This window comes from Novosphingobium aquae (assembly GCF_037572715.1).
GTDB classification, from domain to species: Bacteria; Pseudomonadota; Alphaproteobacteria; order Sphingomonadales; family Sphingomonadaceae; genus Novosphingobium; species Novosphingobium aquae.
In genome coordinates this window covers 1-55723 of record NZ_JBBHJY010000001.1, presented here as the reverse complement: position 1 = coordinate 55723, position 55723 = coordinate 1, and the positions used below count along the sequence as shown (strand labels likewise).

The 55723-nt window shown below is 64.2% G+C and carries 55 protein-coding genes and 1 pseudogene (1 of these 56 cut by a window edge); 23 read left to right on the top strand and 33 right to left on the bottom strand.

The features are described from left to right. The 3 genes in view from WG900_RS00280 to WG900_RS00270 are tightly spaced (at most 5 nt apart) and all read right to left on the bottom strand, a layout consistent with a single transcriptional unit that may run on beyond the window. Window positions 1-662, bottom strand: the 5' portion of a protein-coding gene (locus WG900_RS00280; protein ID WP_339963882.1) for an SDR family NAD(P)-dependent oxidoreductase. It extends 88 nt beyond the left edge of the window; only the first 662 of its 750 coding nucleotides appear in the window; the start codon lies at window positions 660-662; the stop codon falls past the left edge of the window. Next, a complete protein-coding gene (locus tag WG900_RS00275; protein WP_339963881.1) occupies window positions 662-1159 on the bottom strand; it encodes a cupin domain-containing protein in 498 nt (165 codons plus the stop codon). Before WG900_RS00275 ends, WG900_RS00280 begins: the two co-directional genes overlap by 1 nt. Before the next feature lie 5 nt (window positions 1160-1164). Next, window positions 1165-2109, bottom strand: a complete 945-nt coding sequence (locus tag WG900_RS00270; protein ID WP_339963880.1) for a fumarylacetoacetate hydrolase family protein — start codon at window positions 2107-2109, stop codon at window positions 1165-1167. A gap of 171 nt (window positions 2110-2280) precedes the next feature. Here WG900_RS00270 and hisD point away from each other — a divergent pair, with 171 nt between their 5' ends. The 5 genes from hisD to WG900_RS00245 are packed head-to-tail and all read left to right on the top strand — an operon-like array spanning window position 2281 to window position 6449. Beyond that, on the top strand, window positions 2281-3612 hold the full coding sequence (gene hisD / locus WG900_RS00265; RefSeq protein WP_339963879.1) for a histidinol dehydrogenase: 1332 nt from the start codon (window positions 2281-2283) through the stop codon (window positions 3610-3612). Continuing rightward, window positions 3609-4364: an SDR family NAD(P)-dependent oxidoreductase gene (locus tag WG900_RS00260; RefSeq protein ID WP_339963878.1), complete on the top strand. Its 756-nt coding sequence runs from the start codon at window positions 3609-3611 to the stop codon at window positions 4362-4364. Before hisD ends, WG900_RS00260 begins: the two co-directional genes overlap by 4 nt. An 11-nt stretch (window positions 4365-4375) precedes the next feature. Continuing rightward, entirely contained in the window at window positions 4376-5401 is a 1026-nt protein-coding gene (locus WG900_RS00255; RefSeq protein WP_339963877.1) for an aromatic ring-hydroxylating dioxygenase subunit alpha, read from the top strand. Then, the gene (locus WG900_RS00250) at window positions 5401-5808 is read left to right on the top strand and encodes a VOC family protein (protein ID WP_339963876.1); all 408 of its coding nucleotides are present in this window, start codon (window positions 5401-5403) and stop codon (window positions 5806-5808) included. Before WG900_RS00255 ends, WG900_RS00250 begins: the two co-directional genes overlap by 1 nt. Continuing rightward, window positions 5805-6449: an O-methyltransferase gene (locus WG900_RS00245; protein ID WP_339963875.1), complete on the top strand. Its 645-nt coding sequence runs from the start codon at window positions 5805-5807 to the stop codon at window positions 6447-6449. Before WG900_RS00250 ends, WG900_RS00245 begins: the two co-directional genes overlap by 4 nt. A gap of 6 nt (window positions 6450-6455) precedes the next feature. Here WG900_RS00245 and WG900_RS00240 read toward each other — a convergent pair whose 3' ends face one another. From WG900_RS00240 to WG900_RS00210, 7 genes are all read right to left on the bottom strand, one after another. Further along, a complete protein-coding gene (locus tag WG900_RS00240; RefSeq protein WP_339963874.1) occupies window positions 6456-7658 on the bottom strand; it encodes a cytochrome P450 in 1203 nt (400 codons plus the stop codon). Window positions 7659-7749: 91 nt separating this feature from the next. Beyond that, window positions 7750-8874 (bottom strand): FAD-dependent monooxygenase, encoded by a 1125-nt coding sequence (locus WG900_RS00235; RefSeq protein WP_339963873.1) that lies wholly within the window; start codon window positions 8872-8874, stop codon window positions 7750-7752. A gap of 136 nt (window positions 8875-9010) precedes the next feature. After that, window positions 9011-10033 carry a VOC family protein gene (locus tag WG900_RS00230; protein WP_339963872.1) on the bottom strand — a complete coding sequence of 341 codons (1023 nt, stop codon included), beginning with the start codon at window positions 10031-10033 and terminating at the stop codon, window positions 9011-9013. 143 nt (window positions 10034-10176) lie between these two features. After that, complete coding sequence (locus tag WG900_RS00225) at window positions 10177-10497, bottom strand: DUF2218 domain-containing protein (RefSeq protein WP_339963871.1); 321 nt, start codon at window positions 10495-10497, stop codon at window positions 10177-10179. Continuing rightward, on the bottom strand, window positions 10494-11117 hold the full coding sequence (locus WG900_RS00220) for a PadR family transcriptional regulator (protein ID WP_339963870.1): 624 nt from the start codon (window positions 11115-11117) through the stop codon (window positions 10494-10496). Before WG900_RS00220 ends, WG900_RS00225 begins: the two co-directional genes overlap by 4 nt. 85 nt (window positions 11118-11202) lie before the next feature. Next, entirely contained in the window at window positions 11203-11430 is a 228-nt protein-coding gene (locus WG900_RS00215) for a hypothetical protein (RefSeq protein WP_339963869.1), read from the bottom strand. Then, on the bottom strand, window positions 11430-13016 hold the full coding sequence (locus tag WG900_RS00210) for a phytoene desaturase family protein (protein WP_339963868.1): 1587 nt from the start codon (window positions 13014-13016) through the stop codon (window positions 11430-11432). Before WG900_RS00210 ends, WG900_RS00215 begins: the two co-directional genes overlap by 1 nt. Window positions 13017-13157: 141 nt before the next feature. Between WG900_RS00210 and WG900_RS00205 the strand changes: the two genes are divergently transcribed. After that, window positions 13158-13616, top strand: a complete 459-nt coding sequence (locus WG900_RS00205; RefSeq protein ID WP_339963867.1) for a winged helix-turn-helix transcriptional regulator — start codon at window positions 13158-13160, stop codon at window positions 13614-13616. On the opposite strand, the gene WG900_RS00200 is transcribed toward WG900_RS00205, so the two are convergent. From WG900_RS00200 to WG900_RS00185, 4 genes are read right to left on the bottom strand one after another with little or no spacing between them, the layout of a single operon-like run. Further along, complete coding sequence (locus WG900_RS00200) at window positions 13592-14602, bottom strand: LysR family transcriptional regulator (RefSeq protein ID WP_339963866.1); 1011 nt, start codon at window positions 14600-14602, stop codon at window positions 13592-13594. The two genes, WG900_RS00205 and WG900_RS00200, sit on opposite strands and share 25 nt — an antisense overlap. A gap of 15 nt (window positions 14603-14617) precedes the next feature. Continuing rightward, entirely contained in the window at window positions 14618-15535 is a 918-nt protein-coding gene (locus WG900_RS00195) for an NAD-dependent epimerase/dehydratase family protein (protein ID WP_339965289.1), read from the bottom strand. Further along, window positions 15532-16515: an MBL fold metallo-hydrolase gene (locus tag WG900_RS00190; RefSeq protein ID WP_339963865.1), complete on the bottom strand. Its 984-nt coding sequence runs from the start codon at window positions 16513-16515 to the stop codon at window positions 15532-15534. The genes WG900_RS00195 and WG900_RS00190 overlap by 4 nt, the downstream gene beginning before the upstream one ends. 4 nt (window positions 16516-16519) lie before the next feature. After that, window positions 16520-18826: a TonB-dependent receptor gene (locus tag WG900_RS00185; RefSeq protein WP_339963864.1), complete on the bottom strand. Its 2307-nt coding sequence runs from the start codon at window positions 18824-18826 to the stop codon at window positions 16520-16522. 141 nt (window positions 18827-18967) lie between these two features. Between WG900_RS00185 and WG900_RS00180 the strand changes: the two genes are divergently transcribed. From WG900_RS00180 to WG900_RS00165, 4 genes are all read left to right on the top strand, one after another. Further along, window positions 18968-20110: an FAD-dependent monooxygenase gene (locus tag WG900_RS00180; RefSeq protein ID WP_339963863.1), complete on the top strand. Its 1143-nt coding sequence runs from the start codon at window positions 18968-18970 to the stop codon at window positions 20108-20110. Window positions 20111-20172: 62 nt separating this feature from the next. Further along, window positions 20173-21366 (top strand): MFS transporter, encoded by a 1194-nt coding sequence (locus WG900_RS00175; RefSeq protein ID WP_339963862.1) that lies wholly within the window; start codon window positions 20173-20175, stop codon window positions 21364-21366. After that, window positions 21359-22060: an SDR family NAD(P)-dependent oxidoreductase gene (locus tag WG900_RS00170; protein WP_339963861.1), complete on the top strand. Its 702-nt coding sequence runs from the start codon at window positions 21359-21361 to the stop codon at window positions 22058-22060. Before WG900_RS00175 ends, WG900_RS00170 begins: the two co-directional genes overlap by 8 nt. Window positions 22061-22110: 50 nt before the next feature. Continuing rightward, window positions 22111-23178, top strand: coding sequence for an alpha/beta hydrolase (locus WG900_RS00165; RefSeq protein ID WP_339963860.1), 1068 nt, complete (start codon window positions 22111-22113; stop codon window positions 23176-23178). Window positions 23179-23184: 6 nt separating this feature from the next. Here the strand turns inward: WG900_RS00165 and WG900_RS00160 are convergent, their stop codons facing one another. The 8 genes from WG900_RS00160 to rpsU all read right to left on the bottom strand — a co-directional run bounded on the left by WG900_RS00160 (window position 23185) and on the right by rpsU (window position 31053). Beyond that, a complete protein-coding gene (locus WG900_RS00160) occupies window positions 23185-23985 on the bottom strand; it encodes a cyclase family protein (RefSeq protein WP_339963859.1) in 801 nt (266 codons plus the stop codon). Beyond that, a complete protein-coding gene (locus WG900_RS00155; protein ID WP_339963858.1) occupies window positions 23982-25139 on the bottom strand; it encodes an alpha/beta hydrolase family protein in 1158 nt (385 codons plus the stop codon). The genes WG900_RS00160 and WG900_RS00155 overlap by 4 nt, the downstream gene beginning before the upstream one ends. A gap of 3 nt (window positions 25140-25142) precedes the next feature. Continuing rightward, window positions 25143-26057 (bottom strand): VOC family protein, encoded by a 915-nt coding sequence (locus tag WG900_RS00150; RefSeq protein ID WP_339963857.1) that lies wholly within the window; start codon window positions 26055-26057, stop codon window positions 25143-25145. A 658-nt stretch (window positions 26058-26715) separates the two neighbouring features. Next, a complete protein-coding gene (gene gatB, locus WG900_RS00145) occupies window positions 26716-28209 on the bottom strand; it encodes an Asp-tRNA(Asn)/Glu-tRNA(Gln) amidotransferase subunit GatB (RefSeq protein ID WP_339963856.1) in 1494 nt (497 codons plus the stop codon). A 1-nt stretch (window position 28210) separates the two neighbouring features. Further along, the gene (gatA, locus tag WG900_RS00140) at window positions 28211-29695 is read right to left on the bottom strand and encodes an Asp-tRNA(Asn)/Glu-tRNA(Gln) amidotransferase subunit GatA (protein WP_339963855.1); all 1485 of its coding nucleotides are present in this window, start codon (window positions 29693-29695) and stop codon (window positions 28211-28213) included. A gap of 1 nt (window position 29696) precedes the next feature. Next, complete coding sequence (gene gatC / locus WG900_RS00135) at window positions 29697-29999, bottom strand: Asp-tRNA(Asn)/Glu-tRNA(Gln) amidotransferase subunit GatC (RefSeq protein ID WP_339963854.1); 303 nt, start codon at window positions 29997-29999, stop codon at window positions 29697-29699. A gap of 38 nt (window positions 30000-30037) precedes the next feature. Continuing rightward, window positions 30038-30622 carry an FKBP-type peptidyl-prolyl cis-trans isomerase gene (locus tag WG900_RS00130; protein WP_339963853.1) on the bottom strand — a complete coding sequence of 195 codons (585 nt, stop codon included), beginning with the start codon at window positions 30620-30622 and terminating at the stop codon, window positions 30038-30040. Window positions 30623-30846: 224 nt separating this feature from the next. Continuing rightward, window positions 30847-31053, bottom strand: coding sequence for a 30S ribosomal protein S21 (gene rpsU / locus WG900_RS00125; protein WP_310533193.1), 207 nt, complete (start codon window positions 31051-31053; stop codon window positions 30847-30849). A gap of 310 nt (window positions 31054-31363) precedes the next feature. On the opposite strand from rpsU, the gene WG900_RS00120 reads away from it, so the two are divergent. From WG900_RS00120 to WG900_RS00090, 7 genes are read left to right on the top strand one after another with little or no spacing between them, the layout of a single operon-like run. Further along, window positions 31364-32878, top strand: a complete 1515-nt coding sequence (locus WG900_RS00120; protein ID WP_339963852.1) for a sodium:solute symporter — start codon at window positions 31364-31366, stop codon at window positions 32876-32878. Window positions 32879-32888: 10 nt separating this feature from the next. After that, complete coding sequence (gene crcB, locus WG900_RS00115) at window positions 32889-33296, top strand: fluoride efflux transporter CrcB (RefSeq protein ID WP_339963851.1); 408 nt, start codon at window positions 32889-32891, stop codon at window positions 33294-33296. Next, a complete protein-coding gene (locus tag WG900_RS00110; protein WP_339963850.1) occupies window positions 33293-34606 on the top strand; it encodes an RluA family pseudouridine synthase in 1314 nt (437 codons plus the stop codon). Before crcB ends, WG900_RS00110 begins: the two co-directional genes overlap by 4 nt. Further along, a complete protein-coding gene (locus tag WG900_RS00105) occupies window positions 34606-35223 on the top strand; it encodes an FMN-binding negative transcriptional regulator (protein WP_339963849.1) in 618 nt (205 codons plus the stop codon). Before WG900_RS00110 ends, WG900_RS00105 begins: the two co-directional genes overlap by 1 nt. Next, a complete protein-coding gene (locus tag WG900_RS00100; protein ID WP_339963848.1) occupies window positions 35220-35876 on the top strand; it encodes an HAD hydrolase-like protein in 657 nt (218 codons plus the stop codon). Before WG900_RS00105 ends, WG900_RS00100 begins: the two co-directional genes overlap by 4 nt. After that, entirely contained in the window at window positions 35873-36091 is a 219-nt protein-coding gene (locus tag WG900_RS00095) for a hypothetical protein (protein WP_339963847.1), read from the top strand. The genes WG900_RS00100 and WG900_RS00095 overlap by 4 nt, the downstream gene beginning before the upstream one ends. 4 nt (window positions 36092-36095) lie before the next feature. Further along, the gene (locus WG900_RS00090; protein WP_339963846.1) at window positions 36096-36791 is read left to right on the top strand and encodes an ATP12 family chaperone protein; all 696 of its coding nucleotides are present in this window, start codon (window positions 36096-36098) and stop codon (window positions 36789-36791) included. Window positions 36792-36987: 196 nt separating this feature from the next. On the opposite strand, the gene WG900_RS00085 is transcribed toward WG900_RS00090, so the two are convergent. Genes WG900_RS00085 through WG900_RS00070 form a run of 4 tightly spaced genes read right to left on the bottom strand, consistent with a single transcriptional unit; the run spans window position 36988 to window position 40561 of the window. Next, window positions 36988-37608 carry an ABC-type transport auxiliary lipoprotein family protein gene (locus tag WG900_RS00085; protein ID WP_339963845.1) on the bottom strand — a complete coding sequence of 207 codons (621 nt, stop codon included), beginning with the start codon at window positions 37606-37608 and terminating at the stop codon, window positions 36988-36990. An 11-nt stretch (window positions 37609-37619) separates the two neighbouring features. Continuing rightward, the gene (locus tag WG900_RS00080) at window positions 37620-38564 is read right to left on the bottom strand and encodes an MlaD family protein (protein ID WP_339963844.1); all 945 of its coding nucleotides are present in this window, start codon (window positions 38562-38564) and stop codon (window positions 37620-37622) included. Window positions 38565-38585: 21 nt separating this feature from the next. Beyond that, the gene (locus tag WG900_RS00075) at window positions 38586-39452 is read right to left on the bottom strand and encodes an ABC transporter ATP-binding protein (protein ID WP_339963843.1); all 867 of its coding nucleotides are present in this window, start codon (window positions 39450-39452) and stop codon (window positions 38586-38588) included. Next, window positions 39449-40561 (bottom strand): ABC transporter permease, encoded by a 1113-nt coding sequence (locus tag WG900_RS00070; protein WP_339963842.1) that lies wholly within the window; start codon window positions 40559-40561, stop codon window positions 39449-39451. Before WG900_RS00070 ends, WG900_RS00075 begins: the two co-directional genes overlap by 4 nt. Before the next feature lie 79 nt (window positions 40562-40640). On the opposite strand from WG900_RS00070, the gene WG900_RS00065 reads away from it, so the two are divergent. Genes WG900_RS00065 through WG900_RS00055 form a run of 3 tightly spaced genes read left to right on the top strand, consistent with a single transcriptional unit; the run spans window position 40641 to window position 45487 of the window. Further along, entirely contained in the window at window positions 40641-43322 is a 2682-nt protein-coding gene (locus WG900_RS00065; protein ID WP_339963841.1) for a valine--tRNA ligase, read from the top strand. After that, window positions 43323-44057, top strand: a complete 735-nt coding sequence (locus WG900_RS00060) for a 7-carboxy-7-deazaguanine synthase QueE (RefSeq protein WP_339963840.1) — start codon at window positions 43323-43325, stop codon at window positions 44055-44057. Continuing rightward, a complete protein-coding gene (locus WG900_RS00055) occupies window positions 44054-45487 on the top strand; it encodes an MATE family efflux transporter (RefSeq protein ID WP_339963839.1) in 1434 nt (477 codons plus the stop codon). Before WG900_RS00060 ends, WG900_RS00055 begins: the two co-directional genes overlap by 4 nt. Before the next feature lie 170 nt (window positions 45488-45657). Here the strand turns inward: WG900_RS00055 and WG900_RS00050 are convergent, their stop codons facing one another. The 5 genes from WG900_RS00050 to WG900_RS00030 form a co-directional block, all read right to left on the bottom strand. Beyond that, on the bottom strand, window positions 45658-47349 hold the full coding sequence (locus tag WG900_RS00050; protein ID WP_339963838.1) for an ATP-binding protein: 1692 nt from the start codon (window positions 47347-47349) through the stop codon (window positions 45658-45660). Window positions 47350-47411: 62 nt separating this feature from the next. Further along, window positions 47412-48164, bottom strand: a complete 753-nt coding sequence (locus WG900_RS00045; protein WP_339963837.1) for a TIGR02186 family protein — start codon at window positions 48162-48164, stop codon at window positions 47412-47414. Continuing rightward, window positions 48161-49075, bottom strand: a complete 915-nt coding sequence (locus WG900_RS00040; protein WP_339963836.1) for a sulfite exporter TauE/SafE family protein — start codon at window positions 49073-49075, stop codon at window positions 48161-48163. Before WG900_RS00040 ends, WG900_RS00045 begins: the two co-directional genes overlap by 4 nt. A gap of 63 nt (window positions 49076-49138) precedes the next feature. Further along, window positions 49139-50317: a hypothetical protein gene (locus WG900_RS00035; protein ID WP_339963835.1), complete on the bottom strand. Its 1179-nt coding sequence runs from the start codon at window positions 50315-50317 to the stop codon at window positions 49139-49141. Next, window positions 50314-51705 carry a glycosyl transferase family protein gene (locus tag WG900_RS00030; protein WP_339963834.1) on the bottom strand — a complete coding sequence of 464 codons (1392 nt, stop codon included), beginning with the start codon at window positions 51703-51705 and terminating at the stop codon, window positions 50314-50316. Before WG900_RS00030 ends, WG900_RS00035 begins: the two co-directional genes overlap by 4 nt. A 126-nt stretch (window positions 51706-51831) precedes the next feature. Here WG900_RS00030 and nhaA point away from each other — a divergent pair, with 126 nt between their 5' ends. Beyond that, window positions 51832-52995 (top strand): Na+/H+ antiporter NhaA, encoded by a 1164-nt coding sequence (gene nhaA, locus WG900_RS00025; protein WP_339963833.1) that lies wholly within the window; start codon window positions 51832-51834, stop codon window positions 52993-52995. A 3-nt stretch (window positions 52996-52998) separates the two neighbouring features. Here the strand turns inward: nhaA and WG900_RS00020 are convergent, their stop codons facing one another. Together WG900_RS00020 and WG900_RS00015 are read right to left on the bottom strand one after the other, a co-directional pair. Beyond that, a complete protein-coding gene (locus tag WG900_RS00020) occupies window positions 52999-53418 on the bottom strand; it encodes a VOC family protein (protein WP_339963832.1) in 420 nt (139 codons plus the stop codon). A gap of 126 nt (window positions 53419-53544) precedes the next feature. Next, a complete protein-coding gene (locus WG900_RS00015) occupies window positions 53545-54300 on the bottom strand; it encodes a TorF family putative porin (protein WP_339963831.1) in 756 nt (251 codons plus the stop codon). A gap of 262 nt (window positions 54301-54562) precedes the next feature. Between WG900_RS00015 and WG900_RS00010 the strand changes: the two genes are divergently transcribed. Next, a complete protein-coding gene (locus tag WG900_RS00010; RefSeq protein ID WP_339963830.1) occupies window positions 54563-55363 on the top strand; it encodes a metallophosphoesterase family protein in 801 nt (266 codons plus the stop codon). Between the two features lie 33 nt (window positions 55364-55396). Then, window positions 55397-55723 (top strand): annotated as a pseudogene (locus WG900_RS00005) (UDP-glucose 6-dehydrogenase); the annotation flags it as partial.

Sequence of the window (55723 nt, the reverse complement as noted above, 5' to 3'; positions counted from 1 at the left end):
GCCGCCCCCGCCACTTCCTGGGGGTTGCCCGGCCGCCGCAACGGCGTCTGGGCCATGCGCCGCGCCATGAAGGCCTCGTCGGCCAGCAGCGGCGCTGACAGTTCGGTGGCGATGAAGCCGGGCGACACCGCATTCACCCGCACGTTCCTTGGCCCCCATTCGACCGCAAGATTGCGTGCCAGCTGCGCCACCCCTGCCTTGGCGAGCGCATAGGCATTGATCCGTCCATTGCCGCGCAGGCCCGAAAGGCTGGCGATCAGTACCGCCGCTCCGCCGCCGCGCGCCGCGATATGCGGCAGGGCGAGGCCGGTCAGCACGACCTGACTGCGCAGGTTGATCGCCATGACCCGCGCGTAATCGTCCATGTCGATATCGGCGAACGGCCCCGCCTGCCCGGTGATCCCGGCGTTGCAGACAAGCACGTCGATGCCGCCCAGCTCGGCGAGTGCAAAGTCCACCAGCCGCGCCAGCGCCGCATCGTCGGCCACGTCGCAGGCGATCCCCGGCTGGCCGAGTTCCGCCGCCGCGCGGGCGGTGTCCTCAGCATCCTCGCTGGAAATGACCACCCGCGCGCCTTGCGCCACCAGCGCCTCGGCAATTGCGCGGCCAATGCCCCGCGTGGAGCCTGTAACGATCGCGCTTTTGCCGGACAGGTCGAACATCAGTGCGGCTTGTCTTCCGGCAGCGGCACGCCATTATGCAGATAGGCCGGCGCCTCGATCAGCACGAAGGCAATCCGGCAGACCTTGTCGCTGGTATTGCGCCAAAGATGGTTCGTCCCGCGCTGGACGATGATGCCGCCCTGCCCGATTGTCCGCTTGGCGCCGTCTTCCAGCTCAAGCTCGATCTCGCCTTCCATCACGATGCCGTAATCGATCGAATTGGTGCGGTGCATCGGACTTTCCTTGCCCGGCAGCATATCAACGACGCGGATCACCGATCCCTGATTGAGCGTGAGGCCCGCATCACGCTCGCGCCCGTCGGTTTCGTCGTTGTTATCCGCCGGGACGGTCGCCGTCGTCCAGACCAGCAGGAATGAAGCATCGCCAGAGGGGATCATCTTCGTCGGCGTGACGTCTTCGGATTTGAAGATCGCGCGGCCCTTCGCGTCGTGACCGGTGACGACTCGCTGGACCGGAGGCAATCCTGAATCGCTCATCCGGCTCACGCCGGCACGACCTTCTGGTCGATCGCACCAAACGGCGTGGCGCCATCGGCGGTGCGGGCTTCCATGCGGACAGTGTCGCCGAACTTCATGAATTCGGTCTTCGCCCCGCCCTCATCGACAATCTCGATCCCGCGCCGCTCGGCGATGCAGGACGAACCGACTTCGCGGAAGTTTTCGTTCGATACCGTACCCGAACCGATCACCGTGCCCGCCACCAGATCGCGCGTGCGGGCAGCGTGGGCGACGAGGGCGTCGAAGCCATAGCCCATCGCCTTGCCATGCGCGTCGCCGAACTGCTTGCCGTTCCAGTGAACCCGCAGGTTCATGTTCGGCTGGAAGTCCTGCCAACCGTCACCCAGTTCATCAGGGGTCACGGCAAACGGCGCCATCGAGCACGGCGGCTTGGCCTGCACCCAGCCGAAGCCGGTCTTCATTTCGGGGCCGGCCAGCGCGCGAAGTGACCAGTCGTTGATCTGCACGACAAGGCGGATGTGCTTGGCGGCATCGACGACGCTGGTGCCCATCGGCACGGCATCGGTAATGATCCCGAATTCGCCCTCGAAGTCGATGCCAAGCGCCTCGTCGGCCATGCGCACGTCTTCGGTAGGGGCGTAGAACTTGTTCGACACGCCCTGGTACATCAGCGGCCAGTCGACCGCCGGCTTGTCGATGCCGATCACCTTGTCCATCAGCGCGCCGTGGCTGGCATAGACCGATCCGTCGAGCCACTGCCAGGCGCGCGGCAGCGGGGCCATGACCTGCGCCATATCCAGCGCTTCGGGATAGTCAGTGACGGCGGCAAGCTGCGCGGCGACCGCGTCCCAGTTTTCCAGCGCTTCCTGCAAGGTCTTGACCGGCGCCGGCGCACAGGAAGTGCCGTCCGGCGATACCACCACCAGCCGCCCGTCGCGGGTGCCGTCGTTCAATGTTGCAAGGCGCATTCGCATGTCTCCCGATTAGCTTTGCCCAATGGCTTTGATCGCCGGTTAAGGCCTCACCGGGCCGAGAACAACGGAATAGGATCGATACCAACCCATCGACACTATGCGATGGTCGCGCGGGGTGCCTTGGGGCATTGGCGGACCCAACAGACAGCAAATTTGGGGAGTATCATGGCAATCTGGCTCAAGCGCGGCGCGACCGCTGAGGCGAAGGCTGACGCCGACCGCAAGGTCCGCGACATTGTCGAGGCGGCACTGGCGGACATCGAGAAACGCGGCGATGCTGCGGTGCGCGAGATGAGCAACAATTTCGATGGCTGGGACCGCGAGGACTACCGGCTCAGCCAGTCCGAAATCGACCGCTGCGTTGACAGCCTGACCCCGCAAGAACGCAAGGACATCGAGTTCGCGCAGACGCAGGTGCGGAACTTCGCGCAGATCCAGCGCGCATCGATGCAGGACGTCGAGGTTGAGACCCTGCCCGGCGTGGTGCTGGGCCACAAGCACGTGCCGATCAACGCCGCCGGCTGCTATGTTCCGGGCGGCAAGTACCCGCTGCTGGCTTCTGCGCACATGAGCGTGATCACCGCCAAGGTCGCCGGGGTTTCCCGCGTCATCACCTGCGCGCCGCCGTTCCAGGGCACTTTCGCCCGCGCCATCGTGGCGGCGCAGGCCATGGCCGGAGCCGACGCGATCTACGCGCTCGGCGGCATTCAGGCGGTCGGCGCGATGGCGCTGGGGACCGAGACGATCGATCCGGTCGATATCCTCGTCGGCCCGGGCAACGCCTTCGTTGCCGAGGCCAAGCGCCAGTTGTTCGGCCGCGTCGGCATCGATCTGTTCGCCGGCCCAACCGAGACGCTGATCATCGCTGACGAGATCGGCTGCGACCCGGAAATGGCCGCGACCGATATCCTCGGCCAGGTCGAGCATGGTCCGGACTCGCCCGGCGTGCTGCTGACCAACTCCGAAAAGTTCGCCCGCGCCACCATGGCCGAGATCGAACGCCTGCTGCAGATCCTCCCCACCGCCGACCATGCCCGCAAGGCGTGGGAGAACTTTGGCGAAGTGATCGTCGCGGACAGCTATGAGGAAATGGTGGCAATCGCAGACGACATCGCCAGCGAGCACGTGCAGGTGATGACGCAGGACCCCGATTACTTTCTGCAGAACATGACCAATTATGGCGCGCTGTTCCTCGGCAACCGCACGAACGTATCCTACGGCGACAAGGTCATCGGCACCAACCATACCCTGCCGACGAAGAAGTCGGCGCGCTATACCGGCGGGCTGTGGGTCGGCAAGTTCCTCAAGACCTGCACGTACCAGAAGGTGTTGACTGACGAGGCGAGCACGCTGATCGGCGAATACTGCAGCCGTCTCTGCGCGCTCGAAGGCTTTGCCGGCCACGGCGAACAAGCCAACATCCGCGTGCGCCGGTTCGGCGGGCGCAACGTCCCCTATGCCGGACAAGCCGAGCCGAGCGAGCTGACGCGGGCATGAGCCTGCCGGTAACACCCAGCTTCCGCCTCGATGGCCGGCGCGCGCTGGTCACCGGTGCGGGACGCGGGATCGGGCTGGCTGCGGCGAAGGCGCTGGCTGACGCCGGGGCCGAGGTAACGCTCGCCGCGCGCACCGCGAGCGAGATCGAGGCCGCTGCCGAGGCGATCGGTCAAGGCGCGAAGGCCGAGGTGCTCGACGTGTCCGACCTCGCCGCAGTCGCCGCCTTCTTTGCCGCGCAGGAACCGTTCCACGTCCTCGTCAACAACGCCGGGACCAACCGTCCCAAGCCAATGTGGCAAGTGAGCGAAGACGATTACGACGCGGTCTTCGACCTCAACGTGAAGAGCGCTTTCTTCGTGGCGCAGGCCTGCGCGCGGCGGATGATTGAGAGTGGCACGCCGGGCAGCCTGATCCATATGGGCAGCCAGATGGGCCATGTCGGCGGGCCAAACCGCAGTCTCTATTGCGGCAGCAAATGGGCGCTCGAGGGCATGAACAAGGCCTTCGCGCTCGACCTCGCGTCCTATGGCATCCGCTCGAACACCATCGCGCCGACCTTCATCGCAACCCCGATGACCGCGCCGATGTTCGAGGACGAGGGCTTCAAGGCGAGCGTGCTGGCCAAGATCAAGCTCGGCCGCATCGGCACACCCGAAGACCTGATGGGCGCGGTGCTGTTTCTGGCGTCTGACGCCTCCGCGATGATGACCGGCACCAGCATGATCGTCGACGGCGGCTGGACCGCAGATTGAGGGAAAACAGCATGGGCCAGTTCCTCCGCAATTGCTGGTACATGGCTGGCTGGAGCCATGAATTCGGCGAAGTGCCGCTGCGCCGCAAGCTGCTGGGCGATCCGCTCGCGCTGTACCGAAAGCAGAACGGCAGCGTCGCCGCGCTGCTTGATCGCTGCCCGCACCGCTTCGCGCCGCTCTCGCTGGGCACGCGCGAGGGTGATGCGCTGGTCTGCCCCTACCACGGCCTGACTTTCGACGCCGGCGGCACCTGCATCCGCAACCCCTATTCCGAGACGCTGCCCAAGGGCGCCAGCGTCCGCAGCTTTGCCACCGCCGAGCGCGATGGCATCGTGTGGTTCTGGGCGGGCGATGCTGCAGCGGCGGACCCGGCCGCAATCCCCGATTTCGCGATGCTCGAAGTCCCCGGCCACGGCGCGCCGCTCAGCGGGTGCACGGTGATGACTGCGCCCTACGAGATGGGCATCGATAACCTGCTCGACCTCTCGCACATTGAATGGGTGCACAAGGGCAGCTTCGCCGGCAACGGCGTGATCTTCTCCGGCGAACACAGCCTGAAGCAGGACGGCAAGCGGCTGCATTCGAACTGGTGGATGACCGATGTCGCCGCCCCGCCGCATACCTTCGGCCTCTACGATCCGGCTATGCGCTGCGACCACTGGCTCGAAATGCGCTGGGATGCTCCCGCCGCGATGTACCTGCAGGTCGGCGCCTGCCCGCAGGGCGCAGACCGCGAGGATAACCCCGTAGTGGCGCACCAAGCGCATATCCTGACGCCCGAGAGCGCGACCTCAACGCACTATTTCTGGGCGACCACGCGCGGTTTCCCACCCTCCGAAGATGGCGACGCCATGCTGCGTTCGCTATTCGGACAGGCCTTCGATCTTGAGGACAAGCCGATCATCGAGGCGACTTTCGCCAATATGGACGGGCACGATTTCTGGGACCTGAAGCCCGCCTATCTCGGCATCGATGCCGGCGGCACGACCGCGCGGCGCATCCTTGCCAAGCTGATCGCCGCCGAGACCTCAGACTGATGCCGGAATTCACGTTCCACCACGGCGGCGTATCAGTGCCCAGCCTAGACGAGGCGATCGCATGGTATGGCCGCGTGCTGGGTTTTGCCGAGGAAAAGCGCTTCTATATCCCCCCTGCCCGCGCCCATGCGGCGATGATCCGCAAGGGGCCGCTGCGCTTCGAACTTTTCGAACCCGAGGACGGCAATCCCCTCCCCGAAGGCCGCAGCCACCCGCCGAGCGACATCCGCACCCATGGCAACAAGCATGTCGCCTTCCGCGTCGAAAGCCTTGACGCCTTCATCGCGGAAATGGCCGAGAAGGGCGTGGACGTGCCCTTCGTGGTACGCGAAGAGTTCGGCAAGGGCTGCTTCATCCGTGACTGCGCGGGCAACCTGATCGAATTTCTCGAGGAACCGGACGCATGATTTTTCATAGTGCTGATGCCCAGCCGGTGTTTGAACGATACGAAGCCCGCGCCGCCGCCGATGCTGCCCGCCAGAAGGAACTGGGGCCGGCCGTCCTTGCCGTGCGCGACGAATTCCTGCTGCCGGTCGGCAAGGAAGTGGGGGCGCTGCTCCATGCGCTGATCATCGCCCGCCGCCCGCGCCGGGTGCTCGAACTTGGCACGAGCTATGGCTATTCCACGCTGTTCCTCGCCGATGCAGCCAAGGCTGTCGGGGCGGAGGTCGTGACGATGGAACTGGCCGATTACAAACAGGCCCACGCGCGCGCCGAACTGGCCGATGCAGGCCTCGCCGATGTCGTCGAGTTCCACTGCGGCGACGCACTGCAATTGCTCGCCGCCGATCCGGGACCGTGGGATTTCGTCCTGCTCGACATCTGGAAGGAACTGTACCTTCCCTGTCTTGAGGCGGTCTATCCCAAGCTGTCCGAGGAAGGCGTGATCGCTTCGGACAACATCATCGATCCCGCCATGTGGCGCGAGGATGTGCGCCGCTTCCGCGCGGCGCTCCACGCCAAGCCGAACCTGCAATCGGTGCTGCTGCCAGTGGGCAGCGGGATCGAGCTCTCGGTCAAGTGGAGCGCCGGCAACCCGAAGCTCTGACCGCGCCTAAATTGCCGCCAGCCCCTTGCGCAGCCACAGCGCCTGCGGGCTGCGAAAGTTCGACGATGGCACCCACGACAGGGCGGCATCCACCCCGTGGAATTCGGGCACGGCCTTGAGGAATTCCTCGAAGACCACCTGGCAAGCGACCCGCGCCAGCATCGCGCCGAGGCACGAATGAACGCCGCCCCCAAAGCCCAGGTGCCGCTTGGGCCGGCGTGTGATGTCATAAGTGTCGGGATCAGCGAACTGGCGCTCGTCGCGATTGGCCGAGCCGTAACACAGCATAACGAAATCGCCGGCCTTCATGGTCTGCCCGTGCAGTTCGGTATCGACCTGCAGACATCGCTTGAAACGCTGCGCCGAGGTGTTGAAGCGCAGCGATTCCTCGATTGCATCGGGGATCAACGCCGGGTCGGCAGCCAGCGCGGCCCGCGCCTCGGGATAGTCGGCAAGGTTCAGCGCGAACATGCCCATGAAGCCCGACAGGCTTTCAATCCCTGCCATGATCAGGGTTGTGACGGTGAGTTGCACTTCCTTGTCGAGCAGCTTCTCGCCGTCGATCTCGGCGGTGATGAAGTTGGACAGCAGGTCCTCGCCAGGGTTGTTCTTGCGCTCCTGCACGAGGCGTTCGGCAAAGTCAGCCATCCACTGGAACGCGGCGAGGTGTTCGGGCGATTTCTGCCGGGTTTCGGCATCGGTCTGAACCATCAGCACGGCGTTGTCGCGCACCTCTTCGGCCTGATCGCGCGGCATGTCGAACAGATAGAACAGCAGGTCGACGGTGATCTTTGAACCGAATTCGGAAACGAAATCGAACGTGTCCTTGCCCTCGATTTCGGCAAGGTGCGCGGCGACCGAGGCGCGAGCGGGCTCAAGGATATGGTCGAGCGCACGCTTGGTCATGGCAGACTGGATCAGGCCGCGCAGGCGGTCATGGCGTGGCGGGTCACTGCTGCCGAGCGTCGACCCGGCACGCCCCGGAAACTCGTCGACGAGGTTGCCCTTGGCCGAGGAATAGGTGCGCCAGTTGCTCAGCGCGGCGAGCACATCATCGTAGCGGCTGAGCACCCACATGCCCGCTTCCTCGCACCAGAAGGCGGGGAAGTCGTCGCGCAAGACCTTGTAGGCGGGGAACGGATCGGCGTCGTTCGCCGGAGAGTAGGGATCGAAGCGGAAGCGGTCCGCAGTCAGGGTCTCAGAGGCCATGGCATCGCTCTCCAACGGGGCCGGCGGGCATCGCCGGATTACTATGTCTGATAGCTATACCGATAATGCCCGCCCGGCGAATTGATCTGGATCAGACTGGCTCGGCCAATTTGCGGCGGATCATGTCGGTCAGCGCGACCGGATCGCCGGCACTTTCAGGGTGCATTTCCCATTCGCCGAGCTTGATCGAGCTGGTGCCGACCAGCTTGGCGCGTTCGAAGCGGCGGTCCATGAAGGCCCGCAGCGCTGATTCCACGTCCTTCGCCGCCAGTTCTTCAGCCAGCACCACGGCGTCTTCGACCGCCATGGCCGCGCCCTGCCCCAGATGCGGCGTGGCGCTGTGCGCGCTATCGCCGATCAGCACTACGCGGCCCTGATACCAAGGATCGGGCATGATGCAGGCTTCGAGCGGGCGGTAGACGACTAGCGAGGGGTCGGTGATTGCCTTTGCCGCCTCACCCAGCAGGCCGCCATAGCCTTGGAGCCGCTGCTGCATTTCGTCGGCCAGAGACTCTGGGGCGAACCTGGGATTGCCCGGCTCTTCGCAAACCACGAAGATGTACATTTCTTCCGGGGTCAGCGGACAATAGCCGGCCTTGCCGTGGAAATTTGGCTTGCCGATGTAGAGGTCCGACCATTCGAGATTGGCCGGGCGCGGCACGTTGTAGCGCCACACGCCCTGCCCGGTGAACGCCGGCTTCGCCTCGCGCCAGAGCACCTTGCGCACGGCGGAATAGTTGCCGTCGCAGCCGATCATCAGGTCATAGGAGCCGCTGGTGCCGTCAGTGAAAGTGACGTTCACGCCCGATCCGGTGTCCTCGAATGTCTCGAACGAAACGCCGAGCCGCACCGGGATGCCGAGTTCCTTGACTTTGCCGGTCAGCACTTCGTGCAAGGCCGGACGCGTCAGGCCGAGGTCGCTCGGCAGGCCATCGACTTCGGACACACCGGGAAGCTCGGCGATGATCTCGCCGCCAGTACTGAGGAAGCGCGCACCCTTGTAGGGGAAGCCGGCCGCGACCGCTGCCTTGCCGCAGCCGATCTGGTCGAGCGCGCGGATGAAGTTGGACTGGACGATGATGCCGACGTGATAAACCGACCAGTCGGCGTTTTTCTCGACCACTTCCACGGCCACACCCTTCTGGTGCAGCGCGATGGCCACGGCGAGACCAGCGACACCGCCGCCGATGACGAGAACGTTCTGTGCCTTGCTCATGATGGGTTCCTCTTGCAGTTCGTTGTCCTTGAGCCCTTCCCGCCATCCCCGCGCAGGCGGGGATCCATCCGACGTCTCGCAACTAATTGAGCGGAGATAGATTCCCGCCTTCGCGGGAATGACGGAGAGGGGGAGATTACTCGGCGGCCTCGGCCATCGTCGCCGTATCCGCAGGGTGGTAGTGAAGCTGGTCCGGCCGGGCATAGGTGACGTCCCAGTTGGGCTCGTCCGCCATGAAGTCCGGCAGGTTGGTCATGTAGATTGCCGTGCCGAAGGCGCCGTCCCAGATGCGCGGTTTCCAGCCATCGTCGACGCAGTCGCAATCGGCGCCATACTCCGCATCGCCGCCCGCCGGACAGGGAACGTAGAAGAACGCGGCGCTGGTCAGGCGGTGGCGGCCAAAGCCCCAGTTCCAGTCGCCGTACTTGTAGCCGCGCCGGTCAAGGTAGTTCTTCGCCACCATCAGTTCGTCGATGTCCTCCACCTCCCAGTTGGCGTGGTGGAACTTCAGCGTGCCGTTGAAGCCGGGCATCGGCGCGTGGGCATTGGCGAGGAAAATGTTGTGATGCTCGTACGAGCCATCGGCGCGCATGTAGACGCCGAAGCCCTTCTGCATGTCGGTGATGCGGAAGCCGAGCTTGTCGCGGTAGAATTCGAGCGCCTGCTGGACGTCCGGAAAAGTCCAGACGCAATGATGCGTGCGCTTGGGCAGCGCGCGGTCGATCCACTTGCGCGGCTGGTTGAGCCGTTCGATCCGGCCGATGGTGTTCTGCGGCGTCGGCGCGCCAAACACGGCGCGCGGCTGCCAGACCCGAAGGCCGATCGCCTGCCCGAAGGGGGTGACGAAGTGGACCACGCCCTCATCGTCAGTGGTGAGCGTGATATCAGGCTCAAGCCGTGCCTTGATCCGCGCGAGGCCTTCCTCGCTATCGACCGCCCAGACGCATTCGAACACGCCCTTGCCGGTCTGCGCCGTGTCCTGCGGCAAGCGCGGGTGGCCGCGTTCAAGCAGAACCGTCTGCGAGCCATCGGGCAGTTCGAACAGAGCTTCGTTCGCCTGCTGGCTGACCAGTGACAGCCCGAAGTCGCTGAAGAACGCGGTGCACTGCGCCACGTTCTCGACCAGCCAGGTCAGGCGGCGGATGCCGATAATTGCCATTGCGGAACACTCCCTCATCAGATGAAGGGGAGATGCTCCGGCGGCGGCGCGGATTTCTTGATCCAGCGCAATTCCGACCCATGGATTGATCGGAACTCAGGATATCGACGAAACCGGATGGTCGCCGGTTTCGTCCTCGCCAATCAGTCGTCCTGCCAGGTAAAGGTCAGGTCGCCCTCGCGAAAGGCAAAGCGGTTGAGGTGGCGTTCCGCTGCGCCTTTCAGACCTTCGAGCTGGCCCGCCGAAGTGGCCTCGATCCGGCAGGTGAGCGCCATGTCGCCCGCCGCCATGGTGAACACGCCGTCCCCCGGCCAGTCCGCGCCGCGCGCGTCCTTGGGGAAGACGACGCGGCCGTTGGTCTCGTCGAATTCAACGGCGAGGTTGTGCGCCCAGTGCTTGCACAGTTGCTGCAGATAGCGGCTGCCCTTTTCGGTGGGCACGATTGCAGTGCTGGAATGGATCATGGCAACCTCTCGATCTTCTGAGCCACCTCATCAAGCAAGGCGGCGATGGACAGCGCAGTTTCACTGCTGGCGTCGCCGCGCATCATCCGCTGCATCGATGCGGTTCGCAAGTTCATCATGGCGCGCTTGATCGGCGCGGCATCGGCGCGGCCGGCCTGTTCGGCCATGGCAGCGAGGCGGGCAAATGCGCCGTCGATCACGGCGCGCTTCGCTTCGATCTCGGCGCGGCCGGCATCGGTCAGGCCATAGGACCGGCGCGAGGTGCCCTCGCCGCCAACTTCCTCGACCAGGCCCATATCAGCCAGCAGGGTGAGCAGCGGGTAAAGCACGCCCGGGCTGGGGGTATAGGCATCGCCGCTTTTGGCGGCAAAGCTGCGGATCAGCTGGTAACCGTGCTGCGGGGCCTCTTCGGCCAGCAGGCCCAACACCATCAGGCGCAGTTCCTCACCCGCAAAGCGCTTGCCGCGACGGTGACCGCCGCCCCCGCCGCCGCTCGGTCCGGGGCCGAAGCCGCGGCCGAAGCCTTCACCAAATCCGGCACCGAAACCCGGACCAAATCCGCCTTCGCCGCGCATCCGGGGACCTGGGCCCCGGCCTTTGTTTCCTCTGTCGAAATGCATGCGTTGTAACTCCTTCGCTATGTGCATGCGACGGAGATAGGCGGCTCAAGATACTATTTCAAGATATATCTTGTAACGATACGTATTATTTTCGGAACAACAGGGTCAGCAGGAAAAAGAACGTCTTGAAATCCAGCAATTTGAGCGCCGCCCGCGCCTCTGACGGGGTCAGCTTGGCAACCATCGGCATGGCGCCAAAGATCTTGCCGCGGATCACAAGATTGCCGTCCTCCCCGGAAATCCGCCGAATCGCCATCAGCTCCTTGTCATTGGCATCGAGAATCTTCGCCACGGGCACCTTGTTGCTGCGCATCACACCGGCCCTCCACAAACCTTGTCAAAGTCGATCCCCATGTCATCCATCATCTGGATCGCCGTGGCTCGCCCTGCCCCGAAGACGCCGCCGCCCGGATGCATGAACGGCCCAGCGAGGTAGAGCCCCTCCACCTCCGGCACACGGAAGCTGCCGAGATCGGGCGTCGGGCGGTGGCCCATCGACTGGTAGAAGAACGGCGCACAACCGTGGGCATCGCCCTCGACCATCGAATTGGGCGAGCCGCGCTCGTGATCGAGCGGTGAGCAGACCTTGCGCGCGATAATGTTATCGTCGTCCAGATTGACGAAGAACTTGCGGTACTGCGCCAGCGCCCGATCGGCGTGGCCTTCCTTGACCGCATCCCAGCTCGCCGCACCGCCATGCGCGAGGTGGTAGGGCGCGAAATTCACGCCGTAGAACACACCCGATCCCTCCGGCGCGCGGGTGGGATCAAACACCGTGTTGTCACCCCCGGCGATCAACCGCGAAGAGACCTCGCCTCGCCGCAGCTTGTCGTATTCGAGGCACATGTCGCGCACGGTGTAGAAGTCCATCAGCTCGGTCATCATGGCGTTGCAATCGTTGCCGACCTTGAGCCGCAGCCGCTCCTTCAGCGCCATGTGGGTAAGGTTTATCGAGAAGGTGGACTGGGTCACCCGCTCCGCCCGCGCCAGCACCGGTTCGGGCGTTTCGCTGACGAACTGGCGCAGTTTGTGCGGGTGGATCTGGCCGATCACGCCGTCCCGCGCCGTGATCGTTTCGCCGTCCTCCAGTTCAACGCCCACGGCCTTGCCCCCCGATACCAGCACGCGCTTCACCGGCGAACTGACCCGCACCTCGCCGCCGAAATGCTCGATCGCGCGGACGAGCGCGTGGCTCAGCTGGCCCGACCCGCCCTTTGGCATCGAGCAGCCGAAGGTATGGATGATCCCCGGCATGACAAATGCGCCCATCCCGGTGCCCAGTTCATCGGGCATCTGCAGGTTCTCTGTGACCATGCGAACGATGTGGATGCGCAGCAGATCGCTATCGAAATAGGCGCTGACCACATCGAGCGCCGAGCGCTGCATCAGATCGAGCAGGAAGCGGCCTTCGTCGGACTGGTCCATCATCGCCACGAAAGCGCCCAGCGGGAACGGCGGCGAATAGAGCCCGCTCATCAGCATCGGCAGTGCCGTCTGGCTCATCCCGACGAACTTGCGATAGGCCTCGGCGTCCTTTTCGGAAGTTACCTGCGCCAGCTCCGAGCAGGTCCGGTCGAGGTCCTTGTACGAGCGGATCACCGTGCCATCGTCCCAGATGCTGACGTGGACGAGATCGGGGTAGATGTATTCCAGCCCGAATTTTCCCAGCAGCCCCAGTTCGTCCTCGCGCAGCATCGGGTTGCCCTGGATCATGATGTGTACGTTGGAGTGCTCGTCATGCCAGAAGCCGGGGCGCAGCAGTTCGCGGGTCGAAACCCCGCCGCCGTAGTGGTCCTTCGCCTCAAGCACGAGCACGCGCTTGCCCGCCTTGGCCATATAGGCGGCGGCGGTGAGGCCGTTGTGGCCTGCGCCCATGACGACGATACCGTACTGGCTCATCCTTGGTCTCCGCGCCGATCCTGAACCTGTGCCACCACTTCACTCCCCTTGTGTTGACTGCATTGCCCAGCGTCATAATGTGCCAGCGAGAACGGGGAAGACGGCACTTTTTTGTGCCTTGCCAAAGGACGCAGCAGAGCGATGGGCGATGCCCGCAATTCGATCCTCGAACGCCCCGCCATCGCCGCGCTGACTGCGCAGATGCAGGCGCACGGGACTGACCGCGATGCCCCGGTGCGTGAGGTCATGGGGCTTCTGGGCGATCGCTGGACCACACTGATCCTGCTGGTGCTCGCCACCGGGGCCTGCCGCCATGCGGAGCTGCGCCGCGTCCTGGGCGGACTATCGGAAGAGAAGGCGATTTCGCAGCGGATGCTCACGCTCAAGCTGCGCGCGCTGGAGCGGGACGGCTTCGTCCTGCGTCAAGCGACCACGCACGTGCCGCCACAGGTCAGCTATGAACTCAGTGAACTGGGTGTAGGGTTGCACCAACAGGCGGCGAAGCTGATTGGCTGGATCGAGGAGAACAGCCCCGCGATTGGCGCGGCGCGGTCAGGCTTCTTGGCTGAACGCGATCAGGGCTTGCCTCTGCCGCGATAGACCGCCGTCAGGTCATCGCGCACGCCTTCGCGCACCATAGGATCGATCGGCACGACCTTGGGCGTATGGGCCGGAACTTCGGTCTTGGCATGGGCTGCCAAGCGCTCGATCACCCAGCGCAGCGCGGCATCGTTGTTGTTGGTGATGTGCCACTGCAAGGCTTCGCGGATCGGCGGAATGTCGAACGGCAGTTCGTGCGTGAGCAGCGGATGGATCTGCACCATGCGTTCGGCCATGCGGCGGTGCATCGTCGCGATGCGGTGATTGCCGATGATCAGGCGCGGCACCGACAGGAAAGTCGGCGCGACGATTTCCACCCGGCGGCCCTGCTTCTGGCGGCGCTGGAAGGCGTCCTCGAAGGCCGGAATGCGCGACTTGCCAAACCGCGAGGTGACATGGCCAGCCTCGAAATAGACCTGCTTGGTCATCGGCTGTTGCATGATCGGGTTCTGGTCCCAACCAACAACCACGTGATCGTCCTCGAACAGGATCTGGCTGGGATGGTCAGCCGAAATTGCAAAGTCGATGGTCAGCAGCAGGTCAATCTGGTTGCGCTCGATCAGGTCGACCGGGTGGTCGTTCATCGGCTGGATCTCGAACCGCATGTTCGGCGCGACGACGGCCAGTTCGTTGATAACCCGGGCGACCAGCACTTCGGTCGAATAGTCCGAAGCCATCAGGCGGATCTGCCGGTCCGACGTGGCAGGATCGAATTGCGGCGCCACCGCGATGGTCTGGCGCACCTGTTCGAGCACGGCGCGCACGGGATCGACCAGTTCTTCCGCGCGCGCGGTGAGCACCATCTGGCGGCCGCGCACGACCAGCAGGTCATCGCCGAAATAGTCGCGCAGCCGTCCCAGCGCGCTCGACGTGGCCGACTGCGAAAGGCACAGCCGGTCAGCAGCAAGGCTGACGCTGCGCTCGGTCAACAGCGCGTCGAGCGCCACCAGCAGATTGAGATCGAGCTTACCGAACCGCATGGCCATCTCCCCGAGTCCTAGTTACGACAGGGTCGCCAAGGCACTGGAGACGAGTATAGCAAGATCGCCGTCATGAGCAAAACCAGCCTTTTCGGCTGCCGGGGTAAACAGCGGTGGCTGCGCGGCGAAGGCGGCTTCGAGCGCGGCATCGGGGGCGTAAGTGACCAACGCCGGATCGACACCGCACTGGCGGGCGATCTCTGCGGCCAGCGCCCCCATCGACACGCGCTGCGCCGGCAAGGCCACCGCGCGTCCGGGCGGCAGAAGCCGGCTGTCGAGGCTCAGCGCATGGGTGAAATTCGCCGCGCATCGCGCCACCGACTGCGCCCAGATCATCCCTGCGGCCGAGACCGGGCAGATGAACGGCTCGCCCGCTTTCAGGGCATGGAACAGGTCCGACATGAACGCGCTTTTCATGCCGCTCGGGCCTTTTGGTCGGGCAAGGATCCCGGGCAGGCGCACCGTCACCCCGTCGATCAGGCCGCGGTTGGAGAACATGGCGACGGCATGTTCCATCATCGCCTTGTGCCCGCCGTAGATCATCTTCGGGCTGAGCGGTGTGTCTTCGTCGACCCGCGCGGGCAGCGGATCGCCATAGACCGCGATCGAGCTGGCATAGACGAAGCGCAGACCGGGCCGCACCGCTGCCGCTTCGAGCATCAGGTCATACATGGCATCGACATTGATGCGGCGCGAGGCGGCAGGATCCGCCTCCGCCGCGCCGCCGGGCACCGTGGCGAGGTGGATGATTGCTTCGACACCAGACAAGGCATCCGCCCGCACCGCCGCATCGCCAATATCGCCGGCAACGGCGCGCGCGCCCGCCGGGATGCCGCCGGTCATGGTATCAAGCCCGGTCACGGCCCTGCCCGCCGCGAGCAATCCGCGCACCAATTCACGCCCGACGAAGCCGCAGGCACCCGTCACCAGGATGGTCACCGGCAAGTCACTTCAAATGAAGAGAGGTCCTGCGCCACGGCAACCGGCCCGCTATAATTGCGGGCGATGTCGGCGCGGAACGGCTTGGCAAAGCGCGCAATTGGCCCCGGCGGCGTGGCGAAGTGGGTCAACACCACGCGCTCCACCCCGGCCTTCGCGGCCATCGTCCCGATATCGGCTGCAGTGATGTGGTGCGTGGACAAGTGCCGGCGCATCTGGCCGAACAGGTCCTCGCTCATGTCAGGCCGGCTCGCGCGGATCTGGGCGACAATAGGTTCGAGCGCGATCACTTCGCTGACAAGCATGTCACTGCCCTGCGCTAGCTGCGTCACGGCATCGCTTGGCCCGGTATCGCCGGTATAGGTGATCGACCGGGTGCCAAGATCGAAGCGATAACTGAACGACAGCGGCTCACTAGCCTGCTTCGGGCCGGGATGGTCAAAATGGCTGTTGGCGGCGGCAGTGACTTTCAGTCCGCCGATCTCCACCTGCGCGCCGTCGGTCAGTTCGATGACCTCGACCGAGGAAGCCGGCGGTGGTGATTTTGCGCCCAGCCCGAAGCCAACCCGCGCCTGCGGCTGCATGGCCAGCAGCGCGCCATCGACGATTTCACGCGTACCGGGCGGGCCATAAACCTTCAGCTTGCCGGGAATGTTGTTCATCCAGCGGAGCCCGATCACGGCGGGAAGTCCGCCGGTGTGGTCCAAATGATGGTGGCTGAGGAAGACGGCCGATATTCGCTGCTGGGTTACTCCGGCCCTTGCCAGCTGGTTGACCGCGCCGTCACCCGTATCGACAAGAACGTGGTGATTACCGGCAATCAGCAGATTGGACGGTTCGGCCCGTTCCGGTGTGGGGATTGGCCCGCCGGCGGTGCCAAGCGTCACCCAGCGCAGCACCGGGCAAGTCGGTGCGGCAAAAGCCGGGCCGGCCCAAAGGACCAGCCCGGCAATAGCCGCAAGGGATGAAGCCCGCTTCAAGCGATCAGAACTTGAAGCCGGCCGAGACACCGACCACTCGCGCGGTCAGGCCGGCCGCCGGCCATGCGCGGATGCCGCCATCGGACGTACCGGCGAAGTCGCTGGCAAGGTAGGCAGTCGGTTCGCGCTGCTTGGTCAGGTTGCGGGCGAAGACCGAGAGGGTCCACTTGCCGTCCGCATCCCGCAATCCGAAGCCGCCATTGATGATGGCGTGGCTGGGATAGCGATAGGCCGGATTGCCATATTGCGCGAGCAGGACGGCGCTCTTCCAGACGACGTTGGTATTGGCGAACAGTTCGAGGTTCCCACCCATCGGCTGCACAAATTCGCCCGAGAAGGTGAACTTGTGCTTCGGCGCATTGAGGAACTGGGTGCCGGCCAGGCTGACGCCATCATTGCCGACAAAGCCCGTGGGGAAGCGGACGTCGTTGAACTGATAGCCGGCGTTGATCGAGATCTGATCGGTCACCTGGCCGAAAATCCCCAGCTCGAAGCCCTTCGAGGTGACGTTTGAGATGTTCTGCGTCACCGAGATCAGGGCGCCGGCGGTGTTGAACACTGACGACTGCGTCTGGAAGTTGTTGACCTTCGAATAGAACGCATTGGCCGAAAGCTGCATACGGCCCATCTGCATCTTCGCGCCGATTTCAAAGGCATCGGCCTTTTCCGGCTTGAGCACGGTCACCGGGTCGGTCGCGATGGTCGGCACCACGATGGCCGGCGGCTTGTAACCGCGCGCATAGGACGCGAACAGCGTGGTATCTTCGCTGGGCTTGAAGCTCAGGCCGATACGGCCCGACAGGTTGTTGTCTTCCACCTTGGAAACGCGGGTGGCGTAATTGGTGTTGTTTCCGACACCGGTCGTGTTGCTGTAATCGGTGTAGCGGATGCCGCCGAACAGATCGAGCTGATCGGTGATCGAGAAGGTCGCATCGGCAAAGGCGGCGAGCGTGTTGTTGTTCGTGTCCTCATAGGTCAGCGCCACGGGAACGACGCAGAACGCGCCGGCGTTTTGGCAAACGCTGAAGCCGGTACGCTTGCCGAGCGCCGCAATGCCGAAGGGCAGCGTGTTGTCGATCGGCGTCGTGCGCAGGCGGAAGCCCGAATAGAGCCCGCCGATGACCAGCTTGAGTGCGTCACTGTCATAGGCGACGCGCAGTTCCTGGCTGAACTGACGCGATTCCGATTCCTGGTTTTCGGTGCGCGCACCAACGCCAAGCCGGCGCGAGAAATTGACCGAGCCGGTTTCGCGGTCGAGTTCGCGGTAGGCCGTGACCGAGGTGAGCGTGACGCTGTCGGAGATCTCCACGTCGATCGCGCTGGAAATGCCGGCCGCAGTGTTGATCAGCGAGGTCTGCGTGTCCTCGCAATAGAATTCGGCACGTGCATTAATCACGGGAATCTTGCAGCCCGCCGCATCCTTGAACGTATTGGTGGAATAGACCGACACCGGCAGGGTCGGAGCCGGCCCCGGACCATCGGGATCGACCAGCGTCGTCGCATTCGGCGCAATGGCAATCGCGAAGAAGTTCCATCCACGCGAATTCTGGCGGGTATATTCGCCGTTCAGCGTAATCTTGACCGTCTCGCTGAGCCGCAGCAGCGCGCGCAGGCGCATACCAAACTCGCGGATGTCGTTGTCGAGCCCAAGCGCGGTGTTGCGCTGCAGGCCAAGCTCACGCTTGTAATGGGTGGCGAAACGGATCGCCGCCTGCTCGCCAAGCGGCAGGTTGATCGCGCCGCGCGCGGTCAGTTCGCCCACTTCCGAACCGGCGGTGCCCTTGTCGGCAAAATCGACGCTGCCCGAGACCGAGATGCCCGATGTGGAGGGCTCGACGGTGGAAATGTTGATCACGCCGGCCGAAGCACCCTGACCGAACAGCGTGCCCTGCGGGCCGCGCAGAACTTCGACCTGGCCGATGTCGAACAGGATCGGGAAGGTCAGGTTGCCCTGCGGCACCTGATCTACAATGAAGGCCACCGAGGGCGAGACCGAGGCGTTGAACACGCCCGTGCCAAGGCCGCGCAGGCGCGCGCCGCCATTGACTTCGCCGCCTGACGTCTGGCTGATTTCAAGCGCGGGGGTCACGCGCTGCAGGTCGGTAACCGAATAGATCTGGTCGCGGCCCAGCTGTTCGGCAGTCGTGACTGACACCGGAACGGGTACGTCGACTAGCCGTTCTTCGAACTTGCGGGCGGTAACGATGATCTCGGAGCCGTTGTCTTCTGCCTCGGGGGCGTCTTGCGCCTGAGCCGGAGCAGCCATGGCAATCGCGACAAGCCCGGTCGTAGAGATCAGAAAAGAGCGCATTTGGTTATCCTCCCCATGCATGTTTGCACTTCTGGGAGCCGCATATTCTAATTTGGGCGCAAAACTCTCACCGAATTTATGGATGCAAACCTATCGATGCTTCGGGTTTGTCTCTGCGCCGCGCATCGCTAGGGGTAACTTATGAACGAACAAAAGATCGGGAGTATTGCCAGCGCGCTGATCGTCGGCGGCGGCATCGGGGGAATGGCGACGGCAATCAGCCTCGCCCAGCGCGGAGTCGCGGTTGATTTGATCGACCTCGATCCGGATTGGCGCGTTTATGGCGCCGGCATCACCATCACCGGGCCAACGCTGCGCGCCTACAAGCACCTTGGGCTGGTCGACCGGATCAAGGCGGAAGGCGCGGTCACTACCGGTGCTTCGCGCGTTCGCCTGTTCAACGGCCAGATCCTGCGCGTGCTTGACGAGCCCGAGATCGAGGAAGGCCTGCCCGCAACCGGCGGCATCATGCGCCCGATCCTTCACCGCATCATGCAGGACTGCGTGCGCGAACTGGACATCTCCGTCCGGCTCGGACTGACGGTGACCGCGCTGGAAACCGAAGGCGAAGGCGTCAACGTCACCTTCTCGGATGGCACCAATGGCCGCTATGACCTAGTCGTCGGCGCCGACAGCGTGTTCTCGGCCGTGCGCAAACTCGCTTTTCCGCACATGGCCGAACCGGTCGAAACCGGACAGGGCTGCTGGCGCATCTCGATCCGCAAGCCGCCCGAACAGGACATGGGCGAATTCTATTTCGGCAGCGACAACCCCTGCGGCATCACCATCTGCGGCGAGGACGCGGTCTATCTGTTCCTGCTGACCCCGCACGTGCCGCGCGAAAAGTTCATGGACGACGAAGAGCTGTTCACCACGATGAAGGAGCTGCTCGGTCCCTTTGGCGGCAATGCCGGCTGGATCCGTGACAACATGAGCCGCGCCAACTGGATCAATTACCGCCCGCTGGCCGCCGCGATCCAGCCGCGCCCGTGGTCGAGTGGCCGCGTCGTGCTTCTCGGCGATGCCGTTCACGCGACCACGCCGCATCTGGCATCGGGCGCGGGCATGGCCGTGGAAAGCGGCATCGTGCTGGCCGAGGAACTGGCGAACAACACCTCGGTTGAACAGGCGCTGGCCGCATACGAGGAACGCCGCTTTGACCGCTGCCGTGACGTCATCGAATCCAGCGTCGCCATCGGCCAGCTCCAGCTGGACCATGGCAATCCCGGCCAAATCGCCGGCATGATCGAAGGGGCGCTGGGGAGGCTCAACGCGCCTTACTGACGCCCGATAATGATGATGGCGTAACGGCTACCGCAAACCCGGGGCCGAAGAGAGAGGGACACATGGACAAGCACCGCGACCCCGGTTTCATGACCGGGCTATCCCTGCTGCTGCCGATCACGCTGTCGACCATGGCGATCGTCCTGCTCGCCCCGATCCTGCCGCAGATGCTGGCCGAATATTCGGCGATTCCCGGCTTCGATTACTGGGTGCCAATGATCCTGACCGTGCCGGCGCTCTGCGTCGCGCTGTTCTCGCCCGTGGCGGGGATTTTGGGGGACTGGTTCGGACGTCGGCGGCTGCTGTTGTGGTCGTTCGTTGCCTATGCGGTGGTCGGTGTCGCGCCGGTCTTCCTCACCGACATAAAGGCGATCCTGCTCAGCCGCATCGGCGTGGGGCTAGCCGAAGCGCTCATCATGGTGCTGACGACCACGATGATCGGCGACTATTTCGCCGGAGCGGCGCGCGACAAGTGGCTGGCCGGACAAACCGCGGTCGCCTCGATGTCGGCGCTGGTGTTCTTCAACCTTGGCGGACAGCTTGGCCAGTTTGGCTGGCGCACCCCGTTCTGGGTCTATTCCTCGGCGCTGCTGATGCTGGCGCTGGTCCTGCTCTACACCTGGGAGCCATCGGAGCGCGATGCCGGCGACGTGGCGAAAAAGGCCCCGCACCACGCCAGCTGGGCCGGGTTTCCTATGGCCAAGATGCTCGGCATCGTAGCGGTCACCGTCTTCGGATCGGTGCTGTTCTATACCGTCCAGATCCAGTCGTCGGTCGGGCTGCACGAACTGGGCGTGACAGACCCGGCGCGCGCCGGCTTCCTCACTTCGATCGCCAGTATCGGGGTTGTGCTGGGCACCTGGATCTATTCGCGCATCAGCCGCTGGCCGGTGTTCCGCCTGCTGGCAATTGAGTTTGCCATGCTCGCGGTCGGCTTCCTGCTGATGTCGCGCGCAGGAGACACCACGCCGTTCCTGATCGGCTGCTTCATCAACCAGCTGGGCGCCGGCATGTTGCTGCCCACGCTGCTGGTCTGGGCGATAAGCCTGCTGACCTTCGAAATGCGCGGACGCGGCGCTGGCATCTGGACGGGGGCTTTCTCGATCGGCCAGTTCATCAGCCCGATCGCAGTCACCATCGCCACCAAGCTGGTGGGCGGCTTGCTCCCGGCCTTCGGCGTGCTGTCCGCCGCCGCGCTGATCGGCGCGCTGCTCGCCGGGTTCGGCATGACGCGCAAGGCCCCTGCCCTTGCCTGACCGGCTCGCCGGAAAGGTGGCGGTCGTCACCGGCGCGGCAAGCGGGATCGGACGCGGCTGCGCAGACACTTTTGCCGCCGAGGGAGCAACGGTGATCGGAATCGACCGGGCCGAATGCGACCTGCTTGACGAGGCATCGGTGAACGCGCTGTTCGCTGCGATCGGGGCGGAACACGGCCGCATCGACGTGCTGGTCAACGCCGCCGCCTTTGCCGTGTTCGACTGGATCGAAGAGCTGTCCTACGCTGACTGGAAAGCCACACTGGCGGGCGAACTCGACATCGTCTTCCTTGCCACCCGCGCGGCATGGCCCCTGCTCAAGGTGGGCGGCAACAGCAGCGTGATCAACTTCGCCTCGGCCAATGCAGCCCACGCACTCGAAGGCTCGCCCGCACTCGCGCACTGTGCCGGCAAGGGCGGCGTGCTCGCCATGACGCGGCAACTGGCGATGGAAGGTGCCCCGCACGGCATTCGCGCGAACACAATCTCGCCCGGCTTCATCCGCACCGCTGCGACCGCGCAGCATCTCGCCGCCGACCCGGCGTTCGAACAACGCGTGCTGGCCAGGAACATGCTCAAAATGCTCGGCGAACCGCAGGACATTGCATGGTGCGCGGTCTGGCTGGCGAGCGACGAGGCGCGTTACGTCACCGGTGCCGATTTCCCCGTGGACGGCGGTGCGACCGCTTGGTAGCAAGCTGGTAAGGCCAATCGGCCACGTTAGTTTGTGAGAGGGTATAAAGCATGATGCACTTCAATCGCCGCGAATGGCTCGCAGGCAGTGCTGCGCTGGCCGGCCTAGCAGCAATGCCCTCGCTCGCCCGCGCGCAGGCTGTTGCCGGACTGCCCGAAGCCATGATCCACCCTGAACTGCGTGCCATCGCCCGCCAGTTTTCGGGCATGATGAAGAACATGCCGGCTTGGACACGCGCCAACCTGCCTGAGCTACGCAAGCCGTTTCCCTTCGGCGACTGGCGCTCGCTCCCCAGCGTTCCGCACGAGCGCAAGGTGATCCCGGTGGGCAAGCCGCATCCCGATGTCGCAATCTACGTCATCAACGCCAAGCCCGGGACCAGTCGCCCGGCCATTTTGCACACCCACGGCGGCGGCTATATCACCGGATCAGCGGAAACCTCGGTCCGGCAGATGCAGGAATTGGCGGTCAAGCTGGATTGCGTCATCGTCACCGTCGAATACCGGCTCGCGCCCGAAACCACCTATGCAGGGTCGATCGAGGACAATTACGCGGGACTGAAATGGCTCCATGCCAACGCTGCATCAATCGGCGCGGACCCGGCGCGGATTGCCGTTATGGGCGAAAGCGCCGGCGGCGGTCATGCGGCGATTCTGGCGCTGGTGGCGCGCGATCGCGGCGAAGTTCCTGTCTGCTTCCAGTGCCTGATCTACCCGATGCTCGACGATCGCACCGGTATCACCCGCAAGGTCCAGCCGTGGGTCGGCAGGATGGTGTGGACGCCCGAACAGAACCGCTTCGGCTGGGAGGCTTTCCTTGGCGCCATGCCCGGCGGTGCGAAGGCTCCGAAATATGCCGTGCCGGCGCGCATGGCCGACCTCAAGGGCCTGCCGCCCGCCTTCATCGGCGTCGGCACGCTCGACCTGTTCTGCGATGAGGATATCGATTACGCGCAGCGGCTCAACAATGTCGGGGTACCTGCCGAACTGATAGTCGTACCGGGAGCATTCCACGGCTTCGACGGCATTGCGCTGATGGCCAAGGCACCGCTCGGCACCTGGTTCGAGAACGTCAAATTGAATGCCCTGCGGCGGGGATTTGGCATCCCCGCCGCCTGACAGAAATCAGTCCTCGAAGATCGCCACGGCCCGCGTCCAGCCGGCGCTGGCGCCCTTGATCTTGTGCGGGAAGCAGCTGATCATGAACCCGGTTGCCGGGATGGCTTCTAGGTTGTGCATCTTTTCGATGTGGCAATAACCGATGTCGACGCCGGCGCGGTGGCCTTCCCAGATCAGTTTCGGATCGCCGGTTTCCTTGACCTTTTCCGCGGTGTGACTGAACGGGGCATCCCATGACCAGGCATCGGTGCCGGTAACCCGCACGCCGCGTTCAAGCAGGTACATGGTCGCCTCATAGCCGACCCCTGCACCGATCCCGACATAGTTCGGATCGCGGTTGGCGAGCGCCATGCCGGCCGCGGTGTTGACAACGACGATGTCGAGCGGCTTCAGATCATGCCCGATGCGCGCGAGTTCGTCCTCGACGTCCTGCGCGGTGACGACGTAGCCGTCGGGCTTGTCGCGGAAATCGAGCTTCACGCCCGGATTGAAGAACCATTCGAGCGGCATCTGGTCGATCGTCTGGGCGGGTCGCGAACCGCCCGGGAGCGCGGCATCCTGGGTCGGGTGATAGTGCCACGGCGCATCGACATGGGTGCCGCTGTGGGTGGTCAGCTTGACCCATTCCGCCGCACAGAACGGCTGGCCGCCACGCATGCCCTCGGCCTCTTCCGGATCGAACCAGTGAGCCAGCTCATGCTTGGTTTCGGCATGGACTTCGTAAGTGATCGTCGGCTTGAGGAACGGCGGATCGCTGATGATATCGTTCTCTAGCGTCATCGACAGGTCGACGTAACGGCGGGTCATGCGGTTTTTCCTCCAAGCGTCTCGGCGAACCAATCGGCAATGTAATCAATGGCAAAGGCGTGGTTATCTGCGCCGACATGCTCGACCCCGCCTTCGCGCGGCGTGAACCACTTGAGTTCGCGGCGCGGCGAATTGACCAGCTGGTCATAGGCTTGCTGCGCATAATCGGGTGAGATCTGGCGGTCGCTGACCCCATGGGTGACGAGGAACGGCACCTTGATGCGGTCCATGTGGCCGTTGAGGTTCATGTCCTTCGACTTCTCGAGGAAGTCCTCCATATTCGTCGCGCCAAACACCCAGAACACGTGGCCCCAGTAATGCGGTACGGGGTTCTCGCCCTCGCGCTGCATGCGCTTGTACTGAACTTCGTGCCAGTTGTGGTTGGCCCCCCAGGCCGCACCGCTCTTGAAGCGCGGTTCATAGGCCACCGCGCGCGGAGCGAAGTGCCCGCCGAGCGAGATGCCGGTCATGCCAATCGCGTCCTTGTTCACATCGGCGCGCGTCTCAAGATAATCGACATAGGCCGAGGCCCAGCGCTCCGAATAGGGCGTGGCGGGCAGGTCCTGCAGGCGGAGCGCCTCGCCGGTGCCCGGCTGATCGACGCAGAGCGTGTGGATGCCGCGCTTGGCAAGCGCATAGGGGATGCCCCCCATCCACAGCATTTCCTTCATCGAATCGAGGCCGTTGCAATACACCACGACCGGCGCGGGGCCTTCCACCGGGGCCTTGTGGAACAGGCCAGTGATCTCCTTGCCTTCATAGGGAATGCTGATCCGCTCGACCGGATCGCCGGCAAACTGAATGCCCTTGAGGAAGTTCTTGATCGCCTTGTCATAGGTTTCGGCGCGGCCTGGCGAGCCGTGGGCCTGCATACGTTCACCCGTCAGGTAATAGATCGACGACCGCTTGAGCTTGTTGCCGGCAGAAAACATGCGGCCCGCCGCAATGTCTTCCTGCGCGAGTCCGGTCAGCTTGTCGGCCATCTTGACCCATTCGGCCATGAAGTCCTGCGTATTGGCATCCGCGCCAGCCTGGGCCTTGGCCTTCAGCGGCTCGATAATGTCGATGATCTCGCCGATGCGGCCGCCATTTTCCATGGCGATCGAGACCGAGAGGTTCCAGATGTAATTCGGGAACGGTTCAAACAGCGCCATCGATCAGGCCTCCACAGCTTCGAACAGGCCCGGATTGGGCGCCGGATGTGGCAGAGTCTGCGGACCGCCGGTGCCGATGCCCCACTGGTCCATGATCAGCGGTGCAGGCACATAAGTGGTCGGCTGGTGCGTATCGAAATCGACTTCCTCAAGCTCCGAGGTGAATTCGGTGACGAAGCCGCTCGGCGTGACGAAATAGGAGAAGGTGTTGTTGCCTGCCGTGTGCCGGCCCGGACCCCAGCCAATGTCGTTGCCCGACTGCTTCATGCGCAGGATGCCGCGCATCATGCCGTCAACGCCGGTCATGTCATAGGCGACATGGTTGAGGCACGGCGGCCCGGGCAGGATGGCGATGCGGTGGTGCGCCGAATTGCAGCGCAGGAAGCCCATGAAATCGCCCAGCCAGTCGGACACCTTCATGCCCAGCACGTCGGTGAACCAGGCCATCAGGCCGTGATGGTCGGGCGAATGGAAGACAATGTGGCTGATCTTCACCGGAACGCCGTCCCAGCGGGCCACATCGGCGACTTCGCCGCGCGCGACGTCGCTCGAAATCTCGAACATCATGCCGTCGGGATTGAAGAAGCGGAAACCATAGCCGCCGCCCGGCGTCGTCAGGTCACGCGGCGGGTGGACGATTTTGCAGCCCGAAGCGGTCACCTTGTCGGCGAGTGCATCGACATCGGCGCGGCTATCGGCGGCAAAGGCGATCACGTCGACGCGGTTCGTGTCACCGCTGCGCAGGCGGACAACATGATGCTCGTCGTGCCCGCGCGCCTTGAACCAGGCAGTTGTTGAATCTGGGCCATCATCGGACGGGACCGGATCGAGGCCCCATTTTTCGGTGTAGTACGCCTTTTCCGCCTCAAGGTCGGTAACGGCATATCCGACATAGCGGATTTCGCTGATGCGGCTCATAGGTCTCCCTCTCAATTCCTCTGGACAGCCGCCGCCGCCCAGCCACGTCTGCGCTGGGAGTTCGATCGACGGCCCCTTGCCATCGACCCTAGCAGATCGGCAAAACGCTGCTGACGATTTATTGGCATGGTTCCAATCGACGTGGTCGATAGCTGCGACAATGCTGGCACAAATGCAAAGGGGCGGCCATTCCCAGCCGCCCCTCAACTTTGCGAACGAAAACGAAAATCAGAGCTTCGCGCTGGCCATGATCGCTTCGGCGCGGGCGCGGTCGCGGTCATAGAAATGGATGGCCGGTGCGGTGAAGCTGATCAGGCAAAGCTAGCCCCTGACCAGCGAGGCCTGGGCCACGCCCTTGTACTTCATCGGATTGCCCTGCACCGCGTATTCAAAAGTGAAGCGCACCCCGTCTGATCTGATCCCGGGAAACTCTAGCCCGGGGTGGTCCAGAGAATGGTGTCGGATCAGAGGTTGTCCCAACCTTCACGTTCAGTTGGACATACCCTGAGTCAGAGGGCTATGTGGTCTATTGAGTTGCGCCTTCTCACCCGCTTGAGCAGGCAATGAAGCAATCGCGATAACGAGTGCTGCAAAGTATCGCATTACTGGTCTCACACGGACCATAAAAAATTGAAAATGCAACAATTTAGCGTGTGGTTCAGTTCAGCGCCTTCTTCAGCAGGTCGTTGACCACGCTGGGGTTCGCCTTGCCCTGCATTGCCTTCATCGTCTGGCCGACGAAGAAGCCGAACAGGGCTTCCTTGCCGCCCTTGTACTGCTCGACCTTGTCGGCATTGTCGGCGAGAACATTGGCAATTGCGGCTTCAATCGCGCCGGTATCGGAGGTCTGCTTGAGTCCTTCGCGCTCGACGATCACCGCTGCGCTGTCACCGGTTTCGAACATCTTTTCGAGCACCTGCTTGGCGATCGTGCCAGAGATGGTGCCATCGGTGATGAGGGCGAGCAGGCCGGCGGCGGCTTCGTGGCCGACCGGGCTGTCCTCAAGGCTCTTGCCCAGCTTGTTGAGCGCGCCGAAGAATTCCGAGATCAGCCAGTTGGCCGCCTGCTTGGCCACGTCGGCCTCGCCCTTGCCGGATGCCTTGGCGGTCTCGGCGAGCAGCGCCTCGAACCAGCGCGCGGTTTCGACGTCGTTGGTGAGCACGTTGGCGTTGTAGGGCGACAAGCCCAGCGCGTTTTCATAGCGGTGGCGCTTGGCGTCCGGCAGCTCGGGCAGCGACGCGCGGCATTCCTCGAGGAAGGCATCGTCAAGCTCGAGCGGCAGCAGGTCAGGATCGGGGAAGTAACGGTAATCGTGCGCGTCTTCCTTTGATCGCATCGAACGGGTTTCGTTCCGGTCGGGATCGTAGAGCCGGGTTTCCTGCACGATCTTGCCGCCGCCCTCAATCACGTCGACCTGACGGTTGGCCTCGCTCTCAACCACGGCCATGACGAAGCGCACCGAATTGACGTTCTTCGTTTCCGTGCGCGTGCCGAATTCCTCACCCGGGCGGCGCACCGAGACGTTGACGTCGGCGCGCATCGAGCCCTGGTCCATGTTGCCGTCGCACGATCCGACATAGCGCAGGATTGAGCGCAGCTTTGCCAGGTAAGCCCCTGCTTCGGCAGGCGAACGCATGTCCGGACGGCTGACGATTTCCATCAACGCCACGCCCGACCGGTTCAGATCGACATAGGACATGGTCGGGTGCTGATCGTGCATCAGCTTGCCGGCGTCCTGCTCGACATGGATGCGCTCGACGCCGATGACCTTCACGTCTTCGGGGTTCTTGGGATCGAGCGCAATCTCGACCTGACCCTCGCCGACGATGGGGTGATAGAGCTGGCTGATCTGGTAGCCCTGCGGTAAATCGGCGTAGAAGTAGTTCTTGCGATCAAACCGCGACCATTTGTTGATCTGCGCGCCGATCGCCATGCCGGTACGCACCGCCTGGCGAATGCACTCGCGGTTCGGCACGGGCAGCATGCCGGGCATGGCCGCATCGACGAGGGAGACCTGGCTGTTCGGCTCGGCCCCGAAAGCGGTCGCCGCGCCGGAAAACAGCTTCGAATTTGACGTGACCTGCGCATGGACTTCAAGGCCGATCACGACCTCCCATTCGCCCGTTGCGCCCTGGATGCGATATTCGCTCATCTTACCACCACTTTTCCGGCTTGGCCGAGAACTGCGCCCTCTGCTCGATCGCCAGACCTGCGTTCAGCACGCCCTGCTCGTCAAACGCCTTGCCGACGATCTGAAGCCCGAGCGGCAGGCCCTCGCGGTTGAGGCCCGCGGGGACACTCATTGCCGGCAGGCCGGCCAGCGATGCCGGCACGGCGAACACATCGTTGAGGTACATCGACAGTGGATCGCTCGTCTTTTCGCCGAGGCCGAAAGCGGCAGTCGGCGCGGTAGGGGCGAGGATCACGTCGACCTGCTTGAACGCCTCGGCAAAGTCGCGACTGATCAGGGTGCGGACCTTCTGCGCCTGCGTATAGTACGCATCGTAGAAGCCGGCCGAGAGCACGTAGGTGCCGATCAGGATGCGGCGCTTTACCTCAGGGCCGAAACCGGCAGCGCGGGTGGCGGCGTACATGTCCTGCAGGCCGGCGCCCTCGGGCAGTTCGCGCAGGCCGTAGCGCACGCCGTCATAGCGCGCGAGGTTCGAAGAGGCTTCGGCCGGAGCGACGATGTAATAGGCCGGCAGCGCATATTTGGTATGCAGCAGGCTGATCTCGACGATTTCGGCGCCCGCGTCCTTGAGCCAGGCAATGCCTTGTTCCCACGAAGCGAGGACGTCCGCGTCCATGCCGTCCATGCGGTATTCGCGCGGGATGCCGACCTTCTTGCCGCGCATGTCGCCCGAAAGGCTGGCTTCCCATTCGGGGACCGGCATGTTCAGGCTGGTCGAATCCTTGGGATCGAACCCGGCCATCGCCTCAAGCATGATCGCGCAGTCGCGCACGTCGCGCGCCATCGGGCCGGCCTGATCGAGCGAGCTGGCGAAAGCAACGATGCCCCAGCGCGAGCAGCGGCCATAGGTTGGCTTGATGCCCGAAATGCCGGTGAAGGCCGCCGGCTGGCGGATCGAGCCGCCGGTGTCCGTGCCGGTTGCCGCCGGGCAGAGCCGCGCGGAAACAGCGGAGGACGAACCGCCCGAGCTGCCACCCGGAGCCATCGCTGCGTTGCCGCCATCGTTGCGCTTCCACGGGCTGATGACATTACCGAAATAGCTCGTCTCGTTCGACGAGCCCATGGCAAACTGGTCCAGGTTGAGCTTGCCGAGCATGCCCGCGCCGGCATCCCACAGCTTCTGGCTGACGGTGCTTTCATACTCGGGCGTGAAGCCTTCGAGCATGTGGCTGGCCGCGGTGGTCTGCACGCCCTTGGTGGCGAACAGGTCCTTCATGCCGATCGGCACGCCGCCCATCTTGCCTAGAGCCTGTCCGGCAGCGCGGCGCGCGTCGGTGGCCTTGGCGGCTTCAATGGCCTTTTCCGGCGTGGTGACGATGAACGCGTTGAGCGCGCCGGCAGCCGCGACGTTGGCGTTGAACGCCTCGGCCACTTCGAGGGCGGAAAATTCGCCGGATGCGACGCCGTCGCGAATGGCGGCGACGCCGAGATCGGTAAGGTCAGTCATCTTATTCAATCACCTTGGGCACGCCAAAGAAGCCGTGTTCCGCCGCCGGGGCATTGGCCAGCACGGCATCGCGCACGCCGCCGCCGGTGAGCGGATCGGCTCCGACAACGTCATTGCGCAGGCGCTGGTGGTTTTCGATCACGGCCGTCATCGGCTCAACGCCGGTGACGTCGACTTCGCCGAGCTGTTCGACCCAGGCGAGAATGCCGTTGAGTTCGGGCACCATGGCCTCGATCTCGGCCTCGTTAACCTTGATGCGGGCCAGCGAGGCGATCTTGGCCACGGTGGCGGTATCGACCGACATGATCGGACCCCTTGGTTTGAAATTACTGCGCTTGGAAATTACTGCTGCGGTTCGGAACCGGGTGCGCCCGGCGGCAGCGGTGCGCGTTCGCCCCTACCGGGACCACCGCCCGGACCACCGGGACCGCCACGCTGCTGCTGCATCTGCTGCATCATTGCCTGCTGCATCTGGAATTGCTGGAAATCCATGAAGCCGAGCAGATCGATATCGAAATAGAGATCGCTGTTCGCCGGAATCGGACCGTTGTCCTTGTCACCATAACCTGCGGCGGCGGGGATCATGACCTGATACTTGCCGCCCTTCTGCATCGATGATAGCGCGGTGGTGAAACCGGGGATCACGCCCTGCAGCGGCATGGGCACCTGCTTGTTCTCATCGAACACGGTGCCGTCCTTGAGCGTGCCCTTGTAGTTGACCAGCGCCACATCGCTGGTCTTGGGCGAATCGCCCTCACCCGCCTTGAGCGTGATCACCTGCACACCGCCGTCGAGCGTGTTGTAGCCGCGGGTTGTGCCCCAAGCGAGCCCGGCGCCGGCCAGAACCAGCGCCAATACGCCGAGCCAGATCTTGGTCACCGAGCCCTTGGCGACGGGCTGGAGCGGAACGCGGGTAATCTCGGTCATGGGCAGATCCTGTGTGCAAGATGCAAAAAGGGCGCGGTATTGCTCCGCGCCCCTTTGGCGGAACGCTTAAAAGCGTTCAAGTCCATTGTCTGCCTGACGGCAGAAACGGTTCCGGCCCGCTCCCCTCCCGGCCACCCAGCGATAGGTTACCCTATGGGTGGCCGGGAGGGGAGCGGGCCGGAACCGCCAGGCCAAGCCGGAAGGCTTGGCCAACTTCAAGACTCTTACTTTACGCCGTCGCGTTCCAGACGCTTACGCTCCATCTTGCGGGCGCGGCGGACAGCGGCAGCCTTTTCACGGGCGCGCTTTTCCGACGGCTTTTCAAAGTGACGGCGCAGCTTCATCTCGCGATAGACGCCTTCGCGCTGCAGCTTCTTCTTGAGCGCGCGAAGTGCCTGGTCGACGTTATTGTCGCGGACGAGAATCTGCATAAAAACCCATACCTCACAAACGGTGGCGAGAGCCCGCGACCTGCGGGAATCACCAAAACCGGAAAAATGCGAAAACGTGCCGAATCCCTTACAGGATCGGCTCGAACCGGCGGGCGGCTAGCAAAGAGTCGGGGTATTGGCAACCCATTCGACAACCTTTGCGCGTTTTTCCGCGCCCGGAACGGCTCAAGTGAGCCTCGGCGGGGGTGAGCCTGATTGCGGGCCAAGTCCAGCCCTATCCCTGCCCTCGTCGTCCTCGCAAGTTGAATATGCATCCGGGCTGTGGTCTTTGCGCCTCGGAAGGGGTTCCATGCACACCAGTTTCACGCCCACCGACTGGGCCGTTCTGATCGGTTATGTCCTGCTGCTCGCGCTTGCCGGTTGGCTGACAACGCGGCGCGGCATGGACAGCGAGGGCTATTTCCTTGCCGGGCACCATGCGCCGACCTGGCTGGTGGCGATATCGGTGCTGTCTACCGTGCAATCGGCGGCGACGTTCCTTGGCGTGCCGGACAATTCCTATCGCGGCAACTATACCTACATCGGCGGAGTCTTTGCCGCGCTGGTCGCCGCGTGGATCGCCGGCAATGTCCTGATCCCGCGCTTTTACGCGATGCGGGTGACAACGGTTTACGAACTGCTCGAAAGCCGGTTCGACGCGACCGCCCGCCGCGCGGCCGGGGTGATGTACCTGCTGGGACGCATTCTCGCGAGCGGGGCGCGGCTCTATCTGGCGGCGATTGCCGTCTCGATGATCCTATTCCTCGACATAGAACCGGGCCACATCGTCATTGCATCGGGGCTGCTGCTGGTTTTCGGGCTGGTCTTCACTTTCATGGGCGGACTCGAATCGATCATCTGGTCCGATCTGGTGCAGGTGGTGCTTTATGTCGGCGCAGCACTGGTCGTGGCGATCACGCTGTGGGCAAGCCTGCCGATGTCCATGAGCGAGGCGATTTCGGCGCTGGTAAATGCGCCGGGCGGTAGCAAGCTTGCTCCGATAAACGCCACGCTGGATCTTTCCGCCCCGTTCGGGCTGTTCGCGGTGCTGACGGGCGTGGTCCTGCTCAACCTTGCCTCATCCGGGCTCGATCAGGACATCACCCAGCGCCTGCTGGCCTGTGAGGATGCCGCCAAGGGCCGCCGCGCGCTCTATGCCTCGGTGATCGTCTCGCTGCCGGTGATCGCCCTGTTCCTCGTGATCGGTTCGCTGCTGTGGCTGCATTATCAGGGGGCCGCCGCGAGCAGCTTCAACGGCGAGAAGGTGACGGTGTTCATGCACTATATCCTGACCGAGATACCGCCCGGACTGCGCGGGCTGGTGACTGTCGGCGTAATTGCGGCAGCGGCGATCAATTCCGGCCTGATCTCGATGGCCAACGTGCTGGTGAACGATCTCTACCGCCCCTTCGCCGGTGAGCGGCAAGAAGCCCACTTCGTCCGCGCCGGCCGCGCGGCGAGCGTGGTGCTCGGCCTCGCGCTCTTCGCCATGTCGATCCTGTCCTATTACTGGCAGCGCTATTCGGATGCCGCCCTGCTCGATTTCGTGCTGGGGGTGATGAGCTTTGCCTATTCAGGCCTGCTCGGCGTTTACGGCGTGGCGCTGTTCACGCGTCGCGGAAATTCGGGCTCGGTCATCGCCGCTTTCGTCGCCGGGTTCCTGACCGTCCTGGCCTTCCAGCCCTATGTGATCGACAGCCTCGCCCTGCCCGCCGGCATGAAAGCCATCGCTTTTCCGTGGCAACTGGTGCTCGGCACGGCAATCTCGGCGCTGGTTTGCGCGATGGGCAAGGCTAAAGTGGCAATCGCGGGCAACCCCGGCTAAGGGCTGGGTCATGACATCCCCATCCTTCCTTGCAAGTTCCGCGCTGGTCGCCCTTGGCGGCGGCCTTGGTGCCTGGCTGCGCTTCCTCACCGGCGTGGCCTGGACCCGCGCCATTGGTCCTGCTGCAGCCACGGCATTTCCCCTCGCCACGCTCAGCGTCAACGTGATCGGCAGCCTCGCCATGGGGCTGCTGGCGGGCTGGCTGGCTCGCTCGGGAACGGCGGGCGAGTCCCTGCGGCTTATGCTCGGCGTTGGCGTGCTGGGCGGCTTTACCACCTTCTCCGCCTTCAGCCTTGAATTCGCCCTGCTGGTCGAACGCGGGGAACTGGGCACGGCCATGGCCTATGTCGCCGTGTCGCTGATTGCCGGTTTCGCCGCGCTGTTTGCCGGACTGTTCGTAATGAGGGCCGTAGCATGAGCACGCACCACGCTCCGGACGAAAAAGTCCGCCAGTTCACCGTTCAGGCCGATGATGACGACATCCGGCTTGACCGCTGGTTCAAGCGCCACTTGCCGCAGGTCAGCTTTGCCATGGTCAGCCGCTGGGCGCGCACCGGGCAGATCCGTGTCGATGGCAAGCGCGCTGCGGTCGATGACCGGCTCGCCAAGGGCCAGGTCCTGCGCGTACCGCCGGGCGGTGCCACGCCCGAACGCAGCGGCGCCCGCGTCCGCAAGCCGCTGACCGAGGAGCAGCTCGAACAGGCCGATGCCATGGTCATCCACCGCGACCGCGCGGCGATCGTGCTCAACAAGCCGCCGGGCCTTGCCACGCAGGGCGGATCAGGCACCTTCGAACACGTCGACGGCCTGCTCGATGCCTATGCGCCGAGCGGCGCGCGTCCGCGCCTCGTTCACCGGCTCGACAAGGATACCTCGGGCGTGCTGCTGGTTGCGGCAACGCCCGGCAGCGCGGCCTATTTCTCGAAGCGGTTCTCCACCCGATCAGCGACCAAGATCTACTGGGCGCTGGTGGCCGGCGTGCCTGACATCAGGGAAGGCGTGATCGACCTGCCGCTCGCCAAGCAGCCGGGCAGCGGCGGCGAGAAGATGATGGTCGACAAGACCGATCAGGGCCAGCCCGCCAAGTCCCGCTACCGCGTGATCGACCGCGCCGGCAACCGCGCCGCCTGGGTCGAACTGCAGCCCTTCACCGGGCGCACGCACCAGCTTCGCGTTCACATGGCGGCTATCGGCCATCCGATCATCGGCGATGGCAAATACGGCGGGCCAGAGGCGTTCCTCTCCGGCTCGATCAGCCGCAAGATGCACCTCCACGCGCGGCGTCTGCTGATCGACCATCCCGATGGCGCGCCGCTCGACGTGACCGCCGAATTGCCGCCTCACTTTGCCGCCTCGCTCAGTCAGCTTGGCTTTGACGAGGCCGACGGCGAAGCGGTGATCGAAGTGCCGATCCGCGCGCCCAAGGAAGAGGAAAAGGCCTTAGCCAAGGCCCACGCCAAGCAGTACCGCAAGGAACGCCGGGGTGAGCGCCATGGCAGAAAGAGCGGTCAACGCGCGCCTGCCGGCAAGGCGGGAACGCGCGAGGAAGCGCCGAAGAAGCGCGGCCCGACCAAGGGCAAAGGCTCGCAGGTTCCCACCACCAAGCCGACTACTCGGCCGCCCGCCAAAGCGGCTGGCAAGCCCGGTGCAAAACCCGCCGCCAAACGCCCCGCCCCCGCCCGGCCCAAAAGCCCGGCCAAGCCCGGCGCACCCCGAAAGCCGCGCTGATGCATCCCAATGCCTTGTTCCGCAGCGAGAACCGCGCCCTTTTCGAAACGCTGATCGAAGAGATCGGCTTCGGCATGATCTTCGCCCAGACGCCCGATGGTCCGCGGGTGGCGCACACACCGCTGGTCCACACCGGTGACGGCGCGGTGCAGTTCCACTTGTCGCGCGGCAATGCGCTGACCAAGCACCTTCCGGGCATGACCGCGCTTGCCGTCGTCAATGGGCCAGACGCCTATGTCAGCCCGCGCTGGTACGACGACGCGGCGCAGGTGCCGACATGGAACTACATTGCCCTTGAAATGGAAGGCCCCGTGCGCCGCATGGATGCCGAGGGACTCGAAGGCCTGCTCGAAACGCTGAGCGAGCGGCAGGAAGCCCGCGTCATCGGCGGCGCGCCGTGGACGATGGACAAAGTGCCGGCGTACAAGCTGCGCGCCATGATGGGCGGCATCACCGGTTTCGAAATGGAAGTGCGCGGCTGGCGGCCGACGCTCAAGCTCAGCCAGAACAAGCCTGCCGAGGAGCGCGCCCGCGTCGCCGATGCACTTGAAGCGCAGGGCGCAATGGCATTGGCACAACTGATGCGGACGCTGCTCGACGACAAGGGCGCGGCATGAGCCAGCGCCTCGCCGTGTTTGACTGCGACGGAACGCTGGTCGATGGCCAAGCCTCGATCTGCGAGGCGATGGAAGCTGCCTTTGCCGAAGCCGGCCTTGCTCCGCCCGATCGCCACGCCGTTCGCCGCATCGTCGGCCTGTCGCTGCCGCAGGCCGTGCGGCGGCTGGTGCCTGACTGCGCGCCTGACGTGGAAGCGCTGGCGGTCGATGCCTATAAGCGCGCCTACCGCACCGCGCGCGATGAAGGCCGCATTGCCGAACCGCTGTTCGATGGCATCGCCGAACTGATCGAGAAGCTCCACGGGGCCGGCTGGCTGCTCGGCGTGGCCACCGGCAAGAGCGACCGGGGCCTGTCGCACTGCCTCGCCGCCCATGGCCTGACGCACCGCTTCGCCACCTTGCAGACCGCCGACCGCCATCCGTCGAAGCCGCATCCGGCAATGATGGAAGCCGCGCTGGGCGAGACGCTGGCCGACCCGGCGCACACCGTGATGATCGGTGACACGGCCTTCGACATGGGCCTTGCGGTCAATTCGGGCGTGCGCGCGATTGGCGTGACCTGGGGTTATCACGAGGCGGCGGAACTTGTCGCGGCGGGGGCCGAATGGGTCGCCGATACACCGTTTCAACTTGGGGAGTACCTGCTGTCATGACCACACCCGAACAAGAGGCGCTGGCCAAGAAGCGCTTCATGGCGATCAACCTTGTCCGCATGTCGGGCGTGGTTCTGATCCTCGTCGGCCTGCTTTGCGCTGGCGACAAGATCGACATCCCGATGGCGCGATTGATCGGCGTTACGCTGATCCTGATCGGCATGGTCGACGTGTTCCTCGTTCCCACCCTGCTCGCCAAGCGCTGGAGAAGTTGATCCCGTGAAGCGGTTCTGGAAGGAAGTTTCGGCAGCGCTGGTGGATGGCGGCTGGCAAGTCATGCTTGATGGCCGCCCACTGAAGACGCAGGGCAAGCGCCAGCAGATCGTCCCCGGCGAGGCTCTTGCCCGCGCGCTGGCGCAGGAGTGGACCGATCAGGGCGAGGAAATCGACCCCGCCGGCTTCGTTCTGCGCGACATGGCCGACTATGCCATCGACGTGATCGCCGGCGACCGCGCCGACACCGTGCGCGCGCTGCTGGCTTACGGCGAGACCGACACGCTGTGCTACCGCGCCGCGCCGGGCGAAGTGCTCGCGCGGCGGCAGGATGCGGCATGGGAGCCGCTGCTGGCGGCTGCCGAGGCGACATGGGGCCTCAAATTCGCGCGGGTGAGCGGCATTATGCACCAGCCCCAGCCGCCCGAAACGCTGACGAAGCTGCGCGCACTGCTGGAAGCCAAGGACGACCTGACGCTGGCAGCGCTGCGATCCCTCTCGGGCATTTCCGCCTCGCTGATCATCGCACTGCTGTCCGTCCACGGTCAGCACGATACGCAAGTGCTGTGGCAAGCCAGCGAGCTAGAAGAGCTGTTCCAAGAGGAAATGTGGGGCCGAGACGCCGAAGCCGAAGCACGGCAGGCCAAGCGGTTGCGCGATTTTGAGGCAGCGATCCGGTTTGCGGGGTTGGTGAGGGTTTAATCGACCTCACCCCACTCACACCGTCATCCTGAACTCGTTTCAGGATCCATCTTGCCGCAGGCGCATTGCTCGCCTTGGACAGCAAAACGGCACCGTTATTCTCCCCTTACGGAGATCCGAGCGGGAGGCGAAATGGATCCTGAAACGAGTTCAGGATGACGAAATGGGGTTAAGTTGGGCGCGTTGGCCTCGACTCTCACCCCACCCAGTCGGCAACCTCGACAGCAACCTGATTTGCCGCGCGGTTGAGTGCCGGGGCAATCAGTTCGGGCTTGGCGGCCACACCGGGCACCTTAGCCTCAAACCTGCGCGTGGACACCGCTCCAGCCGCTCCGTTCAGCACGGCATCGAAGCGGACAATCACTGCTTGTTCGCGCGCATCATAACCAAAGGCGGTCAAGCGTCCGCCGAGGCGATTGCGGCTGGTGTTGATGCCGTCATCGCCGACAAAGACGATGCGCTTGCCGCCAGCGCGGATGGTTTCGGCCATCAGCGTGCCGAACAGGCGCGCCGGGCGTTCGACCCAAGCCGCCTTGGCGAGGTAGGCGACATTGCTCTGGTCAACCTGCACCGCGATACGGGTGTTCGACAGGTTCTGGTCGGTCTCCGGATCGAGCACGATCAGCGCCTGCGCCGAATTGCCCGACAGCACCGTTCCAGCCGGCAGCGTCTTGTCCGCCGTCAGCGTGAACAGCGTCGGCGGCGGCTTGCCCCCGCCAAGGCCGAGGCAGCCCGACAGCGCCAGCACCAGTCCGATCGCGGCGATCTTGGCGAAGTGCGCCTTCCCGGTCCCGCCAATCATCGTTCGATACTTCATGGCAGAACTCCTCATGGCTTGTAGTCCGGCAGCTTCTGCCCGCCCAGCAGTGCGCCGGCGCCTTGTTCGTCGATCTTTTCGGTCACGCCGCGCAAGGCCTTGGTCGTCGCGCGCAGGTCGCGGATCGCGGCTTCGGCTTGCGGCAAGGTGCTCTCGGACAGCTGGTTGAGCCCCGGCCGCGCCTCGCTGAGCGCGCCTTGCAGCGAATCCGCCGCGAGTTTGGCCGAACCCAGCGTCTCGCGAAGTTGCCGCGCGAGCGACTGACCATCGCTGCCCAGCAGGGTGTTGGCTGATCCAGCGACCTGTTCAAAGCTCGCCAGCGTGGCGCTGGCCTGCTTGAGCGTGACTTGCAGTTCGGCCAGCGTGCCCTTCACCTGCGGTGAGGCATCAGCGAGGTTGGCGGTCAGTTTATCAGTATTGGCGAGAATGCCCTTGATCGAGCGCTGGTTCTCATCCGACAGCAGGGTGTTGAGCCGCTCGGTCACCGTCGCCAACCGCTCGATCAGCATCGGCGCGTTGGACAGAAGTTCGCCCAGCCCGCCGCGCTTGGTAGGGATCACCGGCACGCGGCCCGGTCCAGGTCCCGGCTCGGTAATCGGTGCCGCGCCGCGGATGCCACCATTGAGCTGGATCGTCGAGGTGCCGGTAAAGCTGCCCTGGATCGTCGCCGTCGTGCCCTGAAGAATTTTGACCTTCTTGTCGACTTCGATGCGCACGCGCACGAAGCTGGGGTCGGCTGGCCACAGCTCAATGTCGGCAATCTGCCCTGCGGGAACGCCAGCATAATTGATCGTCGTGCCAGACGTCAGCCCGTCAACCGACTGCTTGAAGAAGATGTCGTATTCCTGACGGTCGCCCTTGCCGAGCTGCGCGATCCAGATCACGAAGGCCGCGACGACTGCTAGCAGGAACAGCGTAACCGCACCCACCCAGACGTGATTTGCCCTAGTTTCCATTGGTGGTTTCCATTGGTCTACCTATGCCCCCTTGCCCAGCGACTTGTCCACCTTCGCCGCCTCGCCGCGTTCCTGACTAGCCTGCGCCGCCCGCCCGCGGGGGCCATTGAAGTATTCCTGAATCCACGGATGGTCAGTGGCGAGCAGTTCGGGGATCGTACCGACTGCAATCACCTTCTTGTCCGCCAGCACGGCAACCCGGTCGCAAATCTCGTACAGCGTGTCGAGATCGTGCGTGATCAGGAATACCGTAAGCCCCAGCGTCGCCTGAAGCTCCTTTGTCAGATGGTCGAAGGCCGCCGCGCCGATGGGGTCGAGTCCGGCAGTCGGCTCGTCAAGGAACAGCAGGTCCGGATCGAGCGCCAGCGCACGGGCTAGGCCGGCGCGCTTTTTCATGCCGCCTGACAATTCGGACGGATACTTGTCCGCCGCAGCGGTCGGCAGGCCGGACAGGCGCACCTTGTAATGGGCAATCTCGCGCCGTAGCTGGTCGCCGATCTCGGGGTAGAATTCCCGCAGCGGCACTTCGACGTTCTCAGCCACGGTCAGCGTGGAGAACAGCGCTCCGCCCTGGAACAGCACGCCCCAGCGGCTGCGGATGTCGATATCGTCATCGTCGTGCGCATCAGTAATCGATTCACCGAGCACGTCGATCGAACCTTCCTCGGGGATCTGCAGGCCGATGATCGAACGCATCAGCACCGACTTGCCGGTGCCGGAACCGCCGACCACGCCAATAATCTCGCCCCGGTTGACCGTGAGGTCGAGATTGTCGTGTATCACCTGATCGCCAAAGGCATTGCGCAGGCCCTTCACGACAATCGGGTGATCGTCCTTGAACCGCGCATGCACCACGTCAGTGCGGATATCGTTGGGGATCTCGTTCATCCCCAGCCCACTTCGGTAAAGAACACGGCGAAGAACGCGTCCATGACGATGACCATGAAAATCGCCTGGACCACGGCCATGGTCGTGCGCAGGCCCACTTCTTCGGCATTGGCCTTGACCTGCATGCCCTGGTAGCAGCCGGTCATGGCGATCACGAGGCCGAAGAACGGCGCCTTGACCAGCCCGACCCATACGTCATGCAGCGGCACAACTTCCTGGATGCGGGTGAGGAAGGTCATGAACGGGATGCCCAGCGTGAACGAGGAAATCACCGCGCCGCCGACAATCGCCATGATCGCGGCATAGAACCCCAGCAGCGGCATCATCACCACCGAGGCGAGGATGCGCGGGATCACCAGCGCTTCGATCGGGGAGACGCCGATGGTGCGCATCGCGTCGATTTCCTCGGTCAGCTTCATCGTGCCGATCTGCGCCGCAAAGGCCGATCCCGAGCGGCCCGCGACCATGATCGCGGTCATCAGCACGCCCAGTTCACGCATGGCAATGCGGCCGGTCAGGTTGACAGTCAGCATCTCCGCGCCGAACTGCTGAAGCTGCACCGCGCCCTGCTGGGCAATGACGATGCCGACAAGGAAGCTCATAAGTCCGATGATGCCGAGTGAGTTGATGCCGACCAGTTCGAGCTGGTGGATCATCGCCTTGCCGCGCACGCGCCCGGGGTGGCGGAGCAGATGGCCGGCATCGACGAGAATCTCGCCAAGGAAGCCGGTGATCTTGACCGTGCCGAGCCAGGTGGTGACCGAGAGAATGCCGGTCGCCTCAAGCACGCGGGTCACGGCATTGGGCCGGGGCGGCCGCGCAGTCTCCTCCGGTTCGTCGGTTTCGATCGCGGTTATGAGCCGCTTGGCCTGCCCGCTGGCGCCGACGACCGGGGCGCTGAATTCCTGCGACAACCGGTGCAGCAACCAGGCGCCGACCGTGTCAATCTCACCAATGCTGCTGACGTCGAGTTCGCTGACCGGACCTTCGAGGGTGCGCAGGCGCACGTCCGCCGGCCCGATCGAGCTGACGGTCAGTGGTCCCGAGAAAACGATGCGCTTCGCGCCGCCATCGCCTTCTTCAGTAGTGAAATCAGCCCAAGTTCGCATCTCGGCGTGTGTCTGCAGGTAAATTGTGGCGGGGGCAAGGTGGGTTGCGCGCTCGCCCCCCCGCTGGCAAAGGCCCGGCATGGCTCTAGACAAGACTTTCGATCCCGCCGCCATCGAGGCGAAATGGTATTCCCACTGGGAAACAAACGGCCTGTTCCGCCCGGAACGTCCGGACGCGACTCCCTATACCATCGTCAACCCGCCGCCGAACGTGACCGGCAGCCTGCACATCGGCCACGCGCTCGACAATACGCTGCAGGACGTGGTGATCCGCTATGAACGTCTGCGCGGCAAGGATGCGCTATGGGTGGTCGGCACCGACCATGCCGGCATCGCCACGCAGATGGTCGTAGAACGCCAGATGGAAGCGCGGCATGACAAGCGCACCAATTACAGCCGCGAAGCCTTTGTCGACAAGGTCTGGGAATGGAAGCACGAGAGCGGCGGCACGATCACCTGCCAGCTCCGCCGCCTTGGCTGTTCGATGGACTGGAGCCGCGAACAGTTCACCATGGACCCGCACTTCACCCGCGCCGTGGTGAAGGTGTTTGTCGACCTCTACAACAAGGGCCTGATCTACCGTGACAAGCGACTGGTGAACTGGGACCCCAAGCTCAAGACCGCGATTTCCGACCTTGAGGTGGAAACCCGCGAGATCAAGGGCGGCTTCTGGCACTTCAAGTACCCATTGGCGGACGGCGTAAAGCGCGACGATGGCCTCGACTATATCGAAGTCGCCACCACGCGCCCCGAAACGATGCTGGCCGACATGTGTGTGGCGGTGAACGCCGATGATCCGCGCTATGCCAGCGTGATCGACAAGGAGATTGTCCAGCCGCTCACCGGCCGCCGCTTCCGTATTGTTGCCGATGAACACGCCGACCCCGAACTGGGAAGCGGCGCGGTGAAGATCACGCCGGGGCACGATTTCAACGACTTCGAAGTGGGCAAGCGCGCCGGGATCAAGCCCGCCGACATGCTCAACATGTTCGATGCCGAAGCGCTGGTGGTGCAGGCCGCCGATGGCCTGATCCCCGAAAAGTACCTCGGGCTCGACCGCTTTGTCGTGCGCGATATGATCGTTGCCGACATGAAGGCAGCGGGGATGCTGATCCCGCACATGACCAAGGATAAGGACGGCGAGCCGGTCGAGGTCGACGCCGAACCCCGCACGATCCAGACCCCCTTCGGCGACCGTGGCGGCGTAGTGATCGAGCCGTGGCTGACTGACCAGTGGTATGTGAATGCGGCTGAGCTGTCGAAGGCACCGCTGGAGGCCGTACGCTCGGGCGCGATCGAGATCGTCCCGAAGAGCTGGGAGAAGACCTTCTTCAACTGGATGGAAAACATCCAGCCTTGGTGTGTCAGCCGCCAGCTGTGGTGGGGCCACCGGATCCCGGCTTGGTTTGCCGATGACGGCGAAATCTACGTCGCGGAAACCGAGGAAGAAGCGCAGGCCCTTGCCGGCAACAAGACGCTGAGCCGTGATGAAGACGTTCTCGACACGTGGTTCTCCTCGGCCCTGTGGCCCTTCGCCACGCTCGGCTGGCCGGAGGATACCACCCTCGTCCAGCGCCACTACCCCAATGACTTGCTCGTCTCCGGCTTCGACATCCTGTTCTTCTGGGATGCCCGCATGATGATGATGGGGCAGGCGATGACCGGCCAGAACCCGTGGCCGCGGCTCTATCTGCACGGTCTGGTCCGCGCGCCGGATGGGCAGAAGATGTCCAAGTCCAAGGGCAATGTCGTCGATCCGCTGGGCCTGATCGACCAGTACGGTGCGGATGCACTGCGCTTCTTCATGGCGGCGATGGAGAGCCAGGGCCGCGACATCAAGATGGATGAGCGCCGGGTCGAAGGCTATCGCAACTTCGCCACCAAGCTGTGGAACGCCGCGCGTTTCTGCGAGAGCAACGGCATTGCCGCCAGCACATCGATCGCTGCGCCCAAGGCCACCAGCGCGGTCAACAAGTGGATTATCGGCGAAGTCGTCGAAACGCTTGGCCAACTGGATCAGGCCATGGCCGACCTGCGCTTCGACGCGGCGGCCAATGCGATCTACCACTTCGTCTGGGACCAGTTCTGCGACTGGTACATCGAACTGATCAAGGGCAACTTCGACGAGGAAACCAAGGCCGTCGCCGGCTGGGTGCTCGACCAGATCCTCGTCATGCTGCACCCCTTCATGCCCTTCGTCACTGAAGAGCTGTGGGGCGCGCTCGGGGATCGCCCGCACTATCCGCTAATCACCGCCAGCTGGCCCGATCCGCAGGCGAGCGTCGATGCAGAGGCCAAGGCGGAGGTCGACTGGCTGATCGCGCTGATCGGCAACCTGCGCACAGCAAAGAACGAACTCGGCATTGCGCCGGGTGCCAAGCTCGAGGCCTATCTGCCCGAGCCATCAGCCCAGACGCGCGGCGTGATCGAGCGCAACCCCGGCGCGATCGAACGGATCGCCCGCCTCAGCGCCGTCCGCTTCGAAGCTGCGCCAGCGGGTGCCGCCATGCAGATCGGCGCGGGCGATGCCAGCCTGATCGTGCCGTTGGAAGGCGTGATCGACATTGCCTCCGAAAAGGCCCGCCTCGCCAAGGCGCTCGAGGTTTCGCAGAAGGAAGCCAAGTCGCTCGAAGGCCGTTTGAACAACCCGTCCTTCGTCGAGAAGGCCAAGCCCGAAGCCGTCGAAAAGGCCCGCGCCGACCACGCCATGCACGCCGCTGAGGCCGAGCGGCTCAGCGCGGCACTGGCTCGGCTGGGGTAAATGGCGCTCGCTCTCGCCACGATAGCGCCCGGCGAGCCCGAGATTTTCGCCTCGGTCCAGGGCGAAGGCCCATCCGCTGGCCGCGCCTGCACTTTCGTGCGCCTGTCGCGCTGCAACCTCGCCTGCGAGTGGTGCGACACCGCCTATACCTGGCGCTTCCAGGGCGATAACCGCCCGCACCGCGACGGCTTGGACTTTGACCGCGCCGCCAATCAGGTGACGCTCGACGAGGCTGATGTCGCTGCACAGATTGCCGCCTTCGGCCGGCGGCGCTTGGTCGTGACCGGGGGTGAGCCGCTGCTGCAGGCCCCTGCCCTTGCCCGTATGCTGGCGCTGCTGCCGGGAATTCATGTCGAGGTCGAGACAAATGGCACAGTTGCGCCGCCCGCCGTGCTCGACGCCCTCGTCCACCAGTGGAATGTGTCGCCAAAACTCGCGCACAGCGGCAACCCGCGCGACCTCGCGCTGCGGCCCGATGCCCTGCGCGCCTTCGCCGCCGACCCGCGTGCAACGTTCAAATTCGTCATCGCCAGCGGGCAAGACCTTGCCGAGGTCCACGCCATCACCGCCGAACACAGCATAACCGGCCAGCGCGTGTGGCTCATGCCCGAAGGCCGCGACAGCGCGACGATCCGCGAGCGTAGCGTCTGGCTCGCCGATTATTGTTCAAACAATGAACTGAATTTCTCCGACCGCTTGCACATCCACCTGTTCGGCGACACGAGGGGAACATGACCGAACTGTCCCCCGAAGAGCAGTCCATCGCCGAAGAGGTCGTGGCGGAAACGCCGCAGCGCATGGGCGACCTGACCAGCGGGCCGATCCTGAAGACGCTGATCGCGTTTTCGATCCCGATGCTGATCGGCAACCTTGTCCAGACGATCAACGGCTTCGTCAATGCCATCTGGGTCGGCCGGCTCATCGGTGAGGACGCACTGGCGGCGACGACCAATGCCAATGTCGTGATGTTCCTGTTCTTCGCGCTGGTCATGGGATTCGGCATGGCCAGCACCGTTCGCATCGGCCAGCATTACGGCGCGGGTGACGTGATCGCGGCGCGACGCAGTTTCGGCAACGGGGTGGGCTTTGCCATGGCGCTCGCGCTGGCCAGCGCGGTTCTCGGACTGATTTTCGCGCCGACCATGCTGCGGCTGATGTCGATTCCTGCCGACAGCATGGACCTTGCAGTTACCTATCTGCGGGTGATCTTCATCTCGATCCCGTTCGGCACGGCCAACATGGTCCTGTCGATGGGCATGCGCGGCGTGGGCGATGCCAAATCACCGATGTATTCGATGGCGATCAGCGTGCTGCTCGACGTCGGGCTCAACCCGCTGTTCATCCTTGGCTGGGGTCCGATCCCGGCAATGGGCATCGGCGGATCGGCCTGCGCCAGCTTCGTCGCGGGCCTCGGTGGCATGGCGTTCCTGCTGTACCAGCTATACAAGCGCGACTTGCCGCTGCGCCTGCGTGCCCGCGAGTTCGCCTACCTGATCCCGGCCGGCAGCGAGCTGAAATACATGATCAGCAAGGGCCTGCCGATGGGCACGTCGATGCTGCTGATGTCATCGGCGCAGATGGTGATCGTCGGCCTGGTCAACCGCGAGGGTTCGCATTCCACCGCCGCCTACGGCGCTTCGATGCAGCTGTGGAACTTCCTGCAGATGCCGGCCTTTGCGATCAGTTCGGGCGTCAGCGCCATGGTCGCGCAGGCAATCGGCGCGGGCAAGCATGAGCGGGTGGCCAAGGTGTCCAACGCCGGAATGCTGAGCAATGTGGTGATGACCGGCGTGCTCTCCGCGCTGCTGGTCCTGTTCTCGCGCCCGCTGCTGGGGCTGTTCCTCGGTGCGCAAAGCCCGGCTGTCGATATCGCGGTGCACCTCCAGTACATCATTACCTGGAGCTTCATCGTGATGGGGGCATCGATGGTCGTGGGCGGCACGCTGCGCGCTTACGGCGTCGTCTGGCTGCCGCTGATCATCCAGACAATCGCGCTGTTCCCGGTGCGGTTGGGCTTCTATTTCGGTGCCTATCCGCAGATGGGCAGCGACGCGCTGTGGTGGTCGTTCCCGATAGCGTCCTGCGTATCGGCGGTGGGATCGTGGTGGCTCTATATACACGGCGATTGGCGGAAGAAGCGCGATCAGGCGTATTTGTCCGCCTAGGAGCAGCATGAGCCGTTCCGTTTGTTTCTGAACCGTGCCGAGTTTCGGCTCAGTCCGAGGCGAAAATGGTGGAGTTCGAGAACCGGCGCGCAGCGTACGTCAGTACGTGAGCGCGGGAAGCGCAGAAATCTGCCGTTTGCAGCCCGGAATGGGCCGGAAATCGGTGCGGTTCAGCGACCCTGCGCGCGCCAGCGCATGACCGTGCGCTGGACCGAGGCTTCCTCGCCGCCGGTCTGGCGCCACAGTTCGGTGATGCTCGGATCGGCAGAGGCCGGGCGCTTCATTTCTTCCAGGTCGTCGAAGGTCACGCGCATCGGAATCGACACGCCTTCGCCGCACATGATCGCCTCGCGGTTGCGCAGCGCCGGGATCGAATCGAGGAACCCGCGCGAACCTTCGGGCATGGCCCCGCGCACAAAGGCCTGATCGCGGTCGTTGTTGAGGCGCATCGAGATGATCGTGCCGCACTGTGACAGCACGCCTTCGGCAAGGTCGGACGGGCGCTGGGTAATCAGGCCGAGTGCCACGCCGTACTTACGGCCTTCCTTGGCGATACGGCTGAGGATGCGGCCAACCGACGAGCCATCGGAATTCTTCTCGTTCGGCACGTAGCGGTGCGCTTCTTCGCAGACCAGCAGGATCGGGCGCTGCTTTTCATCGCGGCTCCAGATGGCGTGGTCAAACACGAGGCGGGCGAGCACGGCGACCACGGTCGAGGTGATTTCGGACGGCACGCCTGACACGTCGATGATCGAGATCGGCTTGCCGTCAGCCGGCAGGCGGAAGATCCGGCCGATGAAGTCTGCCATGGTGTCAGTCACCAGCATCCCTGAGAACATGAACTGATAGCGCGGATCGTTGCGCAGTTCGTCGATTTTGTTCTTGATGCGGACGTAAGGCGCAGAGGTCGTCGCCTTGTCGAGCTTGCCGGCCTCGTTCTGCAGGATCGTGGTGAGATCGGACAGCACGTAGGGGATCGGTGAATCGACCGTGATGCGGCCCATCTGTTCGGCCAGCCGGTTTTTCATCCGCGCCTGCAGCACGCAGCGGGCGAGGATGTCGGCATCTTCCTGCCGCTGTTCGCCGGTCGAGGTGAGCATGGCTTCGCAATGCTCTTCGAAGTTCATCAGCCAATACGGCATGGCGAGGTTCGACACGTCGAACACCATGCCGGTGGTCTTGAACGCCGCGGCATATTCGCCGTGCGGATCGACCATGACGATGTGGCCCTGCGGCGCCGCCTCGCAGATGCGGTGCAGGATCAGCGCGGCGCTGGTCGATTTGCCGGTGCCGGTCGAACCGAGCAGCGCGAAGTGCTTTCCGAGGAAGGCATCGATATAGATGCCGGCGCGGATGTCGCGCGTGGGGAACACGGTGCCGACCTGAATGGTCGAGCGGCCATCGCTGGCGTAGATCTGGCGCAGGTCGTTGGTCGTCGCAGGGTAAACCAGCGCGCCGGGGATCGGATAGCAGGTGACGCCGCGGCGGAAGCCGTGGATGCGGCCGGTCAGCCGTTCCTCGTCACCTTCGCCAAGGAAGTCGATGTGCGCCGTGATACCGCCCGGACTTCTTGTGTCCTGCTTTTGGGTGCGGACCGACGCGAGCAGCCAGCCGCGCCCGACACGGATCTTGATCTGGCTGCCGACTTGCCCGGCCAGCGCCACCGACGGATCGGCATCTTCCGAACATTCCTGCAGGCGGGTCAGGTCAAGCGCGATTGACGAGCTGGAACCGGCGATTTCCTGGATGATGCCGATCGGTTCGAGCGCATTGTCGACCTGTGGCACACCACTCCCCCCGGCAAGGTCCTGCGGACTGGCCGGATGTACGCTGTGAAAACCCTTCGAACTCATGTCCGACATCATGTGTCGCCCCGATCACACCAATTGATGGTCCGGGCTTAGGGTTAACTCGTTAATTTACACTAAAACCTGGCGAAGATACGCCCTGCGGCGAGCCCCATGCCCACCGCGATACCGACCGCGAGCAGGCCGTAGAGCAGGCCGAGCTGGTCAGCGAATTCGGCAATGCCGCGTTCGAAGCCGCGCTTGCTGACATTGACGTGGGCTGTGGCGGAGGCAACCACGCGCCCCCGGCTGATGGCAAGCGTTTCCGCGGTATAGCGCCCGACGGGAACCGAGGATGGCAGGCGGATGCGCGCCTGATACAGCACCTGTTCGCTGATCGTCACTGCGCCGTCGTTCTGCTGGTAGAGCCCGTCGGCCGCCATCAGGCCGACCAGCCCGTCGGCAAAGCGCCGCTGCTTGTTCGGATCGATCGTACCGATGGGGGAGAGCTGCAGCGAAGACAGCCCCATCTCGTAAATTGCCGCCGTGCGCGTATCGACAATCTTGTCGATCGGGCGTGAGGATGCGACCGCATAATAGCCTGGCGCAGAACGATATTCGCCGCTTGCGCCGTTGATCCAGATGCCGGCGAAGCGCTGCTTTTCGCGCACGATGATCGACCGTGTCGGCCCCTTGAGGATGACGACGATATCATAATCGCGTCCGGCGCGGATGCCGCTGGGATCGAGGATTGCACCGTAAAGCAGCAGTTCGGTGCCAGTGAAGCCCTGCCGCACCTCAACCTCGTGCTGCGACACTTCGGGCACGAGGATCGGGTCGGCCGCGCCGGTCAGCAGCCAGAGGCACAGCAGCGAGAACAGCCGCCTCATAGCGGCGCCACCGTGAACAGCGCTTCTGGCCGATAGGTCAGCCCGATCGCCATGCGCAGCGCAACCAGCAGGACCAGTGCCGCGAGTGCCAGTCGCAGGCGCTCTGCCGGAATCTTCAGCGCTAACCTGGCCCCCAGTTGCGCCCCCGTCACCGAACCCAGCAGCAGCAGGGCGGCCAGAACGATGTCCACCGCCTTGGTGGTCACCGAATGCATCAGGGTGGTAGCCACGGTGGTGAAAAGGATCTGGAACAGCGAGGTGCCAACCACGACATTTGCACTCATGCCGAGAATGTAAAGCATCGCCGGGATCAGCACGAAGCCGCCGCCGATGCCCATCAGCATGGTCAGGATGCCGGTGAGCACGCCCAGTAGCAGCGGCGCGAGCGGCGAGATGTAGAGGCCCGATCGATAAAACCGCCAGCGCAGCGGCAGGCTGGCGACCAGGGGATGGTGCCGCCGTTTGCGGGCGGGCAGCGCGACGCCGGTGCGCTGCGCCTTGAGCTCCGCCCAGGCGTCGCGCGCCATGACCGCGCCGATCCCGCCGAGCAGCACGACATAGAGGATGTTGATCAGCGTATCGATCTGGCCGAGCGCGGTGAACAGGTTGAACAGCAGCGCCCCCAGCCCGGTGCCAAGAATGCCGCCAACGACCATCACGCCGCCCATCTGGTAATCGACCCCGCCGCGCCGCGAATGGGCGATCACGCCCGACACGCTGGCCCCGGTGACCTGGCTGGCGGCTGATGCAGCGGCCACGGTGGGCGGCACGCCATAGAAAATCAGCAGCGGGGTGGTGAGGAAGCCGCCGCCAACGCCGAACATGCCCGAGAGCACACCCGTCAGAACCCCCAGCCCGACAATCACGAGCAGGTTTACCGCGAGGTTGGCAATGGGCAGATAGACATCCATGGGATTGCCCCATGCCTAGCCCGGATGGCCAGCGGTGTTAAGGCAAAAGCCCAGATATCCGGATCAGAATCCTGCGGACAAGGTGATTGCCGGCCCCGATTGCGGTGCAGCCTTGCCGGCGATGCGGAATCGCCAGTCCGCCGCGACCCGCACGGTCGACTGCCGGGTGGGATGCAAGGTCAGCCGCGCAGATGGCCCGGCATCAAACCGCGAGGCATCCTTTTGCGCGTCGCCCCACAGGTCGCCGCCAGCTGACAGGTCGCCGCTAGCGAACTTGGCCAACGGTTTTTCCACGCGCAGATGCCCATCGACAAAGCCGGTCGCACCCGTGCCGCCAACCCAGGCAGCCTGCCCGTAAGCCTCGGCACGAAAGCCGAGCGGGAGCGACGCCACGGGCAGTTCGGTGACGAGTGCCGCCGCGGGACGCAGGCGCGTTCCGGTGGGCGTACGCGTTGCCCGCGCCTCGGCCATGGCGAGCACGGGCAGGCGCGAGATCGGACGCGCGGCAATGCCCAGCGCGGCTTCCTGCTCACGCGAACCATCCAGCGCAGCGCTCGCCCGCAGGTAGAGCGAAGGGCGGTTGGGCGAAGTCCGGTCGATCCGGTAGCGCAGGACCATGCCGGCCTGGCTCGCGCCATAGGAGCCACCGATTGCCGCCAGCGCCGGCGCGCCACCGCCGCGCCGCAGCAGCAGCCAGCCGTCACCCGACCAGCGCGATGCCTGCGGTGCTGCAGCCTTGGGCGGTGCAGCGCGGGCAGCGAGCAAGCCTTCGGGCAGCGGGACCTGGCTGAGCGCGGCGAGGAACAGGAGCTGGTGTCCGCCGAATAGTGTCGGGTTGGGCCGCATGGCTGGCGGTATTGGCGAGGGCTCTGGCAAGGCGGGCGCAACTTTCGGTGCGGTTGCCGGGGTTGCAAGCGGTCCCGTTTGACCACCCGGTTCGGGGGTCGCGAGCAGCGGCGATGCGGCGGGCATCGGCAGCGGCTGCGCAAAAGGTGAACTGGCAGTCGGCAAGGCTGAGGTAGGATTGCTCTTCCGCGCCTCGACTGTCGCTGCAGCATTGGGAGCCAGAACAGCCGCCGAACCCTCGCCAATAGCGGGCGTTGCCAGCCATTCCGGTGCCCGCACTTCGGGTGCGGCAATCGGCAGCGACACGGCGATCACCCGCCCTGCCGTCCACAGGCAGAGCATGGCGCCAAGCGCGATGATCGGCTGGCCACGCCGGCGGGAGGGTGCCCGCTTCACGACCGCGACTCCCGCACCAGGGCAGGATGACCGTAATGCGTGGTCTTCTCCCAGACCGGCATTTCACCCGACAGGCTGCGCCAATAGGCGACGAAGGCCCGGCGACCGGACATAATCGTGATGATATTGGCCACCGGAATCCGCGCCACGGCGCGCAGGCCTTCGGCCCAGCCGTATTCGCGGGCGGTAAAGGCAAAGCGCATCACTGCGCGCCAGATCAGCCCGGCAAAGCAGAACCAGACCATGCCGAGGAGCAATGGCGAGATTTCGCGCGGCGCGATGAGCCCGTACCGCTGTGCGATCGCAAGGGTCGGAGAGACAAACAGCAGGACATAGGCAATCGCCAGTAGCAGTGCGGACAGCGGCCCGCGCCGGTCGCGGATCGCCATCCACCAGTCAACCGGGCGGCCTTGCCAGCCGAGCCGCTCCCACCCTTGAAAGGCGATGCCGTGGACCCAGCGGGTCTTCTGGCGCACGGCTTCGGGCAGGGTCGAAGGGAAATAGCTGCGCGTGGCGACGAGGTTTCCGTCATGGTCGCGAAGGCGGAGAAAACGCCCGAGACCGCCGCGCCGGGTTACCAGCAGGCCAAGTTCGTAGTCCTCGGTCAGGCATTCAGCCTCGAACGGGCCATCCGCCCCGGGGCCACGTTCCTTGCACAGGTCGCTGAGAATTTTGCGCCGTAACGCACAGCCGACCCCCGCCGATGGCAGCGCGGCGCGCAGTCCGTCGCGCACCACCATGGCCTTGGCATGGGCCTCGGCGAATTCATCGATGTAGTGCCCGGCGATCCAGCGCGCGGCGGGCTGCGGTTCGGGGCGCACCGGCAATTGCACGAAATCGGCATCGCTGAGCGCGGTATCCATCAGCGCCAGCGCGGCGGGGTGGACCATGTCTTCAGCATCGTGGACGATCACCGAGCGGAACGGCACTCCAGCCCGCACTTCATCGTCAGCCAGCGCGCGGTAAAGCCGGTTGAGGCAATCTGCCTTTGTCGTCGGCCCCTTGCTATCAAGAATGACCAGACGGACGCGCCGGTCCCCCTCGATCGCGGTCATCGCCGCAACCAGCGTGGCCGTGTCATTGGCATAGCAGCCGATATAGACCCGCAAGTGCGCCTGCTTCCACGCGGTCAGCATGTGCCGGATCGTGGTGCCGATGACGCCGGCTTCATGCCATGCCGGGATCAGCACGGCCGCGCCGCCGATCAGCACGCGATTTTCAAGATCGGGGACCAGTCGGTGCGTGCGCCGCTTGTTGACCAGCCTCTGCCACAGCCACAGGCAATCGATCGCGATTTCATCCGCGATGCCCAAAACGAACCAGAAACCGGCAAAAAGCAACAGCTCCCGCTCAAACATGCGCAGGCCGCCAAGGATCACCTCGACCACTGGAGATACGGCAACAATCGTACTCAATACCTGCAAGTCATCACCCCCCGGCGAATCCTTTGAAAACAGGCATATTCCCGTCCTGTTACGCTTGCAACGCGGCATTTGCTTTCTGTAAGAGAACGCATGAGCAAAAGTAGGCGTCTTCCCGGCCGGATCGCGGCAAGATTGATCAAGCTGGCCCACGGCGATGCGGGTGCGGGGCTGATCCTGCTGGGCTGCGCCGCCCTTGCCCTCGTGCTGGCGAATTCACTGCTGGCAGAGGCCTGGCACCACCTGCTTCACGGGCAATTGCCGCTGATCGGGCAGAACCTGCACTACTGGATCAACGACGGGTTGATGGCGATTTTCTTCTTCGTCGTCGGGCTGGAGATCAAGCGCGAGGTGCTCGACGGCGAACTGGCCAGCGCGGCGCGGCGGCGGCTGCCGGTGATCGCTGCAGCAGCGGGAATGGCCATGCCGGCCCTCGTGTTCCTCGCCGTTGCAAACGGCACTCCGGGAATCGCTCCGGGCTGGGCGATTCCGGCGGCGACCGACATCGCCTTTGCCGTTGGCGTGCTGGCTCTGGCGGGCAAGCGCCTGCCGCCCAGCCTGCGCCTGTTCCTGCTGACCGTCGCCATCGTTGACGATCTGGGCGCAGTGGCGATCATCGCGCTGTTCTATACCGCCGGCATTGACCTTGTCTGGGGCGCTGGTGCGCTGGCGGCGCTTGCCGCAATGCTGGTGCTAAACCGCGCGGGGGTACGAAGCGGCGCGGCTTACGTGCCGCTGGCGGTGATCGCCTGGTACTGCACGCTCCATTCCGGTGTCCACGCGACCATCGCCGGCGTGTTATCAGCCATGACCATTCCCATGCAACTGGACCGCCGGGGCGACAGTCTGCTGCTGCGCATGGAACACGCGGTCGCGCCGTGGAGCGCTTACGTGATCGTGCCGCTGTTCGGGCTGGCCAATGCCGGGGTCAAACTGGGCGCGGGCGTCAGCCTGTTCGCCGCCCTGCCGCTGGCCGTGGCGTTCGGACTGTTTGTAGGCAAGCAGGTGGGCATCCTTGGCGCAATCCTGCTGGCGGAAAAGTTCGGATTGGCCAAGCGGCCAGCCGGAGCCTCGACGCTTCAGCTCTGGGGCCTCGCGGCACTGTGCGGCATCGGCTTCACCATGAGCCTGTTCATCGCTGCGCTCGCGTTCCCCACAGCGCCGCTGCTGGTCGAGGAAGCCAAACTCGGCGTGCTTGCCGGATCGGCGCTGTCAGGGCTGCTCGGCTTCGTACTGCTGCGACTCGCCAAGCGCTGAGCCTTACCAGGAGCCGGTGTTCTCCATCGACGCCCAGGGTTCCTGCGGCGGCAGATCGCCTTGCTGGAGCAGCTCGATCGAGATGCCGTCGGGCGTCTTGACGAAAGCCATGTGGCCATCGCGCGGCGGACGGTTGATGGTGTGGCCCGCCGCCATCAGCGCGGCGCAAGTGGCGTAGATGTCGTCCACCCGGAACGCGAGGTGGCCCATGTTGCGCCCGCCGGTATAGTCACTTTCATCCCAGTTGTGCGTGAGCTCAACCTCGGCAATGCCTTCCTGCCCCGGCGCGGAGAGGAAGATCAGCGAAAAGCGGCCTTTCTCGTTATCGATCCGGCGGGTTTCCTTCAGCCCGATCAGTTCGAAGAAGGCGATCGTGGTGGCGGGGTCCGAAACCCGGATCATGGTGTGCAGGTAGCTGGTCATGGCCTGAACATAGGCCGCTAGCGCCGGGCTTTCAAATCCCCAATCCTGCATATCGCAGTCGTTCAAACGGAAACGGCCCGCCCCAGTGAGGGGGCGGGCCGCCATTCCGTCCTGCGGAAAGCAGAATTAGAAGCTCAGCTTGACCGTGCCGACTACGGCATCGTTCGAGAAGCTGTTGATCGAATTGCCGTCCACGCCGACGTAGGAAACGCCGACCGAGAGGTTCTTCGTGACACTGGCCGTGGCGCCGACCGAATAGTCGAAGCCGCCGTCAGTGCTCTTGGCGGTGAGCAGGTTCGGCGAAAGCGCGCCGCTGGTGTAACCAACGTGGGCGCTCAGCGAGAGAGGCGTTTCCGGGATGGCAACGCCGAGATCGGTGTAGACATAGAGGTTGTCGTCACCGCCCAGCGAGTCCTGCTTCCAGGCATAGGCCATGCCGACCTTGGCCGAAACCGGGCCCATCGTGGTCGAAAGCGAAGCGTAAGGCTCAAGCACGTTGCCCTTGCCGAAGCTGCCCGACGGATAGACGTACATCAGCAGGCCGACGTCAGCCGTCAGGCCAGGGGTGACTTCACCGGTCCAGCCACCGAACACGTCGATTTCGCTGTTGCCATAGATGTCGAGCGCGTCCTGTTCGAGGTTCGAACCCCAGACGCCGACGTAGAAGCCGCTCGAATGGTTGACGTTGATGCCGCCCTGAACAGCCATGTCACCGCCTGAAAGCGAGAGGCCGCGGAAGCGGTAATCGGTCACGAAAGCGACGTTGCCGGTGATCGTGACGTCCTTGGGCGGATCGGTCTCGTCGGCGAATGCCGGGGTCGCAGCGATAAGAGCGCCCGTAAGGGCCGTTGCGGCGAGAACACCGCGAATGGACGTAAGCATGACAAATCCCTCAGGTTGTTAAATTTGCTTCGTCCCACCTGCACCTTCAGGGGGGACCTCATTTTTTGGGCCCCGCTCAATCCGGTGACACCTTGGTGACATGGAATTGCTGCATTGCACAAGAGTAAAACGCTAGTACTGTGCAGACATGCTTCCGCCATGTGTCCTTTGTGCAACTATGGCCGTCAGGGCAGATCAGTTCATCGCGCGGCAAAGTTGCCTCGCTATGGCGCAAGGCTTATAGGCCCGCCCATACCCAGCCATGATCAAAGCGCTACGCAACCTCTTCTCCGCTCGTCCGGAGCCCGTGAAGGCCGCCATCCCCGCCGGGCAGCGTGTCTATGCGGTTGGCGACATACACGGACGGCTGGACCTGCTGGTTACCCTGGCCGAAGCGATCGAGGCGGATGACCGGGCACGCGGCCATGCCGATACAACCGTCATCCTGCTCGGCGATCTGGTTGACCGCGGACCTGACAGCGCCGGAGTGATCAAGGCGGCGCGCCTGTGGGCGCAGCAGCGCCACGTGCGCTTCATCGCCGGCAATCACGAGGAAATGTTCCTCGATTCGCTGGATAGCGTCGAATCGCTGCGCCACTTCATCCGCTATGGCGGCCGTGAGACGCTGCTGTCCTATCCCATCGCCCCAGCAGATTACCTCGCCGCCGAGGTTGAGGACCTGCAGGCCATGATGCGCCAGGCCGTGCCGCAGGATGATGTCGATTTCCTCGCCGGCTTCGAAGACACTATCCAGATCGGCGACTACCTTTTTGTCCACGCCGGCATCCATCCGGACCTGCCCATCGAACAGCAGCGCACCGGGCACCTTCGCTGGATTCGCGAGCCGTTCTTGTCGCATGTCGGCGATCACGGCTTCGTGGTCGTCCACGGCCATTCGATCACCGAAGAGGCGCAAGTGCTGTCCAACCGGATCGGCATCGATACCGGGGCCTACCAGTCCGGCCGCTTGACCGCGCTGGGATTGGAAGGCAGCACCCGCTGGTTGATCGAAACCGCCGAAGACGGGGGCGATCTCCGCACCCGCGTCCGTGATGCTGCCTAAGGCCCGGCTGGGGCCGAACAAGGAACGTTTCGCATGAAGATTGCCATGGTCGGATCGGGCTACGTCGGCCTTGTTTCGGGCGCGTGTTTCGCCGATTTCGGTCATGACGTGGTCTGCATCGACAAGGACCCGGCCAAGATCGACAGCCTCAATGCCGGCGTGATGCCGATCTATGAGCCGGGGCTGGCCGAACTCGTCGCCAGCAACGTCAAGGCGGGGCGGCTGACCTTCACCACCGAATTGCCCGAGGCCATCCGCGATGCCGGCGCGATCTTCATCGCCGTGGGCACGCCCAGCCGCCGCGGAGATGGCCATGCGGACCTGTCCTACGTCTATGCCGTGGCCGAAGAAGTCGGCGCA

Coding starts and splice junctions, on each gene's coding strand:
- WG900_RS00275 (WP_339963881.1), bottom strand. CDS start 1,159: ATGAGCGATTCAGGATTGCCTCCGGTCCAGCGAGTCGTCACCGGTCAC.
- WG900_RS00270 (WP_339963880.1), bottom strand. CDS start 2,109: ATGCGCCTTGCAACATTGAACGACGGCACCCGCGACGGGCGGCTGGTG.
- hisD (WP_339963879.1), top strand. CDS start 2,281: ATGGCAATCTGGCTCAAGCGCGGCGCGACCGCTGAGGCGAAGGCTGAC.
- WG900_RS00260 (WP_339963878.1), top strand. CDS start 3,609: ATGAGCCTGCCGGTAACACCCAGCTTCCGCCTCGATGGCCGGCGCGCG.
- WG900_RS00255 (WP_339963877.1), top strand. CDS start 4,376: ATGGGCCAGTTCCTCCGCAATTGCTGGTACATGGCTGGCTGGAGCCAT.
- WG900_RS00250 (WP_339963876.1), top strand. CDS start 5,401: ATGCCGGAATTCACGTTCCACCACGGCGGCGTATCAGTGCCCAGCCTA.
- WG900_RS00245 (WP_339963875.1), top strand. CDS start 5,805: ATGATTTTTCATAGTGCTGATGCCCAGCCGGTGTTTGAACGATACGAA.
- WG900_RS00240 (WP_339963874.1), bottom strand. CDS start 7,658: ATGGCCTCTGAGACCCTGACTGCGGACCGCTTCCGCTTCGATCCCTAC.
- WG900_RS00235 (WP_339963873.1), bottom strand. CDS start 8,874: ATGAGCAAGGCACAGAACGTTCTCGTCATCGGCGGCGGTGTCGCTGGT.
- WG900_RS00230 (WP_339963872.1), bottom strand. CDS start 10,033: ATGGCAATTATCGGCATCCGCCGCCTGACCTGGCTGGTCGAGAACGTG.
- WG900_RS00225 (WP_339963871.1), bottom strand. CDS start 10,497: ATGATCCATTCCAGCACTGCAATCGTGCCCACCGAAAAGGGCAGCCGC.
- WG900_RS00220 (WP_339963870.1), bottom strand. CDS start 11,117: ATGCATTTCGACAGAGGAAACAAAGGCCGGGGCCCAGGTCCCCGGATG.
- WG900_RS00215 (WP_339963869.1), bottom strand. CDS start 11,430: ATGCGCAGCAACAAGGTGCCCGTGGCGAAGATTCTCGATGCCAATGAC.
- WG900_RS00210 (WP_339963868.1), bottom strand. CDS start 13,016: ATGAGCCAGTACGGTATCGTCGTCATGGGCGCAGGCCACAACGGCCTC.
- WG900_RS00205 (WP_339963867.1), top strand. CDS start 13,158: ATGGGCGATGCCCGCAATTCGATCCTCGAACGCCCCGCCATCGCCGCG.
- WG900_RS00200 (WP_339963866.1), bottom strand. CDS start 14,602: ATGGCCATGCGGTTCGGTAAGCTCGATCTCAATCTGCTGGTGGCGCTC.
- WG900_RS00185 (WP_339963864.1), bottom strand. CDS start 18,826: ATGCGCTCTTTTCTGATCTCTACGACCGGGCTTGTCGCGATTGCCATG.
- WG900_RS00180 (WP_339963863.1), top strand. CDS start 18,968: ATGAACGAACAAAAGATCGGGAGTATTGCCAGCGCGCTGATCGTCGGC.
- WG900_RS00175 (WP_339963862.1), top strand. CDS start 20,173: ATGGACAAGCACCGCGACCCCGGTTTCATGACCGGGCTATCCCTGCTG.
- WG900_RS00165 (WP_339963860.1), top strand. CDS start 22,111: ATGATGCACTTCAATCGCCGCGAATGGCTCGCAGGCAGTGCTGCGCTG.
- WG900_RS00160 (WP_339963859.1), bottom strand. CDS start 23,985: ATGACCCGCCGTTACGTCGACCTGTCGATGACGCTAGAGAACGATATC.
- WG900_RS00155 (WP_339963858.1), bottom strand. CDS start 25,139: ATGGCGCTGTTTGAACCGTTCCCGAATTACATCTGGAACCTCTCGGTC.
- WG900_RS00150 (WP_339963857.1), bottom strand. CDS start 26,057: ATGAGCCGCATCAGCGAAATCCGCTATGTCGGATATGCCGTTACCGAC.
- gatB (WP_339963856.1), bottom strand. CDS start 28,209: ATGAGCGAATATCGCATCCAGGGCGCAACGGGCGAATGGGAGGTCGTG.
- gatA (WP_339963855.1), bottom strand. CDS start 29,695: ATGACTGACCTTACCGATCTCGGCGTCGCCGCCATTCGCGACGGCGTC.
- gatC (WP_339963854.1), bottom strand. CDS start 29,999: ATGTCGGTCGATACCGCCACCGTGGCCAAGATCGCCTCGCTGGCCCGC.
- WG900_RS00130 (WP_339963853.1), bottom strand. CDS start 30,622: ATGACCGAGATTACCCGCGTTCCGCTCCAGCCCGTCGCCAAGGGCTCG.
- rpsU (WP_310533193.1), bottom strand. CDS start 31,053: ATGCAGATTCTCGTCCGCGACAATAACGTCGACCAGGCACTTCGCGCG.
- WG900_RS00120 (WP_339963852.1), top strand. CDS start 31,364: ATGCACACCAGTTTCACGCCCACCGACTGGGCCGTTCTGATCGGTTAT.
- crcB (WP_339963851.1), top strand. CDS start 32,889: ATGACATCCCCATCCTTCCTTGCAAGTTCCGCGCTGGTCGCCCTTGGC.
- WG900_RS00110 (WP_339963850.1), top strand. CDS start 33,293: ATGAGCACGCACCACGCTCCGGACGAAAAAGTCCGCCAGTTCACCGTT.
- WG900_RS00105 (WP_339963849.1), top strand. CDS start 34,606: ATGCATCCCAATGCCTTGTTCCGCAGCGAGAACCGCGCCCTTTTCGAA.
- WG900_RS00100 (WP_339963848.1), top strand. CDS start 35,220: ATGAGCCAGCGCCTCGCCGTGTTTGACTGCGACGGAACGCTGGTCGAT.
- WG900_RS00095 (WP_339963847.1), top strand. CDS start 35,873: ATGACCACACCCGAACAAGAGGCGCTGGCCAAGAAGCGCTTCATGGCG.
- WG900_RS00085 (WP_339963845.1), bottom strand. CDS start 37,608: ATGAAGTATCGAACGATGATTGGCGGGACCGGGAAGGCGCACTTCGCC.
- WG900_RS00080 (WP_339963844.1), bottom strand. CDS start 38,564: ATGGAAACTAGGGCAAATCACGTCTGGGTGGGTGCGGTTACGCTGTTC.
- WG900_RS00075 (WP_339963843.1), bottom strand. CDS start 39,452: ATGAACGAGATCCCCAACGATATCCGCACTGACGTGGTGCATGCGCGG.
- WG900_RS00070 (WP_339963842.1), bottom strand. CDS start 40,561: ATGCGAACTTGGGCTGATTTCACTACTGAAGAAGGCGATGGCGGCGCG.
- WG900_RS00065 (WP_339963841.1), top strand. CDS start 40,641: ATGGCTCTAGACAAGACTTTCGATCCCGCCGCCATCGAGGCGAAATGG.
- WG900_RS00060 (WP_339963840.1), top strand. CDS start 43,323: ATGGCGCTCGCTCTCGCCACGATAGCGCCCGGCGAGCCCGAGATTTTC.
- WG900_RS00055 (WP_339963839.1), top strand. CDS start 44,054: ATGACCGAACTGTCCCCCGAAGAGCAGTCCATCGCCGAAGAGGTCGTG.
- WG900_RS00050 (WP_339963838.1), bottom strand. CDS start 47,349: ATGTCGGACATGAGTTCGAAGGGTTTTCACAGCGTACATCCGGCCAGT.
- WG900_RS00045 (WP_339963837.1), bottom strand. CDS start 48,164: ATGAGGCGGCTGTTCTCGCTGCTGTGCCTCTGGCTGCTGACCGGCGCG.
- WG900_RS00040 (WP_339963836.1), bottom strand. CDS start 49,075: ATGGATGTCTATCTGCCCATTGCCAACCTCGCGGTAAACCTGCTCGTG.
- nhaA (WP_339963833.1), top strand. CDS start 51,832: ATGAGCAAAAGTAGGCGTCTTCCCGGCCGGATCGCGGCAAGATTGATC.
- WG900_RS00020 (WP_339963832.1), bottom strand. CDS start 53,418: ATGACCAGCTACCTGCACACCATGATCCGGGTTTCGGACCCCGCCACC.
- WG900_RS00015 (WP_339963831.1), bottom strand. CDS start 54,300: ATGCTTACGTCCATTCGCGGTGTTCTCGCCGCAACGGCCCTTACGGGC.
- WG900_RS00010 (WP_339963830.1), top strand. CDS start 54,563: ATGATCAAAGCGCTACGCAACCTCTTCTCCGCTCGTCCGGAGCCCGTG.